Origin of the sequence: Actinokineospora spheciospongiae, assembly GCF_000564855.1 — a bacterium.
GTDB lineage: Bacteria > Actinomycetota > Actinomycetes > Mycobacteriales > Pseudonocardiaceae > Actinokineospora > Actinokineospora spheciospongiae.
In genome coordinates this window covers 1-55,968 of the sequence record NZ_AYXG01000147.1, presented here as the reverse complement: position 1 = coordinate 55,968, position 55,968 = coordinate 1, and the positions used below count along the sequence as shown (strand labels likewise).

Here is a 55,968-nt window from a genome sequence, read left to right as displayed (position 1 = left end):
ATGCCCATGCAGCCCAGGCCCTGCGCGGAGACCTCCAGCGCCCCGAGGTGCCGCTTCTTGAGTGTGCTCACTGCTGTCCTCCTGATCAGTGCCCGATGGCGCTCTGCATCGCGGCGGTGTAGCGCTCGCCCGCGACCGCGTCGGCCGGTGCGGCCGCCTCGACGGCGGCGATGTCGTCGGCGGAGAGTTCCAAGGTTGCGGCCGCGACGTTCTCGGCCAGGTAGGTGCGGCGCTTGGTGCCCGGGATCGGCACCACGTCCTCGCCGCGCGACTGCACCCAGGCCAGCGCGAGCTGCCCGGCGGTCACCCCGCGCGCCCGCGCCAGCTCCTCCAGGGCGCGCACGATGACCAGGTTGCGGTCGAAGTTCTCGCCGGTGAAGCGGGGCAGCGCGGCGCGCATGTCGCCCGCGCCGTACTCGGCCCTGGTGACCCGGCCGGTGAGGAAGCCGCGGCCGAGCGGGGAGAACGGGACGATCCCGATGCCCAGCTCGCGGCAGGTGCCGAGCACCTCGTCCTCGATGCCGCGGGTCCACAGCGACCACTCGCTCTGCAGCGCGGCGATCGGGTGCACCGCGGCGGCCCGGCGGATCGTGGCCGCGCCCGCCTCGGACATGCCCAGGTGGCGGACCTTGCCCTCGGCCACCAGCTCGGCCATGGCGCCGATGGTGTCCTCGATCGGCACCGACGGGTCGACCCGGTGCTGGTAGTACAGGTCGACGTGGTCGACGCCGAGCCTGCGCAGCGAGGCCTCGCAGCACGCGCGCACGTGGTCGCGGTCGCCGCGCACCGCGAGGCCCTTGGCCGCGTCGGTGGAGACGATGCCGAACTTCGTCGCCAGGACCACCTGGTCGCGGCGGCCCTCGACGGCCTTGCCGACCAGTTCCTCGTTGACGCCGTTGGCGTAGGCGTCCGCGGTGTCGAGCAGGGTCACCCCCGCGTCGAGGGCGGCGTGGATGGTGGCGGTCGATTCGACGTCGTCGCCCCCGCCGTAGCCGTGGCTCATGCCCATGCAGCCCAGGCCCTGCGCGGAGACCTCCAGCGCGCCGAGGTGTCGGGTGGGGAGGGTCATGCGGTGGCCTCTCTCAGCTCGGTCGTCTCCGCGGCGCACATGCGCTCGTAGTTGTCGATCTTGTAGTCGAGCACGTCCAGGCAGGACCTCAGGTCGGCCAGCCGGGCCAGCACGTCCTCGCGGTGCCGCTCGAGGATTCGCTTGCGCGGTGCGGCGCTGGCGACGCCCTGGTGGCGCAGCCGGGCGTACTCGCGCATCAGCTTGATGGGCATGCCGGTGGTGCGCAGCCGGGTGAGGAACGCCAGCCAGTTGAGGTCGTCGTCGGAGTAGGCCCGCCTGCCGCCGGAATCGCGGGCGGGCGGGTCGATCAGTTCGATGCGTTCGTAGTACCTGAGTGTGTCGATCGACAGCCCACTGCGGTGGGCCGCCTCGGCGATCGCGTAGGTCACGGTGTCGACGGTAGAAGCTGGAGTGCACTCCAGGTCAACTCGGGCGGCGGTGCCCACCCCGTTCGGGCGGTGCGCGCGGTCGACCTCGCGCACCGGGTCGGCGGTGCCGCCCGGCCCCGGCGGCGACGGGAACCGGCCGGTCCCGGCGTCGAGGTGGCGGGGGTCACCCCGGACCCGGGTACGCTCCCGGGGTGCCGCGACCGAAGACCCACGACGACGCTCTCCGTGTCCGGCTGCTCGACCGCGCCGGTGAGCTGCTGTCCAGCGAGGGCGCCTCCGCCCTCAGCCTCCGCCGCCTCGCCGCCGACGCCGACACGTCGACGACCGCGGTGTACTCCCTCTTCGGCGGCAAGCCCGCGCTGGTCCGCGAGCTGTACGTCGAGGCGTTCCGCCGCCTCGGCACCCGCCTGCGCGCCGTCGACACCGCGGGCGACCCCGCCGAGGCGCTCAACCGCCTGGGCACCGCCTACCGGCAGAGCGCGCTGGCCGACCCGCACCTGTACGGGGTCATGTTCGGCGGCGTCATCCCCGGTTTCGAGCCGGACGCGGAGGCCACCGCGGAGGCCCTCGCCGCGCTGGCCCCGCTGCTGGAGGTGATCACCAACGGCATCGGCTCCGGGGTGTTCACCGCCGAGCGCCCCGAGGACATGGCCATGGCCTGCTGGGGGATCGTGCACGGGCTGGTGTCGCTGGAACTCGGCGGCACCCTCCCACCGGACCTCGACAGCGCCAAGACCTACGAGCTGGCCGTGCGCGTCAACACCGAGGGCTGGAGCCGCCGCGGCTGAGGCTCAGACCGCGCCGTACTGGCGGTCGCCCGCGTCGCCGAGGCCGGGGACGATGAAGCCGGAGTCGTTGAGCCGCTCGTCGACGCTGGCGGTGACCAAGCGGACCGGCAGGCCCGCGCCGCCGAGGAACTCGATGCCCTCCGGGGCGGCCAGCACGCAGATCGCGGTGACGTCGGTGGCGCCGCGCTCCACCAGCAACCGGATCGTGTGCGCCATCGAGCCGCCGGTGGCCAGCATCGGGTCGAGCACGAACACCGGGCGGCCGGAGAGGTCCTGCGGCAGCGACTCCATGTAGGGGGTCGGCTGCAACGTGGTCTCGTCCCTGGCCAGGCCGACGAAGCCCATCTGGGCGTCCGGGATGAGCTTGTGCGCCTGGTCGGCCATGCCCAGCCCGGCCCGCAGCACCGGCACCAGCAGCGGCGGGTCGGCCAGCCAGTACCCGTCGGTGCGCGCGACCGGGGTGTGAATCCGCTCGACCCGCACCGCCGCGCCGCGCATCGCCTCGTAGGTGAGCATGACGGTCAGCTCCTGCAGCGCGGCGCGGAAGGTGGCCGCGTCGGTGCGCGCGTCGCGCAGCACGGTGAGCCGGGCCTTCGCCAGCGGGTGGTCCACGGTGAGGACGTCCATGGGCGGACACGGTAGCGGCTGACCTCGGCCGAGATCCGCGACACCGCGAACGGGCGGCCTCCCACCCGCTACCCTCGATCGTGTGACAGAGCAGCCGAGCATCCCCGGTCCGGACGAGATGCGCGCCTCGAACGCCGACCGCGAGCGGTTCGCCAAGGTGCTGCACGACGCGATGGCCGAGGGCAGGCTGACGGTCACCGAGATGGAGGAGCGGCTGGACCGGGTCTACGCCGCGAAGACCTTCGGCGAGTTGCAGCCGGTGCTGCGCGACCTGCCGAACCAGGTCGTGCCCGCGCAGCAGCACCACGTCGTCCAGCCGCAGCCGCAGCCGGGCGCCCCGAGCCGGATCGGCGGGCGGGGCACCTCGGCCACCGCGGTGGCCATCATGTCCGGCGCCCAGCGCACGGGGGTGTGGACCGTGCCGCCGACGTTCAACGCGGTCGCGGTGATGGGCGGGGTGGAGCTCGACCTGACCCACGCGCGGTTCGAGGACCGGGAGACCACCATCCAGGCGTTCGCGCTGATGGGCGGGGTCGAGATCATCGTGCCGCCGGACATCACCGTGCACGTCGACGGCGCCGGTTTCATGGGCGGCTTCGGCGGTGGCCGGGTGTCCAACCAGGTCGGCCCGCCCGGTGCGCCGGTCCTGCGGATCACCGGTTTCGCCCTGATGGGCGGGGTCGACGTCCGCGGCCCGAAGAAGTCCCGGCGCGACCGCGACCGGATTTCGGAGTGAACCTCATCTCTTCCGCCGCCCCGCGTGTCACGCCGGGCGGGTGATCGACGATAGGGGGGCATCCCGCCGTCCCCCGCCGGAGGTTCCGCGCATGTGGCTGTTCACCCGCAAGAGATCCACGGCCACGCTCGTCGCGCCCCCACCGATCCCGGACGACCGGCTCGCGCTGCCCGACCACGGCCGCGTCCCGGTGCTCGGCGCCGATGACCACCAGGCCGAACTCGCGGTCGCCGCCGACGGCGGTCCGCACCCGACCACCACGGCGGCGCTGGTGCCCGAACCGGGCGCGGCGGTGCGGGTCGACGTCCTCGTCGGCGACCGCAACCTGACCGTGGGCGCGCTGCCGGAGGCGATCGGCGCCGAGTACCGCGACGCCCTGGCGCGGATCGGCGAGCGCGGGCAGGTCGGCACCTGCCCGGCGCGCATCACCGGCGGCGGCGACACCCCGTTCGGCGTCTACCTGCTGCTGGCGCCGCCGCGCGACGTCGAGGTGGTCACCGGGGCGCGCGACCCGATGGTGGCCGCCGAGACCGGTGGCCGGGTGCGGCTGTGGGGCGAGCGCACCTGCTCGGTCACCCGCGAGGAGGACCACCAGGACGCGCTGGCACCGCACGCCCCGCCCGCGGGCCGCGACACCCACCAGGTGCCCGCCACGCTCGGGTTCTGCGACATCGACAGCGGTCGCTACCGGGGGGAACAGGCCATAGAGGTCCTCCTCGGCGGTCGGCGGGTCGGGCAGCTCACGTACGCCATGAGCGTCCGCTACGCCCAGCCGGTGCGCAAACTGCTGTCCACAGGCGTCGAGGTGACCTGCTCGGCCGTGACCAGGCGCACCCACGACGGGGTGCGGGTGGACCTGCTGTTGCCGCAGCTCAGCGACTGACCCCACCGGGTCGGCGGGGCGGCAACCCAGCCGCAACGCCGCGGTGACGGCGGCACAACACCGGGGGCGCCCAATGGGCGCATGAGCGACGGTGTGAGCGCGGTGCCCCGGTCCCGCGGCGCGACGGCGGACCTCGACCACGTCGGCCTGCGGTTCCGCACCGTCCACGGCTACCGCCGGGCGTTCCGGATGGCGGGCAGCGGCCCGGCGGTCCTGCTGGTGCACGGCATCAGCGACAACTCCGGCACCTGGCTGCGGGTGCTGTCGCGGCTCGCCCGCGACCACACCGTCATCGCCCCCGACCTGCTCGGGCACGGCGAGTCCGACAAGCCGCGCGCGGACTACGCGGTGGCGGCCTACGCCTGCGGCCTGCGCGACCTGCTCGGCGTGCTCGACGTCGACCGGGTGACCGTGGTCGGCCACTCCCTCGGCGGCGGGGTGGCCATGCAGTTCGCCTACCAGTTCCCCGAGCGCTGCGAGCGGCTGGTGCTGGTGGGCAGCGGCGGCGTCGGCCGCGAGGTGCACCCGGTGCTGCGGCTGGCCGCGATGCCGGGCGCGGAGCTGGCGATGCCGTTCGTCGCCTCGGCGCCGATGCGGTCGCTGGTCGCCGGGGTGCTGCCCGCGCTGTCGCGCTTCACCGGCCTGGACTTCGGCCCGGACCTGTCCTACGCGCTGGAGCGCTACGCCGCGCTGCGCGACCCGATGGCGCGCACCGCGTTCCTGCGCACGCTGCGCTCGGTGGTCGACGTGCGGGGCCAGGTCGTCACCATGCTCGACCGCTGCTACCTCACCCGCGGCATCCCGACCCTGCTGGTGTGGGGCGCCGAGGACCGGATCATCCCGGTCGCGCACGCCGAGCTGGCGCACGCGGCGATGCCGGGCAGCAGGCTGGCGGTGTTCGACCGCTCCGGGCACTTCCCGCACCAGAGCGAGCCGCACCGGTTCCTGGAGGTGCTGGGCGGGTTCATCCGCGAGACCGCGCCCGCCGAGTACGACCCGCGGGTGTGGCGGGCGATCCTGCGCGACGGCCGCGACCCCGAGCGGGCCACCGACCCGGTGGTCGCCGCGCGGGTCGACCGGGCCACCGTGTCCTCCGGCTCCTGAGAGTTGTCCACAGGCTGATCTGGGCGCCGCAACCGGAGTTGTCCACAGGTCTGACGCGGAGGGCCGACGTGGGCGTTCCCTCGCCCTAGACTCGGTCCCATGCCAGAGACAGACACGGCGGCACAGCCGTCGACCCCCGCGGCGGGCGGGACCGGGTCACCCCCCGCGTTCGCCGACGCCGTGCGGGACGAGACGTCCCTGCGGCGGTTCCTGCACGGGTTGCCCGGGGTCGACGCCGTGGGCCTGGAGCAGCGCGCGGCCGGTCTCGCGACCCGCAGCATCAAGAAGGACAGCAAGCTGTGGGCGATCGACACCGCGATCTCCATGGTCGACCTGACCACGCTGGAGGGCGCCGACACCGAGGGCAAGGTGCGCACCCTGTGCGCCAAGGGCCGCAGGCCGGACCCGGAGCACCCGGACGTCCCCCGGGTCGCGGCGATCTGCGTGTACCCGGACATGGTGGCGACCGCCGTCGCCGCGCTCGGCGACAGCGGGGTCGGGGTGGCCAGCGTGGCCACCGCGTTCCCGTCCGGGCGCTCCAGCCTGCGGGTCAAGCTGGCCGACACCGCGTACGCGGTCGAGACGGGCGCCACCGAGATCGACATGGTGATCGACCGGGGCGCGTTCCTCTCCGGCCGCTACGGGCAGGTCTTCGACGAGATCCGCCAGGTCAAGGCGGCCTGCGGCACCGCGCACCTCAAGGTCATCCTGGAAACCGGCGAGCTGGCCACCCCCGACAACGTGCGCCGCGCCTCCTGGCTCGGCCTGCTCGCGGGCGGCGACTTCATCAAGACCTCCACCGGCAAGGTCTCCCCCGCCGCGACGCTGCCGGTGACCCACGTGATGCTCCAGGCGGTGCACGACTGGCACGCCGCCACCGGCGAGCTGCGCGGGGTCAAGCCCGCGGGCGGCATCCGCACGACCAAGGACGCGATCCGCTACCTGGTGGCCGTGCACGAGGTCGCCGGGCCCGCCTGGCTCGACCCGCACCTGTTCCGGTTCGGCGCCTCCAGCCTGCTCAACGACCTGCTGATGCAGCGCCGAACCCAGCTCCAGGGCCACTACAGCGGCCCCGACTACGTGACGGTGGACTGATGACGACCTGGGAATACGCCCCCGCGCCCGAGTCGCGCGACATCGCCAACCTCAAGCCCGGCTACCGGATGTTCCTCGACGGCGAGTTCGTCGAGGGCGGCGGCGAGCCGCTGAAGTCGATCAACCCGGCGACCGAGGAGGTGCTGGCCGAGGTCTCCACCGCCGACCGCGACGACGTCGACCGCGCGGTCAAGGCCGCGGGCCGGGCGCAGGAGCGGGTGTGGGGCCCGATGCCCGGCGCCGAGCGGGCCAAGTACGTCTACCGGATCGCGCGGCTGATCGCCGAGCGGGCCCGCGAGCTGGCCGTGCTGGAGTCGCTGGACAACGGCAAACCGATCCGGGAGTCCCGCGACGTCGACGTGCCGACCGCCTCGGCGCACTTCTTCCACCACGCGGGCTGGGCCGACAAGCTCGACTTCGCCGGGTACGGCCCGGACCCGAGGCCGCTGGGCGTGGCCGGTCAGGTCATCCCGTGGAACTTCCCGCTGCTGATGGCCGCGTGGAAGATCGCCCCGGCGCTGGCCTGCGGCAACACCGTCGTGCTCAAGCCCGCGGAGACCACCCCGCTCACCGCCCTGGTGCTCGCCGAGATCATCCAGCAGGCCGAGCTGCCGCCGGGGGTGGTCAACGTCCTGCCCGGCGCGGGCGACGTCGGCGCCGCCGTCGTCGGCCACCCCGGCGTGCACAAGGTCGCCTTCACCGGCTCGACCGACGTGGGCAAGTCGATCCAGCGCTCGCTGGCCGGTTCGGGCAAGAAGCTCACCCTGGAGCTGGGCGGCAAGGCGGCCAACGTCGTCTTCGACGACGCCCCGCTCGACCAGGCCGTCGAGGGCATCGTCAACGGCATCTTCTTCAACCAGGGCCACGTCTGCTGCGCGGGCTCGCGGCTGCTGGTGCAGGAGTCGGTGGCCGAGGAGGTGCTGGAGAAGCTGCACAAGCGGGTGGCCACCCTGCGCGTGGGCGACCCGCTGGACAAGAACACCGACGTGGGGGCGATCAACTCGCGCGAGCAGCTCACCAAGATCCAGGAGCTGGTCGCCTCCGGCGAGTCCGAGGGCGCCGAGCGCTGGACCAGCCCGTGCCCGGTGCCGGACAAGGGCTTCTTCTTCGCCCCCACCGTGTTCGCGGGCGTCAGCCAGGCCATGCGCATCGCCCGGGAGGAGATCTTCGGCCCGGTGCTGTCCGTGCTGACCTTCCGCACCCCGGACGAGGCCGTGGCCAAGGCCAACAACACCCCCTACGGCCTGTCCGCGGGGGTCTGGACCGAGAAGGGGTCCCGCATCCTGTGGATGGCCGACCGGCTGCGCGCGGGCGTGGTCTGGGCCAACACCTTCAACCGCTTCGACCCCACCGCCCCCTTCGGCGGCTACCGGGAGTCCGGCTTCGGCCGCGAGGGCGGCCGAGCGGGCTTGGAGGCCTACCTCGATGTCTGATCGCATCTCCGTCGCCAAGACGTACAAGCTCTACCTGGGTGGGGCGTTCCCGCGCTCGGAGTCGGGGCGCACCTACCCGGTCACCGACGCCGGGGGGAAGTTCCTCGCCAACGCCGCGCACGCGTCCCGCAAGGACCTGCGCGAGGCGGTCGGCGCGGCCCGCACCGCCTTCGGGAAGTGGTCGGGCGCGACCGCCTACAACCGCGGCCAGGTGCTCTACCGGGTGGCCGAGGTGCTGGAGGGCAGGCGCGAGCAGTTCACCGCCGAGGTCGCCGCCTCCGAGGGGGTCGCGGTCGAGCAGGCGCGGACCCTGGTGGACGCCGCCGTCGACCGGTGGGTCTGGTACGCGGGCTGGACCGACAAGCTGGCCACCGTGCTCGGGGCGGCCAACCCGGTCGCGGGCCCGTACTTCTCCTTCTCCGTGCCGGAACCGACCGGCGTGGTCGGGGTGCTGGCGCCGCAGCGGTCCTCGCTGCTCGGGCTGGTGAGCGTGCTGGCCCCGGTGCTGGCCACCGGCAGCACGGCCGTCGTGGTCTCCAGCCGGGAGCGACCGCTGCCCGCCATCACCCTGGCGGAGGTGCTGGCCACCTCGGACGTGCCGGGCGGGGTGGTCAACCTGCTGACCGGGTCCGCCGCCGAGCTGGGGCCGTGGCTGGCCGCGCACGGCGACGTCAACGCCCTCGACCTCACCGGCGCCCCCGCGGAACTGCGCGCGGAGCTGGAGGCCGCCGCGGCGGGCACGGTCAAGCGGGTGCTGCGGGTGCCGCCGACCGAGCCGGACTGGACCGAGCCGCCGGGCATCACCCGGCTGCGGTCGATCATGGAGCTGAAGACCGTCTGGCACCCGATGGGCGCCTGAGGACCCGCCGGGCACCCGGGTTCCGGGTGCCCGGCGCACACGAAATCGACAGGATGCGGGAGCCGATCGGCGCCGGGGGGCGTCCCAGTCGGCGAATGGGGAGGGGGAGCACCATGACCACACCACCGAACACCTCCGACGTGGGCGGCTACCACGGCGAGGAGGACGCGTTCTCGGCCTACACCGCCGCCGTGCGGCCGCTCGCCGAGCGGCTGCGCGGCGCGGCCGAGGAAGACCTGCGCGGGCAGGCGGAGTTCGGCGAGCACGCGTTCTCCAAGATCGGCAGCGAGGTCGGGCTCAGCGCGGCGCTGCGGGCGGCGAACCAGCGCCAGCACGCCGGGGTCACGGGCCTGGCCGAGTCGCTGGGCGGCACGGTCCAGGCGGTCCGCAACACCTGGACCAACATCGAGGGCACCGAGCAGGACGCCGAGTCCGCGCTGCGCCGGGCGGCGGGTGAGCTCGCGTGAGCGCCCCCACCCAGCCGGTGCACCAACTGCTGGAGCCGATGATCCAGCCCGCGGCCACCGCCCAGCGCCACCTGGCCACCGACGACGACGCCATCGACCGCGTCGGCCGGGCGCACGCCGGGCTGGCCACCACGCTGTCCACCGTCGACGAGGACGCCACCCGGCACGCGAGCAGCCTGCGCTACGGCTGGACGGGGCAGGGCGCGGTCCGCCACGAGCGCGACGTCGCCGCCCAGCAGGCCACCGGGGCCGAGCTGAGCACCTACAGCGCCGAGGTGCAGGAGGCGGTCCGGCAGGCGGGCGAGATCCTCAAGGTCGGCCAGCGGGTCAACCAGGACCAGATCGACGCCTTCAACCGCAAGGCCGCCGAGCTGCTGCAGACCGCGGCCGCGCTGCGCCAGGCGGGTGACACCGCGGGCGCGCAGCAGAAGCTCACCGAGCTGGCCCGCTACGCCGCCCAGCTCACCGGCGACACCTCCACCAACCTCGACGACGTGATGACCAAGCTCGGCGCGGTCGTCACCACGCTCACCGGGGGCGGCAACGGCAGCACCTCGGCCGCGTCGGCCACCGCGACCGCCCCACCCCCTTCCGCCTACAACGACCGCCAGAGCAGTGGCGGAGGCGACGGTGGGGGCGGCGGCGGAGGAGGCGGGGGTGGCGGCGGGGGCGCGGTCACCAAGCGCAGGCTGCCGGTGGCCATCCCGCCGCAGCCGGGCACCGGCGTCGCGGTGAACCTGCCCGACGGCAGCACCGTGATGGCGCCGAACGAGACGGCGGCCAAGGCCGTCCGCGCCGCCCTGGGCCAGCTCGGCGTGCCCTACGTGTGGGGCGGCACCGCGCCCGGGGTCGGCCTCGACTGCTCCGGCCTGACCCAGTACGCCTACGGCGAGGGCGGCCTGGAGATCCCGCGCACCTCCCGCGAGCAGGACATCGGCGCCGAGGTCCCCTCCGCCGACCAGCTCCTCCCCGGCGACCTGGTCTGCTGGGAGGGGCACGTGGCCATGTACATCGGCAACGGGCAGATCGTCGAGGCGGGCGACCCGGTGCAGGTCGGGCCGCTGCGCACGACGAACAGCGGGATGCCCTTCGTCGGCTTCTACCGGCCCACCGGCTGAACCGCTGCGGCACACTGTCCGCTGGAGGTGGGGGCGTGGAGATGGACATCAACCGGGAGCTGGACTCGGTGGCGCACCGGGTCGAGCAGACCAGGGCGGCCGCCGAGCGGCGGGGGATCGGTCCGGTCACCGGGCAGGCGAGCAGCGGTGACGGCGGGGTGCAGGTCACCGTGCGGCCGGGCGGGCTGCTGGCGGAGGTGGTGCTCACGCCGGGGGCGCTGCGGGTCGGCGCGGAGGCGCTGGCCGCGCAGATCACCGCGCTGGCGGGCCTGGCCACCCGGCGGGCGGGGGCGACCATGCACGCGACGCTGTCGCCCGTGCTCGGGCCCGGGGGCGAGCAGCAACTGGCGTCGCTGGGCTACCAGCCGATCGACGACGACGAGGACGAGGCGTACGACAGCCCGCTGGGTGCGCGCGAGCAGCGGAGGCTCCGGTGACCGGGCAGTGGTCGGGCGCCGGGCGCGAACCGGTCGAGCGCAGCACCCGGCAGCTCATCGAGGACGGCCGGGCCCGGCAGCAGGCGCTGGCGGGCGTGGACACCGTGCTGGAGCAGGTGCGCGGCACCGCGACCGACAACCACCAGAGCGTGCGGGTCACCGTCGACGGCCGGGGCAGGCTGGTCGAGCTGTGGCTGCGCCAGGACGCCGTGCGCTGGGGCGCCGACCAGCTCGGCAGGCTGATCGTGCTGGTCGCCGAGGCGGCGGTGGACCAGGCCACCCAGGCCGCCTACAACCGGCTGGCCCCGATCCTGGGCGACGACCTGACCTACGCCGTCGAGCAGCTCTCCGGCCGCCCCGCGCCCGCCCGGCGCGACACCGGGGGCATCACCGCCGAGGAGTTCCAGCGCAGGCGCGACGAGCGGCTGCGCCGGGCCGACGGCGAGGTCTCCCGCCGCGGGCCGGTGGTCGACGACGGCTTCGACCCGGACGACCCGCTCTCGTTCGACCTGTCCACGCTCCGGTCGGACCGGTGAACCCGCCCTGACCAGCGGCTGGACCCGGGTTCTCCCGCGGCCGCGGCGGCCGGGGGCGGGCGGCGACCCAGGTGGGCGGCCGGTTCCGCGGCCCGGAACCGGCGGTGTTCCGACCGCTGGGTGCCTGCGGAAGATCCGGACCCCGTAGGCTGCCGACCGGCGTGCGCGCGCGGGCACGCCGGCTGATGGCTTTGCGACCAGGAGGACCTCCAATGGCCCAGGACATCGTCCCGATCGAGCTGGGGTTGCCACAGGGTGACGTGGTCACGCTGTGGGCTCCGCGCTGGCGGGAAGACGGCGAGGAGTGGGAGGCGTTCCTCGGCCACGAGGACGACCTCTACGCCTTCCCCGACGCAGCGCACCTGGCCGCGTTCGTGCGGACCACCGAGGAGCACGACCTGTCCGACCACCCGGCCTGGCACCTGGTGCCCGCGCTGTCGGTGGCCGAGCTGATGCCCGACGAGGCGCACCAGTACGACCTGGTCGGCGTGCCGGAGCTGGTGGCGGAGGAGCCCGACACCTGGACGATCGGCGAGCTGGCCGACATCGTGGCGATCGTGCGCTCGCTGGCCGACGTGTGCGAGCTGGACGAGGTGCACGAGGTCCTCGGCGCCGCCGACGGCTTCGCCGTGCTCGACCAGGGCACGTTCCCGTTCACCGGGCGCGACGGCGAGCGGCTGTGGACCGACCTCGCCGAGACGATCTCCGAGCGCTGGGACGAGGTCCTCGACGCCCTCGACGCGGTGGTGGCGGTGCCGGAGGTCGACGGGTCCGCGCTGGAGAAGAGCGCCGAGGAACTGGTCGCCTTCCACGCGGACGCCGCCGAGGCCGCCGCCAAGGCCGCGGGCGACGACGACACCGACGAGGTGGACACCGACGACGAGGTCGCCGAGGCGGACACCGAGGAGGTCGGGGAGGACGTGCCGGTCGGCTTCTGGGCCGAGGTCGGCATCGACCCGATCAAGATCATCGCCGCCGGTTCGGAGTACTACACGCTGCGCTGCTACCTCGACGACGAGCCGGTCTTCCTGGGCAGCGACGGCAAGATCGACGTGGCCACCTCGCCGCGCGGGCTGGCCAAGTTCCTGGCCACCGAGGACCTGACCGACAACGACCTGACCGAGGTCTCCACCTGGGACGAGGTGGCCACCAAGGCCACCGACGGCAGCCTGGACCTCGAGGTCGACAGCGAGAACACCTACGTGCTCGCCGGTCTCGGCGAGGACCTGGGCGAGGGCGTCGACGCGGTGGACCCGGTGCAGCTCGACCTCGCCGTGGAACTGCTCACCGACGCCGCCGACTGGGCGGGCGACGACTCGGTGGGCGAGGCGCTCGGCCAGTCCGAGAGCCTGGGCTGGCTGGTCAGCTTCATCCTCGCCCCGGACCCGACCCGGATGGCGCCGAGCGCGCCCTTCGACGCCGAGTCCGCCGCCTGGAACAAGCTGGTCGAGACCTTCGAGGACCGCCTGACAGTCCACTAGCCACCAGCGGACGAGTGGCCCCGGTCGACGGACCGGGGCCACTGCCGTCTCCGGGGCCTACGGCGCCATCAGTGCGGCGTAGCCGGGCTTGACCACGTCCTCGATGATCGCCAGCCGCTCGTCGAAGCCGATGAACGCCGACTTCATCGCGTTGACCGTGAAGCGCTGCAGGTCAGCCCAGCCGAAGTCGAACTCGTCCACCAGCGCCCGCATCTCCGAGGTCATCGAGCAGCCGCTCATCAGCCGGTTGTCGGTGTTGACCGTCACCCGGAACCGCAGCCGCGCCAGCAGCCCGATCGGGTGTTCCCCGATCGAGGGGGCGGCCCCGGTCTGCACGTTCGACGACGGGCACATCTCCAGCGGGATGCGCCGGTCGCGCACGTAGCTCGCCAGCCGCCCGAGCTGCACCGTGCCGTCCTCGGCCACCTTGATGTCGTCGACGATCCGCACCCCGTGCCCGAGCCGCTCGGCCCCGCAGTGCTGCAGCGCCTCCCAGATCGAGGGCAGCCCGAACGCCTCCCCGGCGTGGATGGTGAAGTGCGCGTTCTGCTGCCGCAGGTACTCGAACGCGTCGAGGTTGCGGGTGGGCGGGAACCCGGCCTCCGGGCCCGCGATGTCGAACCCGACGACCCCGCTGTCGCGGTAGCGCACGGCCAGCTCGGCGATCTCCAGCGACCGGGCGTTCTGCCGCATGGCGCACAGCAGCGTCCCGATCCGGATCGTCCGACCGGCCGCCGCGGCGCGGGCCTCCCCCTCGCGGAACCCGGCCTGCACCGCCTCCACGATGGCGTCGAGCCCGAGCCCCTTCTCGGTGCACAGCTCCGGCGCGTAGCGGACCTCGGCGTAGACCACGCCGTCGGCGGCGAGGTCCTCGGCGCACTCGGCGGCCACGCGCACGAGCGCGGCCTCGTCCTGGAGCACGCCGCAGGTGTGGGCGAACGTCTCCAGGTAGCGGACGAGGGAGCCGGAGTCGGCGGACTCCCGGAACCACGCGCCGAGCGCGTCGGCGTCGGTGGTGGGGAGGTCGCGGTAGCCGGAGGCTTCGGCCAGGTCGATGACCGTGGCCGGGCGCAGACCGCCGTCGAGGTGGTCGTGCAGGAGGACCTTGGGTGCGCGGAGGAGGGCTTCCGGGGTCACCGGTGCCACGAGGGAGGTCGACATGGCCGTACGGTACTCGGCGGGGCGGGCCACCCGTTGGAGTAGCCGATCCGTCACGTAAGGTACGCCGGGGTCGCCGCATCCGCCGGCAGACTGTACGCCGAACGGTCCAACCACGCGTGTCTGGACCGACGAACCAGCGACGGGTGGTGTATGGACGCCTTCTGGGACTGGCTAGGCTCCCCAGGGTCTCCACAACATTCCCTCCCCAGGACGAAGGTCACCTCCGTGAACGAAAACAACCCCACGGTGTCGTTCGACCGGATGCGCAACATGCTCACGCGCGCGGCCGAGATCCGTGAGAGCGAACAGCAGCAGATCTTCGACGCCCTGGACGAGATCCACGCCAGGCTGTCGCCCCTGGAGTCGATCGGGTCGGTGCGCAAGCGCCTGTCCGAGATGCCCGACCGCACCGAGGTCAGCGTGCTGGCGGAGCGGCTGGACGAGGCGATGTCGAAGCTGGAGGCGCAGGACACGGCGATCGCGGCGATCGGGCGGGCCGTGGAGAGCATCGTGGACAAGCTGGCGACGCCGTTCGCGCAGCTCGACGGTCGGCTCGACGGGGTCGCGGGCCGCTTCGAGGGCGTGGCGGGCCGGATGGACGGCCTGGAGGACAAGCTCGCCAGCATCCACCGCCGCATCGACGAGCTGGACCACCACCTGGACAAGCAGGACGGCAAGATCGACCAGGTCCCCGGTTCGGTGCACGGCCCGGTCCGCGAGCGGATCGAGATCCTGGAGACCGCCCTGCGCGGCCGCATCGACGAGGTCGACGAGGGCGTGCACGAGCACCTCGACGGCACCAAGGACGCCCTGGCCCGCACGGTCACCGAGGCGGCGGACGCGGTCGTGGGCAAGGTCGACCTCACCACCGGCCGGGTCGACGCGGTGCACGGCAAGGTCACCGACTCCACCAACGCCCTGCACGGCCGCTTCACCGAGACCTCGGACTCGCTGCACGGCAAGCTGGACGCGGTCGCCACCGGCCTCGACGCCACCCGCGACGCCCTCGACACCTCTGTCGGCGAGTCCCGCGACGCGCTGCACGGCAAGCTCGACGAGGCCACCGGCGCCCTGCGCGAGGCGCTGCGCGAGACCAGGGAGACCGTCGACGCGAGCGAGCGCTTGGAGTCCCTGGCGCAGCGGCTGGAGACCGTCACCGCCCGGCTGGACGAGATGGCCACCCGCCTGGACACGGTGGAGGACGGCTTCACCGCGAAGCTGGGCGACCTCGGCGGCTCGATCGAGCGCGGCCTGACCAAGGTCGAGGGCACCCTGTCGCACCGCCCCGACTCCGACTCGGTGGAGTCCCTGGTGCGGCGCAGCAACGACGAGTCGGTCCGCCGCATCGGCGGCCACCTGGACGAGGCCATGGCCACCTTCGCGGAGCTGATGCTCGGCGGCGGCCAGCCCACCCCGCCGCCGCCCACCACCCTCCCCCGCCAGGGCAACCGCCGCCGCACCAACGGCAAGGGCCCGAAGTCGGCGGACAAGGTGCGCGACGAGAACAACGAGGAATCCGACATCGCCGCGGGCGCCTGACGCCCACCGGTCGACCGCGGAAGGCCCCACCTCGCACCGAGGTGGGGCCTTCCGCGTTCCGGCGGGTCCACGAGGACGACAACAGCCCACCCGGGCTCCGGACCTATCCGGCGTACGGGCAAGAGCAGAGGAACCGGCTCAGGCCGACGGGCTCGGTGATGAACGGCGCGTACCGGGTGTCGTCGTCCAGGAACCGCTTGAGCCAGGACACCGCCAGCGCGCCGATCACCGGGTCCTCCCGGACGAACGTGAGGTGGTCGGCCCCGGTGACGTCGGCGAAGGCGCGTTCACGGGCACCGGTCATGCTGCTGTAGAACGGCAGCGAGTGCGCGCCCGCCGACGCGGTCTTGTCGGCGGTGCCCGCCACGACCAGCGTGGGCACCCTGATGCCCGACCAGTTCTTGATGAGGTTCCACGGCGCGAGCGGAACGGCGGCCTTGAGCGACGGCCGCTTGTAGGCCGCGTAGAGGGCCCCGCCGCCGCCCATCGAGTGCCCCATGACGCCGAGGCGGGTGGCGTCCAGGCGCTGCCTGACCTCGGTGGGTGACTGCTTGGTCAGGTAGTCCAAGGCCGCCAAGAGCTGCTTCCCGCGACTGGTCGGCTGGTCGTAGCGCGAATTGGTGGTGATGGTGATGACCACGAAACCCCGGGAGGCCAGTCGCGGTCCCAGCCAGGCCACCGACGCCTCGGGGCCGGTGTAGCCGGGGGAGATCGCCACCCCGGCGAAGGTGCCCTGCGTGGTGTCGTCCGGGTAGTAGATGGTGCCCTGGCCGAATCCGGTGACACTGGCGGGAACCGAATACGTGGAAAAGGCGAATGTGCCCTGCGGCGCCCGCACTGTTTCCGGTGTCGGGTCGGGTCCGCGCTGGTGGGGGTTGGCGGTGACGACCTGGGAGGTCTGCGCGGCACCGGCGTCCGGAATGGCGACGACGACGCCCGCACCGGCGATGGCCAGGGCCGCCGGAATCGCCACGGCGATCTTCTTGCTGATCCTCATGACTGTGGGACGTTACGACCGAGTTAGCGGATTGACACCCCTGGGGAAAGAAAACCCGTATCGAGGGAAGCGGCTACGTATGCGTACGCGCCCACGTGGTCACCTGGGTGCGGTTGCGCAGTCCGAGCTTGGCCAGGATGCGTTGCACGTGCGTGTCGGCCGTGCGGGTGGAGATCACCAGCTCGGCCGCGATCTCCCGGTTGGTCAGCCCCTCGGCGACCAGTTCGGCCACCTGCGCCTCGCGCCGGGTGAGGGTGCCCGCGAGCCGCGGCGGCGCGCTCTCCCCCAGTGCGAACGGTCGGACCTCGTCGACCGGCAGCGCGTGCCCGTGGGCGTGGGCGGTGGCGAACCGCTGCTCGCCGAGGGCCGCGGTCGCCTCGGCGACGTGCGCGGTGTGCGGGCCCGCCAGCGACGCGGCCCGGCGCGGGGAGACGCCGACCAGCTCCCACAGGGTGGCCGCCGCGCCGAACAGTTCCGCCGCGCGCTCCGGGGCGCCGGAGCGGACCGCGACCCAGGCCAGCGCCTCCACGTGGTGCGCGCTGCCGAACAGGTTGTGGATGCCTGCGTCGGCGCGCAGCCCGGCGCGGCAGGCGCGCTCGGCGGCGGCGACGTCGCCGTGGAGCACTTCGACGACGGCCGTGCCGTAGTGGGCCATGCTCAGGTGGAAGGCGTCGTCGGCCAAGGCGACCGCCCGGTGCAGCACGCGCCTGCCGCCGTCGAGGTCGCCCCCGACCGCGGAGCACACGCCCAGGATGAACATCGGGTGCATGGCGCGGCGGACGTCGTCGCCGACCCGCTCGACCACGGCCGCCGCCCGGCGCCCGGCCTCGGCGAAGTCGCCGCCGAGCATGGCAGCCAGCGACCGGACGAACGCGGCGAAGTCGGTGTCGCCCGCCTCGGCCAGCCGGGCCGCGGTGGTGGCGGTGTCGTGGTGCCACAGGGCCGCCAGCGCGGCCACGCCCGCGGCGTGCGCCCGCTCCGGTCCCGACCCGGGAACGGCGGTGAGGGCGCGGTCGAGCCAGCGGCGCAGCTCGGACACCGAACCGCGCAGGGTCCAGTACTCCTCGACCCTGGCGGCCATCCGCAGCGCCACCGGGGCCTCCCCCGGTTCGGTCAGCGACCACTCCAGGGCGGCTCGCAGGTTGGCGTGCTCGGCGCGCAGCGCGGCCACCCACCGCGCCTGCCGGGGGCCCGCCCAGTCCGCTTCGGCCGCGGCGGTCAGCCGGTCGTAGACGTCGCGGTGCCTGCGCGAGACCGCCGACAGCTCCCCGGCGGCCTCCAGTTCCTCCCGGCCGAACTCGCGGAGGGTTTCCAGCATCCGGTAGCGGACGTCGCCCCCGGTGTCCTCGCGCAGCAGCACCGACTTGTCCAGCAGGCCGTCGAGCAGCCCCAGCACGGTCGCCTCGGTGCCCAGGTCGGCGCAGACCGCGGCGGCGGCGGGCAGGTCGAACGAGCCCGCGAACACCGACACCCGCGCCCACAGCGCCCGCTCGGCGCCGGTGCACAGGTCGTGGCTCCACTCGATGGTGGCGCGCAGGGTGTGCTGGCGGTCGGGCACGCCGCGGGTGGTGGAGGTGAGCAGCCGGTGGTCGAGCCGGTCGAGGATCTGCCGGGGCGCCAGCGAGCGGACCCGGGCGGCGGCCAGCTCGATCGCCAGCGGCAGCCCGTCGAGCCGGGCGCACAGCCGGGCGACGTCGGCGGCGTTGTCGGCGGTGAGCGCGAAGCCCCGGTCGGCGCGGTCGACGAACAGCCGCACGCCGTCGTAGGAGAGCGGGTCGCAGGAGAGCGGGTCGTGGGCCTGCGGGTCGGCGGTGCCGGGTTCGGCGGGCACCGGCAGCGGCGGCACCGGGAACACCCGCTCCCCCGGCACGCCGAGCGACTGCCTGCCGGTGGCGAGCACGACCACGCCGGGGCAGGTGGCCAGCACGGCGTGGGCGAACCGGGCCGCGGCGTCGACGAGGTGTTCGCAGTTGTCCAACAGCAGCAGCACGTCGCTGCCCGCCAGGTGGTGCAGCACGGTGCGGGTCGCGTCCTGCCCCGGCCGGTCGTGCAGCCCGAACGCGCCCGCGACCGCGGCGGGCAGCAGGTCGGGGTCGCGCACGTCGGCGAGCGCGACGAAGACGGGGTCGTCCGACCTGGCCACCGCGAGCGCGAGCCGGGTCTTGCCGACCCCGCCCGGCCCGGTCAGCGTCACCAGGCGGGCCTCGTCGAGCAGCCGCCGGACGGCGGCGGTCTCCGCGGCGCGGCCGAGGAAGCTGGTCAGCTCGACGGGCGGCACCCGACCACGCTAACCCCGCACGACCTCCAGGACCAGCGGGCCGCGGGCGGGTGCGGAGTCCGCCACGGACACCGCGCCCGCCAGGGCGGCGAGCGCGCCCGGGACCGCCTGCGGGGTGTCGGTGTGCAGCTCCAGCAGGGGTTCCCCCTCGACGACCGGGTCGCCGGGCTTGGCCAGGCACAGGATTCCGGCGGCGGCCTGCACCGGGTCCTCCTTGCGCGCCCGCCCGGCCCCGAGCCGCCACGCGGCGACACCCACGGCGTAGGCGTCGAGCCCGGTGAGCACACCGGTGGCGGGCGCGGGCACCACGTGGACGTGCCCGGGCGTCGGCAGCGGCGCGTCCGGGTCGCCGCCCTGGGCCCGGATCATCCGCGCCCACACCTCGTAGGCCCGCCCGGACGCCAACACCGCCGCCGGGTCCACTTCGGACAGACCGGCCAGTGCCAGCATCTCCCGGGCCAGCGCCACCGTCAGCTCGACGACGTCCGCGGGTCCGCCGCCGCGCAGCACCTCCACCGACTCGGCGACCTCGACGGCGTTGCCCACCGCGCGCCCCAGCGGCACGGACATGTCGGTCAGCAGCGCGGAGGTCCGCAACCCCCGCGACACCCCGATCCCCACCAGTGCCCTGGCCAGCGCCCGCGCGTCGTCCACGGTCTTCATGAACGCCCCGGACCCGAACTTCACGTCGAGCACCAGCGCGTCCGCGCCCTCGGCGATCTTCTTGCTCATGATGGAACCGGCGATCAGCGGGATCGACTCGACGGTGCCGGTGACGTCGCGCAGCGCGTAGAGCTTGCGGTCGGCGGGCGCCAGGTCCTCGGTCGCCGCGCACACCACCGCGCCGACGTCGGCGAGCTGCGCCAGGATCTCGGCGGTGCTGAGCCGGGCGCGCCAGCCGGGGACGGCCTCCAGCTTGTCCAGGGTCCCGCCGGTGTGCCCGAGGCCGCGCCCGGAAAGCTGCGGCACCGCCGCCCCGCAGGCCGCGACCAGCGGCGCCAGCGGCAGCGTGATCTTGTCCCCCACCCCGCCGGTGGAGTGCTTGTCGACGGTCGGCCGGTCGGTGCGCAGGTCCAGCACCTCGCCGGAGTCGACCATCGCGGCGGTCCACCTGGCGGTCTCGTCGGTGTCCATGCCGTTGAGGTAGACGGCCATGGCCAGCGCGGACATCTGCTCCTCGGCCACCACCCCTCGGGTGTAGGCGTCCACCACCCAGTCCACCTGGGCGTCGGTGAGCCGCAGCCCGTCCCGCTTGGCCCGGATGACCTCCACCGCACTGAACGGCTCCATCGGCGTCCCCTTCCGTCGGGGTCACGGTAGCGCTCAAAAGCGCGCATCCCCGTTCCCCCGCCGTGCGCGACCCTGCAACGATGCGGCTCATCGGCGACCCCACCACCCTGGCGCTGGAGCTGTCGCCACCGGACGAGGGCGACACCGGCCTGCGCGCCGTCCGCGTGTTCGTCTGCGGGACCCTGGTGACCGACCAGAGCACCCAGGCCTACGTCCCCCAGTTGCTCCGGTCGCTGCACGCGGACACCCTGCGCGCCAGGGCCACCCCCGAGACCCCGGACACCCGCCTCACCGGCACCCCGGAATCGGTGTTCCGGACCCTCCTGAGCGGTTCACCCGCCCTCACCGGCCTCGACCACTGCCGGGCCTCGGCCACCGCCCGCTTCCTCGACTGGGGCAGCCCCACCGACCACCTCCTGGCCTACCTGGTCCCCGGCCCGCGCCTGCTCTGCGCGCACAGGGAGGGCGGTCGCATCCTGGCGACCGCCCTCCCCAAGCACCGGCTCATCACGACCCTGACCGACGCCGCGCGGGACCTGGAGACCAACTACACCGTCTTCCGGGACCGCACCCGCACCTAGGCGGGCAACTGCGCCGGTCCGAAGGCGTCCGGCAGGACCTCCGACATGGGCAGCGGCCCGCGCGGGGTGTCCACCAGGCACTCGGCGCCGCCCAGCTCGTGGATGATCTGCCGACACCGACCGCACGGCATCAGCAGCTCACCGGCGCCGCTGCGGCAGGCGACGGCCACGAACCGGCCGCCGCCGGTCAGCGCGAGCTGACCGGCCAGAGCGCACTCGGCGCACAGGCCCACCCCGTACGCCGCGTTCTCCACGTTGCAGCCGGTGATCAGCCGCCCGTCGGACACGATCGCCGCGGCCCCGACCCGCAGGCCCGAGTACGGGCAGTACGCCAGTGCGGCGGCGGAGACGGCGGCGGCGCGGAGCGCTTCCCAGTCGACAGTCACTTGCCTTGGCCCTTCCGGTACGGCTCACCGGCCATCCGCGGCGGCCGGAGCCGCTGCGACGCCAGTCCGAGGACCAACAGGGTAACCACGTACGGCGCCGCGCCGACGAGTTCGGCCGGGACCTCGTCGCTGGCGAAGTACCAGTAGCCGAACAGCACGCCCAGCGCCGCGGCCACCGCCGAGAGCACGTGGTGCCCGGAGCGGTACTGCACGACCGCCACCACGACCAGCGCGATGCCCAGCAGCAGCAGCAACGCGTGCACCGCCGCGGACCCGCGCAGCGCCAGCGCGTCGGTGTAGCCGAACAGCGTCGCGCCGGTGGCCAGGCCGCCCGGCCGCCAGTTGCCGAAGATCATCGCGGCGAGGCCGATGAAGCCGCGGCCACCGGTCTGCCCGTCGCGGAACTGCCCCGAGCTGACCGCCAGGAAGGCGCCGCCGAGCCCGGCGAAGCCGCCGGAGGCGATGACCGCGAGGTACTTGTACCGGTACACGTTGACGCCCAGCGACTCCGCCGCGGTGGGCGCCTCGCCGCAGGAGCGCAGGCGCAGGCCGAACGGGGTGCGCCAGAGGACCCAGCCGGACCAGACGATGAGCAGCGCCGCCAGGACCGTCAGCAGCGACACCTCCGTCACCAGGCCGCGCAGCACGCCCGCGACGTCGGAGACGAAGAACCAGTGCTTGCCCTCGACGGTGCCCAGCACGTCCGACAGGCCGGGGACGGTGACCTTGGGCGCGTCGGCGATGCGCGGGGACTGCTTCTGGCCGCCGCCGGGGGCGTCGGCGAAGTACAGCTTGGACAGGAACAGCGCGGCACCCGGGGCCAGCAGGTTGATCGCCACACCGGAGATGATGTGGTCGACGCCGAAGCTGACCGTGGCGACCGCGTGCAGCAGGCCGCCGACGACGCCGAGGAGCAGGCCGAACGCCACCGCGGCCCACGGGCCCCACTGGTACCCGGCGTACCCGGCGCCGAAGGTGCCCAGCACCATCATGCCCTCGAGGCCGATGTTGACCACGCCGCCGCGCTCGGCCCACATGCCCGCCAGCGCGGCCATGGCCAGCGGGACCGCCGCGGTGAGCGCGGCCTGCACGGTGCCGCTGGAGGTCAGGTCGGTGGCGCCCGCGAGCACGCGCACCGCCGAGAGCACCAGCACGGCGGCCACGGCGATCAGGAAGTACACCCACGGCGCGATCTTCCTGGCGCGCCTGACGGGCGACGCGTGCCGCGCGCCCGTGCTCGATCCGGCGGTCATGCGGACGCCTCCTCGGCGGTCTTGGTCCGGCCCAGGGCCGTGCCGACGTCGCGCTGCTCGGCGCGGACCCGGTAGCGGCGCACCAGTTCGTAGGCGACGACGACCGACAGCACGATGACGCCCTGCATGATGCCGACGATCTCGCGCGGCACCCCGGCGACGTCGAGGGAGTTGGACGAGTTGTCCAGGAAGCCCCACAGCAGCGCGGCGAGCGCCATGCCGACGGGGTGGTTGCGGCCGAGCAGGGCGACCGCGATGCCGATGAAGCCGATGCCCGGTGGGAAGTCCAGCGAGTAGGAGTACGACGACCCGAGAAGCTGCGGCATCCCGACCAGGCCCGCGACCGCCCCGGAGAGCAGCATTGACACCAGGACCATCTTCTTCACGCTGACCCCGCTGGCCACCGCCGCCGACTCCGACAGGCCGGTGGCCTTGAGCTCGAAGCCGAAGCGGGTCCGGGCGAGCACGAACCAGTAGCCGAACCCGACCAGCGCCGCCAGGAACACCAGCCCGAACAGTTGCGACGAGGAACCGGGGATCTCCAGGCCCGCGACCTGCCCGCCCCCGTCGATCGGCCGGGTGCCGACGTTGTTGGAGCCCGGCCGGTCCTCGGCGAGCCGGGCCGGGTTGAGCAGGTAGGACACCAGGTAGGTGGCGATGGCGTTGAGCATGATCGTGGAGATGACCTCGCTGACGCCGCGGGTGACCTTGAGCAGCGCGGCCACCCCCGCCCAGCCCGCGCCGACCAGCATGGCCGCCACGACGGTCAGGGCGACCCGCAGGAACGACGGCAGCCCCTCCATGAAGGTGGCGCCCGCCAGCGCGGCCGAGAGCATCGCGGCGAGCCGGTACTGCCCGTCGACGCCGATGTTGAACAGCTTCATCTTGAAGCCGATCGCCACCGCCACCGCCGCCAGGTAGTAGGTGGTGGCGCTGTTGAGCGAGTTGACGAAGGTGCGCGGGCGCTGCGCGGCCGACACCATGGCGTCCACGGTGTCCAGCGGCGAGTGCCCGGTGACGCCGAGGATCACCGCGCAGACCAGCACGGCGAACGCGAGCGCGCCGAGCGGGGCGGCGAGCCCCAGCAGCAGCGAACGGGGTGAGAACCTGCCCATCAGTCTTCCCTCCCGGCGCCGGTCATCGCGGAGCCGAGCTGCTCCGGGGTCACGGTGGACGGGTCGTAGTCGGCGACGAGCCTGCCGCGCAGGATCACCGCGAGGGTGTCGGACATGCCGATCAGCTCGTCGAGGTCGGCGGAGATCAGCAGCACCGCCAGGTGCTCGGCGCGGGCGCGGCGGATGTGCTCCCAGATGGCCGCCTGCGCGCCGACGTCGACCCCCCGGGTGGGGTGCGAGGCGATCAGCAGCACCGGGTCGGCGCTCATCTCCCGGCCGACGATCAGCTTCTGCTGGTTGCCGCCGGACAGCGCGGAGGCGTGCACGCCGATGCCGGGGGTGCGCACGTCGTAGTCGCGCACGATCCGCTCGGTGTCGGCCTTGGCGCCCTTGAGGTCGAGCAGCGCGCCGCGGGAGCTGGGCCTGCGGGTCTGGTGGCCCAGCACCCGGTTCTCCCACAGCGTGGCCTCCAGCAGCACGCCCTGGCGGTGGCGGTCCTCCGGCACGTAGCCGATGCCCGCCTCGCGCCGGTGCCTGGTGGAGGCCCTGGTGATGTTCTCCCCGCCGAGGCGCACGGTGCCCGCGGTGGGGGTGCGAATGCCCATCAGCGCCTCGACCAGCTCGGCCTGCCCGTTGCCCTCGACGCCCGCGATGCCCAGGACCTCGCCCGCGTGGATGGTGAAGGACAGGCCGTCGAGCACGGTGCGGCCGTCGGCGCCGGTGACGGTCAGGCCGGTCACGGTCAGCACCGGGCGGTCGGTGACGGTGGAGTCGCGCAGCTCGGGGACGGGCAGCGCGCTGCCGACCATCAGCTCGGCGAGCTGCCGGGAGGTCACCTCGCGCGGGGAGACGCTGGCGACGGTGGTGCCCCGGCGCATGACGGTGATGTCGTCGGCGACCGAGAGCACCTCGTCGAGCTTGTGCGAGATGAACACGATGGTCAGGCCCTCGGCCTTGAGCTCGCGCAGGTTGCCGAACAGCTCGTCGACCTCCTGCGGCACCAGGACGGCGGTCGGCTCGTCCAGGATCAGCGTGCGCGCGCCGCGGTAGAGGACCTTGAGGATCTCCACCCGCTGCCGCTCGCCGACGCCGAGGTCGTCGACGACCCGGTCGGGGTCCACGTTGAGGCTGTAGGCGGCGGAGATCTCCCTGATCCGCTCGCGCGCGGCCCTGAAGTCCAGCCGGACCCCGGCCCTGGGCTCGCTGCCCAGGACCACGTTCTCCAGGACGGTCAGGTTGTCGGCCAGCATGAAGTGCTGGTGCACCATGCCGATGCCCGCCTTGATCGCGTCGGCGGGCGAGCCGAACGCGGTGGGGACCCCGCCGATGCGGATCTGCCCCTCGTCCGGCTGCTGCATCCCGTACAGGATCTTCATCAGGGTGGACTTGCCCGCGCCGTTCTCACCGACCAGGGCGTGCACGGTGCCCGCCCTGACGGTGATGTTGACGTCGGAGTTCGCTGTCACGCCCGGGAAGCGCTTGGTGATCCCGGACAGCTCGACCGCCGGGGCGGGTTCGCCGCCCGCTGCTGGTTCGGTGGGCACGGGGGAATCCTTTGTCGGTGGACGGTGGGGAGCCGAAAACGCGGGGACGGACCCGGGCGCGATGCCCGGGTCCGTCCGCACGAACCGGTGTCGAGGTCGCCCGCTACTTGGTGGAGGAGACCTTGATCTCGCCGGACGAGATCTTGGCCTTGTAGTCGTCGATCTGGGCCTTGATGTCGTCGACCTTGCCGCCGGAGGTGGAGTAGTCGACGCCACCGGCCTTGAGGTCGTAGACCTTCTCACCTGCGGTGAACTTGCCGTCCTTCACCGAGACGATGAAGTCGTAGACCGCGGTGTCGACCTTCTTGATCATGGAGGTCATGATCACGTCCTTGACCTCGGCCAGCGCCGGGAGGTTGTACTGGTCGGAGTCGACGCCGATGCCCAGCTTGCCCTTGGCCTTGGCCGCCTTGAAGACGCCGTTGCCGGAACCGCCCGCGGCGGCGTAGACGACGTCCACGCCCGCGTCGAACATGCCGTTCGCCGCGGTCTCGCCCTTGGCCGGGTCGTTGAAGCCGGTGAAGTCCGGCGGCTGGGTCAGGTACTTGACCTCGACCGTGGCGTCCGGCTTGGCGGCCTTGGCGCCCGCGGTGAAGCCGACCTCGAACTTCTGGATCAGCGGGGTGTTCACACCGCCGACGAAGCCGAGCTTGCCCGTCGTGCTCTTGAGCGCGGCGGCCACGCCGACCAGGAAGGAGCCCTCCTGCTCGGCGAACACCAGGTTCTCGATGTTGGCGCCCTTGGCGTCCGTGCTGTCGATCAGCGCGAACTTCACCTCGGCGTAGTCGGGCGCGACCTTGGCGAGGGCGGTGGCGTAGGCGTAGCCCACGGCGATGACGGTGGTGTAGCCGCCCTCGGCGAGCTGGCGCAGCCGGTCTTCCTTCTGCGCGTCGGTCTCGCCCGCGGCGGCCTCGAGCTCCTTGATGTCGACGCCGAACTCGGACTTGGCCTTGTCGAGGCCGCGCGCCGCGGAGTCGTTGAAGGACTGGTCGCCCCGGCCGCCGATGTCGTAGGCCAGGCCGATCTTGAGCTCGGACGCGGGTGTGCTCGCCTGGGTGCTGCCACCGGAGCCGGTCCCCGAGTCGGAGCCCCCGCACGCGGTCAGGCCGAGCCCCAGCGCGAGTGCGCCCGCGGCGAGCCGAAGTCCTCGCATTCGACGCAAGGCTTTCTCCTTCCGAATACACGCGCCCGGCGGTGGCCGAGCGCGATGGTTCCGCAGGAACGTACTCCCCGGTACCGGCAGGGCCTATGCGAACGCGAGGGCGTAACCCAATCGTTGATTCATCGGAGCGGGCTGTGGCCGAATGTACCCATCCGCTCACTCGATCGAGTGGAAGTACGGGGTGGACCTGCGGGAACCCCTATCAGTCGTCAGTGGACCGCAAGGGGTTTCCCCCTACTCGCGAGTAGGTACAGCGATTCACCCGAAGTGATTACTCGTGCGAGTAAAGCGGTTCGGTCACGAAGGGGTTTCGGACCCGCCGGGTCACCATGACCGTCGTCACACCGAGGGGCCGCACACGCCCTGGGCCTGCGTGTCTTGTCCGTCACAGACCCCGGCGGCGGGTTGGGTGGGTTCCGCCGGACGGGTCTAGCATCCTGTGGGTCAAGGCCCGTTTACGTGTTGTCTTCCGCTCGGGCCCGTAGTCCACCAGCGACGTTGGAGGCCCTCCACCGATGACCGACTCGGCCATGGCTACCGAGCAGGTAGTGGCGCGCGGGTCCCGCAGCAACGGGACGCTCTACCGGGGAGACCCGGGCATGTGGTCATGGGTTGCCCACCGCATCACCGGGGTCCTGACCTTCTTCTTCCTGTTCGCGCACGTGCTCGACACCGCCCTGGTGCGGGTGTCGCCGAACGCGTACGACCAGGTCATCGAGACCTACAAGAGCCCGATCGTGAACCTGCTGGAGGTCGGTCTGGTGGGCGCGGTGCTCTACCACGCCCTCAACGGCATCCGGGTCATGCTCGTGGACTTCTGGGCCAAGGGCCCGAAGTACCAGAAGCCGATGCTCTGGACGCTCCTGGTCGTCTGGGTCCTGGTGATGGTCCCCGGCGCCTACTTCATGATGGTGCGCACGGTGTCCGAGATGTTCGGGGGAAGCTGACCATGACGCTCGCACTGGACAAGCCCCGCTCCCCGCGCCGCCCCGCGGCCCGGCGCAGCAACTTCGAACTGGCCAGTTGGCTGTTCATGCGCATCTCGGGCATCGCGCTGATCGTGCTGGTGCTCGGGCACCTGTTCATCATGAACATCCTCGACGGCGGCGTGCACCGGATCAACTTCGCCTTCGTCGCCGGCCGCTGGTCGAGCCCGTTCTGGCAGCTCTGGGACCTGTCGATGCTCTGGCTGGCCGAGATCCACGGCGGCAACGGCCTGCGCACGGTCATCAACGACTACGCGCGCAAGGACACCACCCGGTTCTGGCTCAAGGTCATGCTGTACGTCTCCATGGTGCTGATCCTGGCCCTGGGCACCTACGTCATCTTCACCTTCGACGCCACCATCCCCGCCGACTGATCGCCACCACCACCCACTGTCTGGTTCCTGCCGGGAAGAAGCGGTTACGACATGCAGTTCCACAAATACGACGTGGTGATCGTCGGAGCCGGCGGCGCCGGTATGCGCGCGGCCATCGAGTCGGGCTCGCGGGCCCGCACGGCGGTGCTCACCAAGCTCTACCCGACCCGGTCGCACACCGGCGCGGCCCAGGGCGGCATGTGCGCCGCGCTGGCCAACGTCGAGGAGGACAACTGGGAGTGGCACACCTTCGACACGATCAAGGGCGGTGACTACCTGGTCGACCAGGACGCCGCCGAGATCATGGCGAAGGAGGCCATCGACGCCGTCCTCGACCTGGAGAAGATGGGCCTGCCGTTCAACCGGACGCCCGAGGGCCGCATCGACCAGCGCCGCTTCGGCGGGCACACCCGCAACCACGGCGAGGCCGCCGTGCGCCGGGCCTGCTACGCCGCGGACCGCACCGGCCACATGATCCTGCAGACGCTGTACCAGAACTGCGTCAAGCAGGGCATCGAGTTCTTCAACGAGTTCTACGTCCTCGACATCTGCATGACCGAGACGGAGAACGGCCCGGTCTGCACCGGCGCGGTCGCCTACGAGCTGGCCACCGGCGAGATCCACGTGTTCCAGGCCAAGGCCGTCGTGTTCGCCACCGGCGGCTTCGGCAAGGTCTTCAAGACCACCTCGAACGCGCACACCCTGACCGGCGACGGCATGGGCATCATCTTCCGCAAGGGCCTGCCGCTGGAGGACATGGAGTTCTACCAGTTCCACCCGACCGGCCTGGCGGGCCTGGGCATCCTGCTCACCGAGGGCGCCCGCGGCGAGGGCGCGATCCTGCGCAACGCCTCCGGCGAGCGGTTCATGGAGCGCTACGCCCCCACCATCAAGGACCTCGCCCCGCGCGACATCGTCGCCCGGTCGATGGCCCTGGAGGTGCTGGAGGGCCGCGGCGCAGGTCCGAACAAGGACTACGTGCTGCTCGACTGCACCCACCTCGGCGCGGAGGTCCTGGAGACCAAGCTGCCCGACATCACCGAGTTCGCCCGCACCTACCTGGCGGTCGACCCCGTGACCGAGCCGGTCCCGGTGTACCCGACGGCGCACTACGCCATGGGCGGCATCCCGACCAACATCCACGGCGAAGCGCTGCGCGACAACGACAACGTCGTCCCCGGCCTGTACGCGGCGGGCGAGTGCGCGTGCGTGTCGGTGCACGGCGCGAACCGGCTGGGCACCAACTCGCTGCTGGACATCAACGTGTTCGGCCGCCGGGCGGGCATCGCCGCCGCCGAGTACGCGGTGGGCCGCGAGCACGTGGAGCTGCCGGAGAACCCCACCACGGTGGTCGAGGAGCAGCTCGCGCTGCTGCTGTCGGAGCACGGCAAGGAGCGGGTGGCCGACATCCGCACCGAGCTGCAGGCCACGATGGACGCCAACGCGTCGGTGTACCGGACCGAGGAAACCCTCAAGACGGCACTGCACGACGTGCAGGCCCTCAAGGACCGGTACGCGCACATCACCGTGCAGGACAAGGGCAAGCGGTTCAACACCGACCTGCTGGAGGCCGTGGAGCTGGGCTTCCTGCTGGAGTTGGCCGAGTGCCTGGTCGTCGGCGCCCTGGAGCGCAAGGAGTCCCGCGGCGGCCACGCCCGCGAGGACTACCCCAACCGCGACGACACGAACTACATGCGCCACAGCATGTTCTACAAGCAGGGCGACGGGCTCAAGGGCGACATCCGGCTCGACTACAAGCCCGTGACCTTCACCCGGTACAAGCCGATGGAGCGCAAGTACTGATGACTGCCACAGTTTCCGAGGAGAAGGCGGGCTCCCGCGGCGACCTGCCCCCGGTGCCCGACGGCGCCGTGACCGTCACCCTCAAGATCCTGCGCTTCAACGCCGAGGTCGACTCCGAGCCGCGCTGGGAGTCGTTCAACGTCCCGGCGCTGCCCACCGACCGCGTGCTGAACCTGCTGCACTACGTCAAGTGGTACGTCGACGGCACGCTGACGTTCCGCCGCTCGTGCGCGCACGGCATCTGCGGCTCGGACGCGATGCAGATCAACGGCGTGAACCGCCTCGGCTGCAAGGTCCTGGTCAAGGACCTGATGTCCGGCGGCGGCAAGCCGACCACGATCACCGTCGCCCCGATCAAGGGCCTCCCGGTCCACAAGGACCTCCTGGTCGACATGGAACCGTTCATGGAGGCGTTCAAGGCGGTCAAGCCGTTCCTGATCACCTACGGGAACGAGCCCACCCGCGAGCGCATCCAGTCGGCCCACGACCGCGAGCGCTTCGACGACACCACCAAGTGCATCCTGTGCGCCTGCTGCACCACCTCGTGCCCGGTCTTCTGGAACGAGGGCAGCTACTTCGGCCCCGCGGCCATCGTCAACGCCCACCGCTTCATCTTCGACTCCCGCGACGAGGGCGCCGAAGAGCGACTGGACATCCTGAACGACGCCGAGGGCGTCTGGCGTTGCCGCACCACGTTCAACTGCACGGACGCCTGCCCGCGTGGCATCCAGGTCACCAAGGCGATCCAAGAGGTCAAGCGGGCCCTGCTCTTCCGCCGCTGACCCGCTCCACCCCGGTTCACCCGAGGCCGCGCTCCGCCCGCCAGGCGAGCGCGGCCTCGACCCTTTCCCGGGTGTCGGTGAGCACCCCGGTGTGCACGGCCCGACCCATGCTCACCAGCCGGTATTCCTCGGCAAGCGAATACTCTGGCTCACCATTCGCATTCAGCATCGACACCGTCACCTCGAAAATTTCCATGTCCCCCCGATGATCAACCAATCGGGTGGTCGCCCAGGCCCCCATCCGCTCGATCATCCCGGTAACCTGGGGATCGGACAGGTCATTCGCGTCCACGACGACTTCCTCGAACGCGACGTCCACCCACCGGTCCCGGGCCCCCACCCCAGGCCCCACCCGACACAGGACATATCCAAGCCGCATGATGCCTCCACGTTCTATGCTTTCATGCAGCATAGAACTGGCGTCTCGACGCTGGCAACAGTTGGCAACAGAGTCACCCGAAGGAGGGTCCGGTGCCCAAGCCCCGCCCCAAACCCCAAGCACGCGGCCTGGCCACCGGCCTCCGAGCCGCACGAAAGGCCACCGACCTCACCTCGACGGCCGTGGGCGACCAACTCGGCTGGTCCCAGTCCACGGTGAGCCGCATCGAAACGGGCAAGCGCAACGCCAGCCCCGATGAAGTGATCGCCATGCTGGCCCTCTACGGTGTGAAGGGCCCCGAGCGCGAACGCCTGCTCTCCATGGCCAGGGACGCGGACCGGTCAACCTGGCTGGAAACCCACCAGGACCGCATCACCACCCAGGCGATCACCCTGGCCGAGTACGAGTCGGAAGCAGTCGAACTCACCCTCTTCGACCTGATCCTGGTCCCCGGCCTATTGCAAACCGTCGCCTACACCCGCGCGATGATGAATGCAGGCGGCGTGCCGGTGGCCAACATCGAGCCGCGAGTACAGCAACGCATGGACCGGCAGCGCGTGCTGGACCAGGCGAATCCACCGCACGTGAAGTCGATCCTCGATGAGGCTGTGCTGCACCGCCGCATTGGCGGCAAGCGAGTGATGGCCGAACAACTCCGCCACCTCCTGGCTGTGGCAGAACGCTCCAACATCGATCTCCACGTCATCCCGTTCGACCACGGCGGCCACACCGGCGTGGCAGGCGCCTTCGTGCTGGCTCGCTTCAAGCACGGCGAGCCGATCGTGCACGTCGAAAACCTCCGCTCCGGCCTCTTCCTCGATGAGCGGGCCAACGTCGAACCCTACGAAAATGCCGTAGCCAGCATGACGGCGGTTGCCCTCGACCCCGCCGCATCAGCGAAGATGGTGGAGGAAGCACTGGCTCGCTACGAACGGAGTGAATAAGCGATGATCGAGAGCACTGGCGTTTGGCGCAAGTCCAGCCACAGCGCCACCGAGTCCGCCTGCGTCGAGCTCTCCTGGCGCAAGGCCAGCTTCAGCGGCACCGAGTCCGACTGCGTCGAACTGGCCTGGGCCGACACCTCGCTGCTCGTCCGCGACTCCAAGCACCCCGAGGGCCCCACCCTCGAACTCCCCACCCCCACCTTGATCAGTTTCGCCCAACGCGCCCGCTGATGACGACAGGTGAGGTCGTGCCCCGGGAACACGGCCTCACCGCCCGCCATCAGCGGGAACGGCCGGTACCCTGATGCGGTGTCACATGCACCCTCGGCCGATTTCGACTCAGCAGCCAAACGCCACGTGGCCGACGCGGAATTTCTCCAGGCAACTCCCGGCAGGCTAACGCCGACCACCTAGCGGGCCTGGCAGCCGAGTGCGCTCAAAGCACTGATCGTCGGTTTCCTCGGGGGCAAGTCAACCAGAAAGACCTCGTCGTGCACCCCACCACCGGCAAATCGATCACAATGCACGTCAACTCCCTCTGGCCCGAGATGGCGACCATCGTCCAAGGCAGGTCGGCGAGCACCCTCATGACAGTGCTCGCGACTCAGCCGTTCGCAGGTTGGAACGTCGCCGAGCGGTACTCCGACGGTTCACACCTGACCCCGGCCGCGGTTGCCGCGCACGTCACCGCCGCACGAACAGTCGTCGGCATCCTGGCGCAGGCACACATCGACGGAGCCCTGTCATGACCACCCGGTTCGATGAGGCGTGGCGCAGGGCGATCGACATCGCCAACACCGCCGCCACCAACCTCTCCACGGACGTGACCGTGATCCGCGACCTGCTCGGCCGGTCATCCCTCGTGGTGGACCTCCCCGAGGATGACCCGCGGGTCGCCGCGCTCCGCACACGGCTGCGAGAGCGGTGCGCCCCGTTCGTCGGTCAACAGCCCGTCATGCCGGTCAGCACGATGTTCGCACCGGACCTGGTCCTCAAGTCCCCGGACCGACACCCCGTCCCGCCCTTCATCGCCGACTCCGATCGGGTGTACGTGGTCGAGCGCGGCACCGTCGGCGCGGACTGGCTCCGGCCCGCCCGAGAGCCGACCGGCACCCGCGTGGCCCTCTACGGCTTCAAGGGCGGTGTCGGCCGTTCCACCGCGACCTTCGTCCTGGCCCGCCACCTCGCCCGCGAGGGCAAATCGGTGCTGGTGGTCGACCTCGACCTGGAGTCCCCGGGCGTCAGCTCACTGCTCCACTCCGACCTCCAGTACGCCGACCACGGCATCGTGGACCACCTGGTCGAGTCAGCGGTGGGCAACCAGGCCGACCTCGACCTGGTCATCAAGAGCGACTCCATCGGCCCACTCCACGGCAACGGAGAAGTGTGGCTGGCATCAGCAGGCGGCCGCCCGCGCGACGGCTACTCCTACCTCGACAAGCTGAATCGCGCCTACTTCGACCTCCCCGCCACCCCGGACCGGGAAGCGGTGACGTTCGGCCGCAGGCTCGCCGACGCCATCGCGGCCTGCGAGGCACAGGTCGCCCGGCGCAGCCGACAACCCGACGTCGTCCTCCTCGACAGCCGAGCGGGCATCCACGACGTGGCCGCCGTCGCCATCACCCAGCTGAGCACGTTGGCCCTCCTCTTCGCGACGGACAACACGCAGACCTGGCAGGGCTACCGGTCCCTGTTCGACCAGTGGCGCACCAGCCTCGCCCCCGTCACCAGGGACAGCATCAGGAACCGGGTCAAGATGGTCGCCGCGATGGTCCCGTCGAACCGAGCGGACGACTACCTCCGCAGCTTCGCCGACAACGCCCAAGAGTGCTTCGCCACCACCCTCTACGACGACGAAGAGGGAACCGTGGACCTGGACCTCTTCAACTTTGCCCCCGACGACCCTTCGGCCCCGCACTTCCCACTGCCCATCGTCCACAACCCGGACCTGGTGGGCCTGGACCCGAGCCGCAACACCTCTTGGGCCACGACCGACCTGGTCGAAGCGGCCTACCGGCCATTCGTCGACGGCGTGTCCACCATGCTCGAAGAAGGTGCCTGACATGTTGACACCGGTCGAATACCGACAACTGCTCGGCGCGGCGCTGCCCGCCGTGGTCGACGCGGACACGATCGACCCCAATCCCCGGAACCTCTTCACCCCCGCGGGCCACCGCAACGCACTCGACCCGGACACCACAGTCGTCCGCGGCGGGCGCGGTGTCGGCAAGACCGTGTGGTTCAAGGCACTGCAAGACGACAAGTTGCGTGAGATCGCGGCTCGCCACTACAGCTTGGACCTGTTGAACCGGGTCGATCCCCTCCCGGGCTTCGGCGCGAAGCTGAGCAAGCAGTACCCCAATCCGCGCAGGCTGCAAGCCCTGGTGGATCGACACCGCTTCCGACCGTCGGACATCTGGACCGCTGTGGCACTGTTCGGGCTCGGGGTGCCCGCGTTGACAGCGGTCGACGACTGGCCGGGCCGGGTCCAGTGGGTCGTCGACAACCCCGGTGTGGTCGAGGACTCGATCCTGGACTTGGACGAGCAGGCGGGCCGGGAGGATCGGATCAAACTGCTCCTCTTCGACGCGATGGACCGCCTGCACAGCGACCGCAAGATCGCGGACCAGCTCGCCAGGGGCATCTTCGAGTTGGCCCTGACCCTGCGCACGAGCACCCGGAACCTCCGGGTGAAGATGTTCATCCGCTATGACATGTTCGACACGGCGAAGCTCGACTTCGCCGACGCGTCGAAGCTGATCGCGAACATCACCGACCTGCGCTGGACGAACACGAGCCTGTACGCGTTGCTGTTCCACTACATGGGCGGCGCTGAATCCGAACACAGCACAGGGTTTCTGTCGGAAACCGGTTGGACGGAACACCACAACGGCGACGAGGACAAACAACGGAAGGTCCTGGAGCGCATCGCAGGCAGGTACATGGGAACGGATCACCGCAAGGGCTACACGTACACCTGGCTGCCGAACCACTTGGCGGACGGCAGGCAACAGGTCAGCCCGCGGAGTTTCCTCAGCGCACTGTGGCGCGCAACCCAGAAGACCGAGGAAAATTTTTCCGGGCACGCGCACGCACTCCACTGGGATGCCATCCGCCAAGGGGTTCAGCACGCTTCGCAGATCCGCGTGCAGGAGGTCAAGGAGGACACCCCGTGGGTGTCCAACGCGATCGACCCACTGCGCGGCACCCAGGTCCCCATCGAGCGGGACGAGGTGACGAGTCGGTGGAAGAACGTGAAGCTGAATGCGGCGTTGTCCACGCAGCGGTCGATGACGAGCGAACTCTCGGAGGAGGACTCCGACAACGAGACGATGTTCGCGACCGGCCCGCTCAGCACCGACTACGAGGGCCTCATCGCGGAACTGATCGACCTCGGAGTCATGACCATCCGAACCAACAAGAAGTTGGACCTGCCCGACGTCTACCGAATCGCGTTCGACATCGGCCGCAAGGGTGGAGTTCCACGTGTCAAGCAGCAATGACCGCCCGAAAGGGCTGTAGCGCCCCACGGCGGCACAGCCCTTCGCTGTGACGACGCTCTGGGCGCCCCTGTTCAACCTCGGCCGGTGCCTCTGCTGATCATCCGCGACGCGGAGAAGGCCGTGGGGATTCCCCCACGGCCTTCTCCGCTGTCACGCCTGCTTCTCCTGCGCGGCGACGATCGCCGCCAGCTTCTCCTGGATCAGCGCCTCAGCGGCGGTCTTGTCCACCCCGAGCCCGCTCAGCACCCCGTCGCCCGCCTCGAACTCCAGCAGGGCCAGCAGGATGTGCTCGGTGCCCACGTAGTTGTGCCCGAGCCGCAGGGCCTCGCGGAAGGTCAGTTCCAGCGCCTTCTTCGCCCCGCCGTCGAACGGGATCAGGGCCCCCACGCTCTCGGCCGGGCCGGGCAGCACGGCCACGGCCGCCTCCCGCACCTGCTCCGGGGTGATCCCCTGCGCCATGATCGCCGCCGCGCCCAGTCCCTCCGGCTCGGCCAGCAGCCCCAGCACCAGGTGGGCGGGCACGATCTGGTCGTTCCCGTGCTCCTTGGCCGCGTTCTGCGCGGTCACCACCACGTTGCGCGCCCGGGGGGTGAACCGCTTGAACCCCTCGTTCGGGTCCATCCCCTCCTCGTCCCCCTTGGGCACGAACCGCTTCTGCGCCGCCTGCCTGGTCACCCCCATGCTCTTGCCGATTTCGGTCCACGACGCCCCCGAGCGCCGCGCCTGGTCCACGAAGTGGCCGATGAGGTGGTCGGCCACCTCCCCGAGGTGGTCCGCCGTCATCACGGCGGTGGAGAGCTGTTCCAGCACCTCCGGGTGCACCTTCTTGATCGAGTCGATCAGTTCGTCGAGCCGGATCGACGCCTTCACTGGTTCCGTCATGTCGTCAACCTTAGGTTGACAGTCCGGCCACTGTCAACACAGAGTTGACAGCACTTCATCGAGTGAAGCCTCTCCATGTGCCTCATCGCGCGGGGCGCGGCCAACCAGGGTGTACCGGAACTCGACCGGGGGGACTCGATGGGCAGACCTGACCAGCCGCGCGGTGGAGACGGCCGCTGGATTCCCGGAGGCGGCGCGGAGTCCTCGTCATCGGCGCGGTGGGCGCCCTGGTCCTCGGCGGCGGCCGGGGCGGGTGTCGAGGGGATGGGCGCCGAAGTCGCCGAAACAGCCGACAGCGTGTCCGCGCGGGCCCGCGACACCAGCCGCAGGAGCGAGTCCGACAGCGAGTGGAAGCGCCTGCGCGAGGTCCGGGGCAGCCGCTTCACCGGCACCCGCTCCGCTCCCGCCCCACCGGCGGCCACCTCGTCATCGCAGAGAGCGCCGTGGTCTGGGGTCACCCGGACCCGGCGCTCTGCACCACGTCCGTCGAGGCGGCGGCCCGACTACCCGCGCAGCCTGGCCACCTAGCTGTTGTTGGCCGCCATGCGGGCCTTGCGGGCGGCCTTGGCGCGCTGGTTGCGCAACCACATGACCGCCGCACCCAGGATCGCCACGCCCGCCAGCGCCACCAGCGGCACGCCGTAGTTGCCGAACGCCGACCGGTCGGCGTCGGCGGTCGCCGAGGCGGCGGTGGTGCCCTCGGGGGCCGAGTCGGCCGGGTTGTCGGTCTCCAGGCCGCCCTCCGGCTTCGGCTGGGCCTCGGGGGCCTTGTCGACGAGCTTGCCCACCGGCTCGGACTTCTCCTCCAGCAGGGCGAAGCCGTAGTCCAGGAGCTGGCTCGCCTGGTTGGGCAGTGGGTCCGGGTTCAGCTCGCCGCGCAGCAGCACGACCGCGAGGCGGTGGCCGTCGCGCTCGGCGGCGCCGAGGTAGGTGTGGCGGGCGTCGTCGGTGAAGCCGGTCTTGCCGCCGAGGAAGCCCTGGTACCTGCCCAGGAGGCGGTTGTCGTTGTTGACCTTGAAGGCGGGCTTGTTGCCGTAGCCGGGGAAGTCGATCGTCCTGGTGGCGACCGCCTCGGCGAACTCCTTGTGCTTCATGGCCGCGCGGAAGACCAGGCTCAGGTCGTAGGCGGAGGTGCTCATCCCGGGGCCGTCGAGGCCGGAGGGGGTGGCCGCGCGGGTGTCGAGGGCGCCCAGCTCCTCGGCGAGGGAGTTCATCTTCTCCAGCGCCTCGTCGACGCCGCCGAGCTTGACCGCGAGGGCGTGCGCCGCGTCGTTGCCGGAGCGCATGAGGAGGGCGAACAGCAACTGGCGGACCGTGTACTGCCCGCCGGGGCCGATGCCGACCTTGGTGCCCTCCTGGTCGGCGTCGGCCTGGGTGCCGACGACGACCTCGTCGAGCCGCAGGTTGCGGATGACCACGACCCCCAGCAGCGCCTTGATCAGCGACGCGGGCCGCTCGCGGGCGTGCGGGTCCTTGGCGGCGATGACGTCGCCGGTGCTGAGGTCGGCGAGGACCCAGGACGCGGCGGTCACGTTGCCGGGCATGGCCGTCTTGGCGCCCGCCGGGAACACCAGGCCGCACTCGCCCATCCGCGTGCCGCCCACCGGTTCGGCGGGCACCGGCAGCGGCGGCGGGGTGGTCTCGCCGGGCTTGGGCTCCTCGGAGGTGTCGATCGGCGCGGGTGGCCGGTCGTGGTTGGAGCACTGGGCGCTGCTGGTCTGCGCCGTCGGGGTGGCCTGGCCCTCGGTGGTCTGCTGGACCTTCCGGGGGCCGCGGGTGGACGCGGAGGCCCCCGGCGTCGCCATCAGCGCCGCCAGCACCAGGGCGCAGAGCGTCACGAGGAGAGCGGGCACGGACCTGCGGGCTGCGGAGCGCACACGAGCAGATTAAGGCCTGTCACGATCCGGGCACGATCCGGCCCGCTCCCCGCCCGCCAGGTGGTGCCGTCCGCGCTGGGTACCGGGGGTGTGAAGATGTCGCGGTGACGATGAGCCGCCGTGTCTCGCTGTTCCTGCTGGCCTTCGGCGTGTGGTCCTGGATCATCTGGCCCACCTTCCTCGGCAACATCTGGGCCGACGAGCGGTCCTTCGACCCGTCCGGTGCCCCGACCGGGTTCCTGGTGGTGCACGTCGTGCTCACCGCCGCGTCCCTGTTGTTCGGCACGACGATCGGCGTGCTGGGCTGGCGCGGCTTCGCCGCCACCCGGCGCAAGGCCGCCTGACCCCGGCCGATCCGCTTTGCGCCCTGGTCAGCGGGTCTGTGGACAACTTTTCGCGCCGATCGCCGGATCTCCCTACCCTGGATCGCACAAGGATTCGCAGGAGTTCCGGGGGGTGATCGCGGTGCGTGGGCTGCAACTGCTCGTGGCCTTCTTCGTGGAGGTGCTGGCCTTCCTGGCCCTCGCCTGGTGGGGGTCGCGGGTGTCGTGGGTGCTGGGGGCGGCGGTCCTGGTGGTCGGGGCCTCGGTGTGGGCGCTGTTCCTGGCGCCCCGGCCGCGCCACCGATTACCGCGGTCCGCCCGGCTCGGTCTTCTGGCGCTGGTCTTCGCCGGTGCCGTGGTGGGCTTGGCCGTGTCCGGGTGGTCTGTCGGCGCGGTGGTGCTGGGCGCGGCGGCACTGCTGGTGCTGGTCAGCGAGGTGGTGTGGCCGAGGTCGGTTACCCATGGGTAATGTCAGCCCATGCCCGAGGGTCGCAAGTACGACGTCGTCCTGTTCGGCGCCACCGGCTTCACCGGTGGCCTGACCGCCGAGTACCTGGCGCGCCACGCGCCCGCGAAGCTGCGCTGGGCGCTGGCGGGCCGCAACCAGGCCAAGCTGGCCGAGGTGCGGCTGCGGCTGGCCGCCATCGACCCGGTGCTGGCCGAGCTGGACCTGCTCCCGGCCGACGTCACCGACCCGGCCTCGCTGCGGGCGGTCGCGGAGTCGGCGCGCGTGGTCATCACGACCGTCGGGCCCTACATCCACTACGGCGACCCGCTGGTCGGGGCGTGCGCGGAGGCGGGCACCGACTACGTCGACCTGACCGGCGAGCCGGAGTTCGTCGACCAGAGCTACCTGCTGCACCACGAGCGCGCGGTGCAGACCGGGGCCCGCATCGTGCACTGCTGCGGCTTCGACTCGATCCCGTACGACCTGGGGGTGCACTACACGGTCAAGCGGTTGCCCGAGGGCGTGCCGCTGCGCGTCGAGGGCTTCGTCCAGGCGGGTGGCACGGTCTCCGGGGGCACGTTCCAGAGCGCCATCACCGCCTTCGGCCGGATGCGGTCGGCGGCGCGGGCGGCGGGCGAGCGGCGCAGGCGCGAGGGCAGGCCCGAGGGGCGCAAGGTGCGCGGTGTGCCCATGCGGCCCACCCGGGAGGGTTCCCTGGCGCTCTGGGGATTGCCCGCGCCCACGGTGGACCCGCTGGTCGTCCTGCGCTCGGCCCGGGCGCTGGAGCGCTACGGCCCGGACTTCACCTACGGCCACTACCTGGGCTTCAAGCGGCTGCCCGCGATGGTCGGCCTGACGGCCGGGGTGGGGGCGCTGTTCGCCCTCGCCCAGGTGCCGCCCGCGCGCACCTGGCTCCTGGGCCGGATGTCCTCCGGTGACGGGCCGAGCGCCGAGCAGCGGGAGAAGGGGTGGTTCCGCGCGCGCTTCGTCGGCACCGGTGGTGGCAAGCGCGTGGTCACCGAGGTCTCCGGTGGTGACCCCGGCTACGGTGAGACGGCCAAGATGCTCGGCGAGTCGGCCCTGTGCCTGGCCTTCGACGAGCTGCCCGTGTCCTCGGGGCAGGTGACCACGGCCGTCGCCATGGGCGACGCCCTCACCGACCGGCTGATCGCCGCGGGGATCAAGTTCGCCGTCGTCGAGGGCTGACCGGCCCGGCCACACTCGGCCACACCCGGCAACACCGTCTCAGCATCCGGCCTTCGGCTGCTTCGGGAGGGGGATTCGCCGGTTGGGCGGGTTCTCGTCGGCCGGGTGTGCGACCGGCTTTTCCGTCCTTTCGCGGCAGAAAGTGATCCCGCCGGTCGCAAACCGGCCTGGATCGCGCATGCTCCGGCGAGTTCTGACTGGACACGGGAGGTGCGGATCGCGGTGTGATCCGGCCTGGTTTCAAAGAATGAGGCGCCGGACGCCAGGTTTACCGGGAGGGCGTTCTCGGTTCTCCCGGTCGGGCGGACTGGACCGCGAAACAGTCGCTGACGAGTCCACAATGGTTTCACCTGTATCCATAACTGAAATGCGCGCACCGTTGGCACAGTTGCGCCATGAGCTTCAAGGGCCTCACACACCCTTACGACGGCAGCCGGGCCTGCTCCCGGATCTACCTGTTCGGCCACACGTTCCGCTGGGCCAAGGGCGACCGGTACGTCGCGGTCATGCGCGGGACCTGCGTCGAGCAGCGGCGGTTCCTGATCATCGAGGACCGGCTGCGGCCGCCGGTGCTGGAAGGACCGCAGCCGCTGGTCGACGCGATCCCGGCCACCCACGGGGACTGGTCGGACACCGACCTGCTGCGCAGCATGGCCGAGAACTGGGCGCGCCGGAGCGGCCGTGCCTGACCACCTGTCCCTGGAGCAGACCGACCTGGTGACCGCGCTGGTGCGGCTGCGGGACAAGACCGGCGAACTGGTCGTGCGGGCGACCACCGAGGGACCGTCGGGCTGCCCCTGGCTGGAACTGGCGGACATCCTCGACACCGCCGCCCGGCTGTGCCGCAACCAGGTGGTCATCGACGGCGCAGTCGACTGAGGACGTCCACAGTGGAGTCTCCAGTTCCCGCCGCCCGGGGCCGGGTGGGCGCTACTTCCGGCGGCGCCAGAGCAGGGCCAGGCCCGCCCCGACACCGACCAGTCCGAGCGCCTGCCTGGGCTTCGGGCGGCCCGCGACCTCGACCACCGGGCGGATCACCGCGGGCGCGGGCGGCTGGACCGGCTCGGGGACGATGTTCTCCTTGGCCGTGGCCGTCCACGCGGTGATGAACAGCAGGAACCGCGACACCAGGTTGGCGAACACCAGCAGACCCACGATCGGCCCGACCAGCGCGCCCAGCGGCCCGCCGAGCACGGTGCTCAGGTAGAGGGTTCCGACGAGCTTGAGGATCTCGAACCCGACCGCCGCGGCGGCGGCGCCGCGCACCGCGCTCTTGACGCTCACCTGCCTGCGCGGCAGCCGGGCGATCACCCAGAGGAACACCAGCCAGTTCGCGCCGAGGGAGAGCGCGGTGGTGACGACGAACAGCAGCACCCGCGCCACGGTCGACCCGCTCAGCCCCACCAGGTCGAGCAGCGTGTCCGCCAGGCCGCTGCCGACGGCGCTGAGGCCGAACGAGACGGCCAGCGCGGCGCCGAGGCCGAGCAGCGACAGCAGGTCGACCAGCAGGCCGCGCAGGAACGGCGGCGACTCCAACTTGTGGCCCCACTGGGCGGTGAGCGCGTCGCGGAGGTTGCCCATCCAGCCGAGGCCGGTGTACGCGGCGGTGACCAGGCCGATGACGCCGACCTTGCCGCGCTCCTCGATGGCGGTGTCGACCAGGGTGTCGATCAGGTCCTTGAGGTTGGGCGGCGCCGCCTCGGAGATGCCCTCCTGGAAGCTCGCCAGGGTGGAGGGCTCCCCGGCCAGCACGAAACCGAGCACCGCGAAGCCGACCAGCAGCAGCGGGAACAGCGAAAGCACGCTGAAGTAGGTGATCGACGCGGCGAAGTGGTTGCCGTACCGCTCGGTGAACGCGTTGTAGGCCCGGACCAGGTGGTCGATCCCGGGGCGGGCCCGCAGCCGGGCGAGCTTGGTTTCCGGCTTGTCGGCGGTTTTCCCCGCGCTCTCGGTCACCACCGGAAATCTATTGCCGCACCGGCCCACCCGCAACGCGAAATGAATTCACGCCGATCTCAGGGCCGGGCGAGGAAACCCACCCGGTCGTACACCCGGCTCAACGTCGCCGAGGCCACCTCGCGGGCCCGGTCGGCGCCCCTGGCCAGGATGCGGTCCAGCTCGGCCGGATCGTCCAGGTAGGACTGGACCTGGTCGCGGACCGGCGTGGTGAAGTCGGCGACGGCCTCGCCGAGTTCCTTCTTCAGGTCGCCGTAACCCCGGCCTTCGAAGGAGTTCTGCAGGTCTTCGACCGTGCGACCGGTCAGCGCGGAGAAGATCGACAGCAGGTTCGACACACCCGGCTTGTTCTCCGGGTCGTAGACGACCTCGCGGCCGGTGTCGGTGACCGCGGACCGGATCTTCTTCGCCGAGACCTTCGGGTCGTCGAGCAGTTCGATGATCCCCGACGGCGTGGACGCCGACTTGCTCATCTTCGCGCCGGGTTCCTGCAGGTCGTAGATCTTGGCCGTGTCCTTGAGGATGTAGGGCTCCGGCGGGAGGAACGTCTTGCCGAAGCGGCTGTTGAACCGCTGCGCCAGGTCCCGGGTCAGCTCCAGGTGCTGGCGCTGGTCCTCGCCGACGGGCACGTACTGCGGCCGGTAGAGCAGGATGTCGGCGGCCTGGAGGATCGGGTAGGTCAGCAGCCCGACGCTGACCGCCTCCTGCTTCGCCGACTTGTCCTTGAACTGCGTCATCCGCCCGGCCTCGCCGAACCCGGTGAGGCACTGGAGCACCCAGCCCAATTCCGCGTGCTCGGGGACCTGGCTCTGCACGAACATCGTGGTGCGCTCGGGGTCGAGCCCCAGCGCGAGGACCTGCGCGGCGGAGACCCGGGTGCGCTTGCGCAGTTGCTTCGGGTTCTGCTCGACGGTGATCGCGTGCAGGTCGGCGATGAAGTAGAAGGCGTCGTGCTCGTCCTGCAGGGAAACCCACTGCCGGACCGCGCCGAGGTAGTTGCCGAGGTGGAACGAGTCCGCTGTCGGCTGGATGCCCGACAGGACGCGCGGCTTGCGCTCGGGGGTGCTCTGCGCGGGGGTGCTCTGCGCGGGGGTGCTCTGCTCGGTCGACACGCGTGGATTCTCCCAGTACCCGCTCGCGGGACCGAATACGGCCTAGCGGTCGGCGGGCTCGACCGCGACGCGCGCGGTGGGCACGGTCAGCGGCACGACGACCTGCTCGACGCGGGCGTTGGCGGCGACCACCGGGGCCTTCTTGCGGCGCAGCAGCCCGACGACGATCCCGCCCACACCGACCACCACGGCACCGACGCCCACGGCGCCGATCGGCATCCCGACCGCGCTCTGCACCGGCACGGACTCGGCGACCGCGGCGTTCGCGCCGAGCACCAGCAGGGCCGACGTCGCGCCCGCGGTGCAGGCCACCCGGCCACCCAGGGTCTTCCGTGATGCTGACAAAGCCGAACCGTCCCTCGATTGGGTTAAACCCACTTGCGGACCAGAAAAGAAACTACCGAATGTGTCAACCCCGCTCGGCGTGGGTATCACTATCGGATGTCTCTGGACCCTAGCGCTCGCCGAATGGCGTAGCGGGTCCGGGGTGGCCGTCACCACACCCACCGCGTGCGACCGACCGCTCAGCGTCACCAGGTCAGCGGCTGTAGACCACCGTCAGCGGGGCGTGGTCGGACCAGCGCTCGTCGTAGGTGGCGGCGCGCTCCACCTCGGCGGACTTGGCGCGGACGGCGAGGCCCGGGGTGGCCACCTGGTAGTCGATGCGCCAGCCGGAGTCGTTGTCGTACGCCTTGCCCCGGTAGGACCACCACGTGTACGGCCCGGGGCCGTCCGGGTGCAGCAGCCGCTGCACGTCGCGGTAGCCCGCCTCGTCGAACACCCGACCCATCCACGCGCGTTCGCCCGGGGTGAAGCCGGAGTTCTTGCGGTTGGTCTTCCAGGCCTTGAGGTCGATCTCCTGGTGGGCGATGTTCCAGTCGCCGCAGACCAGCACGTCGCAAGCGCTTGCCGCGGCCTTGGCGCGCAGCTCGACCAGGTACGGCAGGAAGGTCGCCATGAAGCGCTCCTTCTGCTCTTGGCGCAGCGTGCCGACCTCGCCGCTGGGCAGGTACAGGCTGCCGACCACCAGACCGGGGAACCACGCCTCGACGTAGCGGCCGCTGGCCTCGAACTCCGGCACCCCGAAGCCGACCCGGGTGGCCGTGGGCTCCGCGCGGGAGTAGATCGCCACCCCGCTGCGCCCGCGCAGCAGCCGCGACTCGGCGTGCACGGTGTGCCAGCCCGGTGGGGAGGCCAGCTCCTCCGGCAGGTCGGCCGGGTCCGCGCGCACCTCCTGCAGGCACACGACGTCGGCTTCGGTGGCCTCTAGCCACTCGGTGAAGCCCTTCTTCGCCGCCGCGCGCAGCCCGTTCACATTGACCGTGGAGACCGTCGTCACGCCGACAGCCTAAATGGCCGCCCTCAGCCGCAGTCGCGGCCCGCCATCGGCCTCAGGAACTCCGACGAGGCCCACCGGGCGTCGCCGAGCTGCCGGAAGCCGTTCTGCACGGTCTTGCCCGCGTCGGACTCGGCGCCCAGCCTGAACTTGCCCACCACCTCGGCGCCGCCGTCCGGGGCGACCCGCACGTTGAGCACGTCGGCGGTCACCTCCACCCGACAGGTCGTGTCGGTCTGCCCGGTCTCCGTGCTGCCCGGCGGCGCCTGGCTCGACGAGTACACGACGATGACGGCCAGGATTCCGCCGCCGATGAGCAAAGTCCGCTTCGGCAGGACCACGTCGCACACTCCCCACACCAGGTCTGCAAGTCCGTGCCCACGGTCGCGCACCGACCCCGCCGCGCGCCAGTCCCCGTCCGCCGAACCACCCGCAGGGGCCAACCCGGCGTCACGAAGCGTGAAGGCCCCCGGCGCGGTGCGACGGGGGCCTCCGAGCGAGCGGGCCGGGAGATCAGGCCATCTTCTTCTGCAGGTTCTCGTCCAGGGTGCCGAGGAACTCCTCGGTGGTCTGGAACGCCTGGTCCTTGCTGATCAGCAGCGCCAGGTCCTTGGTCATCTTGCCGCTCTCGACGGTCTCGATGACGACCTGCTCCAGCGACTCGGCGAAGCCGATCACCTCGGGGGTGCTGTCGAGCTTGCCGCGGTGGGCCAGGCCCCGGGTCCAGGCGTAGATGGACGCGATCGGGTTGGTCGAGGTCGGCTTGCCCGCCTGGTGCTGGCGGTAGTGCCGGGTGACCGTGCCGTGCGCGGCCTCGGCCTCGACGGTGCGGCCGTCCGGGGTGGACAGCACCGAGGTCATCAGGCCCAGCGAGCCGAAGCCCTGCGCCACGGTGTCGGACTGCACGTCGCCGTCGTAGTTCTTGCAGGCCCAGACGTAGCCGCCCTCCCACTTCATGGCCGCCGCGACCATGTCGTCGATCAGGCGGTGCTCGTAGGTGAGGCCCTTGGCGTCGAAGTCGGCCTTGAACTCCTCCTCGTAGATGCGCTGGAAGATGTCCTTGAAGGCACCGTCGTACGCCTTGAGGATGGTGTTCTTGGTCGACATGTAGACCGGGTACTCGCGCTGCAGGCCGTAGGACAGCGAGGCGCGGGCGAAGTCCTCGATGGACTTGGTGAAGTTGTACATGCCCATCGCCACGCCGCCGTCGGCGCCGTAGTTGGCCACGACGTGCTGGATCGGCTCGGAGCCGTCCTCCGGGGTGAAGGTGATGGTCAGCTCACCGGCGCCGGGGACCTTGAAGTTGGTGGCCTTGTACTGGTCGCCGTGGGCGTGGCGGCCGATGATGATCGGCTTGGTCCAGCCCGGCACCAGCCGCGGGATGTTGGAGATGATGATCGGCTCGCGGAACACCACGCCGCCGAGGATGTTGCGGATCGTGCCGTTGGGCGAGACCCACATCTTCTTGAGGCCGAACTCCTCGACCCGCGCCTCGTCCGGGGTGATGGTGGCGCACTTGACGCCGACGCCGTGCTTCTTGATGGCGTTGGCGGAGTCGATGGTGACCTGGTCGTCGGTGGCGTCGCGGTGCTCGATGCCCAGGTCGTAGTACTCGAGGTCGACGTCCAGGTAGGGGTGGATCAGCTTGTCCTTGATGAACTGCCAGATGATGCGGGTCATCTCGTCGCCGTCGAGTTCGACGACCTTCCCCTGGACCTTGATCTTGGCCATGAGCCGCGGTGCTCCTCTCGCCCTGCTGACTTCGCACACTAAGCGGTACAAGCGTACTGCTACCCCGGCGCGCGGCACGTGCATGTGTGCACGGTCACCTGGACACGGATCGTAGGCCGTCAAGGTACCTTGACAACATGGACACCTTGGAGATCCCCGGGCACCGCGGCTCGGTCACCGCCGACCGACCCGCCTGCGACTGCGGCTGGCTCGGCGAGCAGGGCCCGGAGGCTCCCGAGCGCTGGTGGCGCCACGCCATCGGCGCCGCCGACTCCGAGCCCCCGTCGTGGCTGCTGGTCAAGTCCGACGTGCTGCGCGACCAGGTGGTGGACATGATCTCGACCAGGCCGGAGGTGGCGCTGAAGCTGCTCGCCGAGGTCGACCGCTGGACCCGGCCGCTCACCGAGCGGGCCGTGGCCGCCGCCCGCGGGCGCGGCGCCACCTGGGCGGAGGTGGGCACCGCGCTGGGGGTGAGCAGGCAGGCCGCGCACGAGCGCTTCCGCGAGGTCGAGTAGGCCACGCGCTCCCCACCACCGGGGCTTCGCGTTGGCCGCCCGGGTGGGTGACGGCGCGGTTCACTCGGCGGTGAGGTCCAGCCACTCATCGCGGAGCATGGCGTAGACGGCCTCGTCGGCCCAGCGGCCCTTGACGAACTCGTTCTCCCGGAACCGGCCCTCGAAGCGCATGCCGAGGCGTTCGAGCAGCCTGCCGGAAGGGCGGTTGTCCGCGTCCAGGCGGGCGTAGACGCGGTGCAGGCCCAGCCCCTCGAAGCCCAGCCGCACCACCTGGATCGCGGCCTCCCCCGCGTACCCGTGGCCGTGGTGGTCGGGGTGGAAGGCGTAGCCGATCTCGCCGCTGGAGTGCTCGGCGCTGCGCCAGACCAGCACCACGTCGCCGATCAGGGTGCCGGGATCGGCGAGGGTGACGGCGAGCCGCAGCACGTCACCGGGTTTCTCGATGGCGCTGTGCCCCACCCACTCGCGCAGCAGGACCTCGGCCTCGTCGCGGGTCCTGGGTCCGGAGTACAGGTAGCGGGCCACGTCCTCGCGGCCCTGGATGTCGGCGAACGCGTCGAGGTCGGACTCCTGGAAGGGGCGGAGGACGAGTCGGCGGGTCTTGATCGGAAACTCGGGTCGGAGCACGTCGGTGATCCTAGGATGGTGTGCCGACATTTCGAGGGGGATGCAGCAGGTGTCAACCGGACCGACGCACGCGATGAGCGGGCTGGCCGCGTGGGCCGGGGTCACCGCCCTGGCCACCGGCAGCGCGGTGGGCAACCTGTCCGCCAAGGGCTGGCTGGTGGGGGCGGTGCTGGCCACGGGCGCGGCGCTGCTGCCCGACCTCGACCACCCGGAGTCCACGGTGTCGAGCACCTTCGGCCCGGTCACCGCCGCGGCCTCCAAGCTGATCAACGCCATCAGCCACGGCGTCTACCGGCTCACCCGCACCAAGCGCGACTCCAACCGCGACGGCGGCCACCGCGGCCTGACCCACACCCTGGTCTTCGCCGTGCTCGCCGCGGTGGTCACCACGGCCACCGTCCAGACCAGCCGCTCCTGGGCGCTGCCGCTGCTGATGTTCTTCTTCTGCGGCCTGGCCGTGCGCGGCATCCTGCACAAGTGGTCCCCCCGCCACGACGCCCTGTGGATCACCGGGACCTCCCTGCTGCTCACCTACGCCTGTCTCAAGTGGACGGACCAGACCGACGCCGACGCGGCGGCCTGCGGTGTCGCCGTCGGCATCGGCTGCATCGCCCACTACTTCGGCGACGCGATCACCGAACAGGGCTGCCCGATGCTGTGGCCGGTCCCGATCGCCTGGAAGACCTGGTACCCGGTCGCCCCGCCGAAGATCATGCGGATGCGCACCGGCGGCAAGGTCGAGATGGCCGTCGTCGGTCCCATCCTCACCGTCGTCGCGGTGTGGATGTCCGCGATCGCCCTCCAGCGCACCGGTGTGGTCCCGTTCCTCGAACACATCCCGCTGACCCCCTGGGCCTGAGCACCCCTGGCTGCGTCACACGCGCCGACCGGATTCCGCGAACGCGGCTAGCCTGCGTGGGTGAGCGCGGAGGACCTGGCCGCCGAGCGGATCGGGGCAGTGCGGGATGACGTCGGGGCCCGGTTTCGGCTGGCGGGCGAGTTCTACCGGTCGCCGGGGCGGCGGCGCTTCGCCAGGGGGGAGCTGAGCTTCCTCAGGTGGGAGCTGCAACGCGGGGTGCTGGAGCCGCCGGGGGCGGCGCGGCCGGGCAGCCCGTGGTGGCGGGCGGTGAACGAACGCCTGCTGCGCGACAAGGTGGAGGCGGACGTGCTGCGCCCCGGCGAGCAGGCGTCCTCGCGGGCGGTGGAGCTGTGGGTGGCGTTCACCCGGCGGCCGTCACCCGAGACGTGGTACCGGGCGCACAACGCGAGCATCGTCGCGGGCTACCTGGCCCACCAGGACCTCGCCCGCCGGGAGGTGCCGCTCGAACGACTGATGATCAACGTGTCGCTGCTGCGCGCGCTGTACGCGCACGCGCTGGTGGCCGCACCGGGGCTGGCGATGGGCCGGATCGGCGCGGTGACGCGGTTTCTCGGCGATCCGCGGTTCGGCACGGTGGGACTTTTCCTCAACCTTTGCCGGGTGTTCCCCCAGCGTTACCCGGTTCGGGACATGTCGCTGCCGGAGCTGATCGCCGCCGAACGCGTGCTGCCCCGGCTCCTCGACCACGGGGTGATCTGCCCGCGCCTGACCGACCTGTACGCCTTCGCCGCGTCGACCCTCGACCAACCGGGGGTAGCTGAATTCGTCGTGAACGAGGTGCCCTGCTACGCCGACCCCCCGCAGGACTCCTACGCCTGGCACATCGAACACCCTGACCTGGCACTACGACTCGTCCGCGGCGTGACGAAACCCGTTCGCTGAGGCCGGGTTCGGGCGCGGGCGGTGCTTGACCGATCACGCGCGTGATCTTTAGGCTGCGCGCGGACGTCTACTCGAGGTCTCGTCCGTTCGGGGAGGTTTCGGGTGCGGCAGACGGATTCTTTCGGCACCGGTGAACTCGGTGTCCCGCAGGGGATCGCGCACACCACCGTGCAGGTCGGCGTCGGGCCGCCCAGCGGTGACGTGCGCGCGAAAGTGCAACGGGCCATCGGCCATCCGGTGCAGCGCGCGTGGCCCAAGTGGTGGCTCAAGATCACCATCAGTGTGCACGCGGTGCTGGTCTTCGCCCAAGCGGTGATGGCCGGGCAGTACCTCGCGGGTGACTACGGCTTCCTGGAACAGCACAGCGTCAACGCCATGGTGATCGGTGTGGTCTGCGCGGGCACCGTGGGCGCGGCGTACTTCGACCGGCGGTTCAACGCGGCGACGGTGTGGCCGCTGGTGGCCGCGGTGCTGCTGTTCCTCGCCGAGATCGGCCAGATGGCGGCGGGGGTGTGGCGGTCGATGGCGCTGCACGTGCCGCTGGGGGTGGCGGTCACCGTCGCGGTCGTGTTCCAACTGGTGTGGGTGTGGCGCAAACCGGCGGCGGCGTGAGCCCCGTCGACCGCAGGCGGTTCCTCGGCCTGTCCGGGCTCGCGGTGGTGGGCGGCATCGCCTCGGTCGGCATCGGCACCGGCTTCTCCTTCGGTCGGGTCCTCGACGGCAGCGGCGAACCCGGGGTGCTGGTGCGCAGCGGCGCGCACCTGCCGCCCGCGTTCCGGCGCCCGCTGCCGATCCCCCCGGTGCTCCGCCCCACCCGCTCGGACACCGCGACGGACTACTACGAGATCACCCAGCGGGCCGCGGACGTCGAGTACCTGCCGGGTCTGCGCACCCCGTCGTGGACCTACAACGGCTCGTTCCCCGGCCCCACCCTGATCACCCGGTCGGGCCGGCGGGCGGTGGTGACCCACCGCAACGAGCTGCCCCGCCCGGTCGTGGTGCACCTGCACGGCGGCCACATGCCCGCCGACAGCGACGGCTACCCCGGGGACACGATCCTGCCCGGGGACGGCTCGTCGGTGTCGCACGACATGTCGGTGCCGGGAAACCCGGTCGTCGGCAGCCGCGACTACGTCTACCCGGGCAAGCAGCGCGCCGCCACCCTCTGGTACCACGACCACTCCATGGGCTTCACCGGCGCGACGGTCTACCGCGGCCTCGCGGGCTTCCACCTGGTCCGCGACGACGAGGACGACGCGCTGCCGCTGCCCAAGGGCGACCGCGACATCCCCCTGATGATCACCGACCGCTCCTTCGCCGCCGACGGCCAGTTCGCCTACCCGTCGCTGGCCCCCAACCTCACGGTCCCCGGCGTCACCGACGACCACCTCAACGGCGTCCTCGGCGACGTCGTCCTGGTCAACGGAGCGCCCTGGCCCGCCCTCCCGGTCGACCGCCAGCGCTACCGCTTCCGAATCCTCAACGCCTCCAACTGCCGCCGCTACGGCCTCCGGCTGGACCCCCCACCCCCCGACGGCGACCCCACCTTCACCCAGATCGGCTCCGACGGCGGCCTCCTGTCCCGCCCCCTGACCCACGAGTCGATCGACGTGGCCCCCGCCGAACGCTTCGACGTCGTCCTCGACTTCGCCCGCTACGCCCCCGGCACGAGGGTGCGCCTGGTCAACACCCTCGCCACCGACCGCACCGGGGAGGTCATGTGCTTCGACGTGTCGGACCGGACCCCGCAGGACACCACGGCCATCCCGGACGAACTGTCGTCAGTGGAGTACCTCGACCCCCGCCAAGCGGTCCGAACCAGGGAATTCCTCTTCCAGAGCCAGAACGGCGACCCCGGCTGGAGCATCAACGGCGAGCCGTACACCCCCGGAACCGTCCTGGCCCACTCCCGCCTGGGCGACCTGGAACTGTGGCGCTTCACCTCCGACGTCCACCACCCGGTCCACGTCCACCTCAACCACTTCCAGGTCACCCGCCGCAGCAACGGCGGCCCCGGCCCGTACGACGCGGGCTGGAAGGACACGGTCGACCTGCTCCCGGCGCAGGCCATGGAGGTCGCCATCCGGTTCACCGACTACCCGGGCCGCTTCGTGTTCCACTGCCACAACCTCGAACACGAGGACATGGGCATGATGGCCGACTTCACCACCATCTGACCCGGCTCGGCCCGGCCTAGCTCGGCCGCGCCCCCACGGCGTCCCGGATCTGACCCCCCAACTCGGCGGCGCCTTCCCGGGCGCAGTGCGCGCAGCAGAAGAACTGCCCGGCCACCTCGACCCCGTGCCCGAGGATTCGGCACCGGCAGTGCTCGCACACGGGCGCCAACTTGGTCGCGGCGCACTCGAAGCTGTCGAAGGTGTGCACCTGCCCACCCACGGTCCGCACCTCGAAGGCCATCCAGTAGTCGTTCCCACACGTGTCACAGGTAGCCACGGAGCCACTCCTCTCAGTCGAGAAGCAGCCTGCGCCCACCGACCGAACCCGGCAACCGCTGTCCCCCATCGGATTACCTCCCCGGCGGACCGACCAAGGGGACACCGCTGCTCAGCCACCGCACTCGACTCCCGACCGGCAGAAGAACATCTCCTCTTTCATCTGGGTGATGAACTTCCACCGCTCCTTCTGCGGGAACCCACGCCATTGCCAGAATGAAACCCTGTCCCCTTCCTTCACCGTGGCCATGGTGCTCTCCACAACATCCCCGTCCGCGCCGCTGACGATTAGTTCCTCTCCGCCCTCCGAACGAACCCCGTCAACCGAGACGAGTCGAATCCTCGCCTGCTCCCCCCGAGAACTCCAAGTGACAAATTCATCGTCAACCACCATTTTCCCTTCATTCTCACCGCTGTCGACCCCGACGCCCTCCCACGTCCCACCCAGGCCGATCTGCGACACAGTCATCCTCTCGGGGCACGGGTTCTCGGCGCTTCTCGGTTCCCACGACCAGTTTCCGTCCAGCCTGGCCAGGTTGACGCAATAGGTGTCCTCGGTCGACATGGTCCCGGTGGTGCGGAACGGCTGACCATTGTTGTTCACGACGATCTCGCCACTGACCCCGAGAGAGGTGTACCTGACGCGCAACTGCCACTCGACGTAATCCCGTGAGACAACGGGCGTGATGTTGAATTGCTCCAACTCGGACTGGCTCACCACGAAGGGGAACTCCGGCGGCGGAATCACGGTCGATTCCTGCTTGCCGGGAATCCCGATCACACTGGGCTCAGGCTTGTTCAGGTTGACGACAAAACTCCGGGGGTCAAGCCCCTCCTCACAACTGGGGTTGAGGCGAACACCACCGACGGCGGGTTTGCGCGTCAACACTTCCGCGCGCATGGATTCCAGTTTGAACGCCACGGAATGCGTGCCCTGGAATGTGACCGAAAACAGACTCCCATCGGCTTGGATGGTCCCCCCGGGCTGCCCGTCCCGCACCACGGGCACCGGCCCGGTGTCGTGCGGGACCACCCAACTGCTCTTGCACATCCCCATGGACATGGTCACGGAGTACTGAAGTTGCGCACTCCCGGGGGAAGTCCCCGCCACCTCAGTGGAAACGTCCTGCGCAATGCGCCCCAGCCGACTGATCGCAACCCCGGAAAGCACCGTCGTGACAAGCTGTGCCGTCACGGTGACGATGGCCGCAACCTTCACCCCCCGGGGCAAGTTCGCAAAGATGGTGACGAACTTGGTCGAGTGGTACGAACCACCCACCTGCATCACATTTCCCTCAATGCGATCCACTTCAATATTCTGCGACGTCGACGCGGGTACGAGCGGGGCACCGCGCGAAGCAAACCGGATCAGCAGAGCCGCCAGCAGAATGGTGAAGGCAAGCCCAACCCAACTCAACAACCGAAGGACGTCAACCAGCGGGCTTTCCTGCCCGGAAAGCCATATCGGGAGAACCAGGTTGACGACCGACCATGCCCCGAACCCCAGCGTCACGACCAAGCCAACGGCCCATCGCGCCTTCACTCCACCCTTGATCATCCGCTCTCACTTCAGATGGTCCGCACACCGCGTTGATCGTGACATCCTCCCGCAGTTGGTGCGACCCTCCACAAAGGTGGCCGAAATCCGCTCGCGCAGCGCATTGTCCGCACACCTGCACAGTTCAGCGAACTCCACGACGTGGCACCATCGGCGAAGAACCCGCTCACCTCCTCTTGGATCAGAGCACTGCTTGATATACGACAGAATTGCGCGGTTCGACTGGCTGCCTTCAAAAAGGCAGTCAAAGCCAGTCAGCTGGCCAGGAAGACCACGTCCGGTTCGCCGCGCGCAACCGGGACCTCCAGCACCTCCACCGCCGTGAACGCCGTCCTCAGTCGCGCAACGAAAGCAGTGCTCGCGGCGGCGCTCCACACCGCCAAGACCCCGCCGGGGGTCAGCCGCGAGCGGAGCATCCGCACACCCTCCGCCGAGTACAGGCTCGCGTTGTCCTCCCCCAGGGTCCAGTCCGGGCCGTTGTCGATGTCCAGGCACAGGGCGTCGAAGGTCTGCGGTGACTGGGGGAGCCAGGTGGTGAGGTCGGCGGGGACGCAGTGGGTGCGGGGGTCGTCCAGGAGGTCCTGGTTGCCCAGGTGGGTTCGGTTCCAGGCGATGACCTGTTCCTCGCGTTCGACCACCGTCACCTCGTGGACGCGGGGGTGGGTGAGGGCCGCTCGGAGGGAGAAGCCGACGCCCAGGCCGCCGATGAGGAGGTGGGGGCCGGGCATGCGGTCGGCCGCGGCGGTGATGAGGAGGCGTTCGGATTCTCCCGCGCGGGTGTCCATGAGGAACATGCCGTTGGCGATGATCTCGTGGTGGGCGCCGTCGCGGCGGAGGACCAGTTCGCCGCAGTGGCCGGGGGCTCTGGCGATGGTGGTCTTGTCGTTCATCGGGGGTGAGCTTATAGATTCCCGGGGTGCACACGGTTCCGCCCGTCATCCCCGGGCTCACCCTCGGTCGGCCGCTGGGGCAGGGCGGGTTCGGGACCGTCTTCCTCGCCCGGCAGGACCGGCTCGAGCGCGACGTGGCCGTCAAGGTCGACAACCGGGTCCTGGGGACCGAGCGGGACCGGGAGCGGTTCCTGCGGGAGGCCCGGGCCGCCGCGCGGCTCTCCGGGCACCCCAACGTGGTCAACGTCTACGACGCGGGGGTGACCGCCGACGGGCGGCCGTACATCGTGATGGAGCTGTGCACCGGGGGTCGCTGGCCGACGTGCTGGAGCGGCAGGGTGCCCTCGCGTACGCGCGGGTGGTGGAGATCGGTGCCCGGTTGGCCGACGCGTTGGCGCACGCGCACGCGGTGGGGATTCTGCACCGGGACATCAAGCCCGCGAACATCCTGGTCAACGCGTTCGGGGCGGTGAAGTTGGCCGACTTCGGGTTGGCCTCCGTCCTGGACGCGCACGCCGACTCGGTGACCGTGACCGTCGGGGCGTTGAGCCCGCACTACGCCGCCCCGGAGGTGTTCGCGCACGCCGCGCCGAGTCGGGCCGGGGACGTCTACTCGCTCGGTGCGACGCTCTACACCCTGGCGACCGGGCGGCGGCCCCGGCAGATCCCGTGGCCCGCGGACAGCCTCGACGGGTTGGTGTCGGCGCTGCGGGCGCCCGTTCCGCCGATCGAGGGGGCGCCGCCCGCGTTGAACGCCGCCCTGCTCAACGCGCTCGACGCCGACGCGGACCGGCGGACGCCGGGGGCCGAGCAGTTGCGGGACGAGCTGGAGGGGTTGCGGGCGGTCCGGCCGCTGCCGCCGGTCGTGGCGCCCGCGCGCAGGCGGTGGTTGCTGGTGGTGGCGGTCGTGGCGGTGCCGGTGCTGGTCGCGGCCGGGTTCTTCTGGCGCGGACTGCTCGACCCGGGTCAGGGAACCCAGGGAGCCGGGCAGACCAGTCAGACCGGTCAGACCAGTGCGGCGCCGCGGGTGCCCAAGGGCATGGTGGAGTGCGCCGGGGAGGGGTTTTGCCTGGTGGACAAGTGTTTCGGCGGGCTGGTGAACCTCGCCGACGTGGACATCAAGGCCGCGCCCGCCGACTGCTCGGGGGAGCACGCGTGGCAGGCCTACGCGGGCACGTTCCGGCCCGAGGGCAGCGAGGACCTGACCGCGACCGCCATCGCCGTGCTGCCGGAGGTGGCGCGGGTGTGCTCGGCGGAGGTGATGGCGGCGCGGACCGCGCCGGGGCGCTCCACCGCCGGGTGGAAGCGGGAGGTCATGCCGACCGACGAGACCGTGCTGTGCCTCGCCGCACCCGAATCGGGCGAACCGGACGGGAGCGTTTTCACGAACCGGTAGCCTGGCAGCCCACACTGCCCACCCCTGGGGGAACGATGCGATCTCGACTGGCGACCGTCCTGTGCGCGGCGGCACTGGTCGGCGGGCTCTCGGCCTGCGACTCCGTGCGGCAGGCGACCGACGCGGCCAGCGCGGCCACCGACAAGACCAGCATCTGCATCGAGGCGCTGCAACTCGCCAACTTCACCCCCAGCTCGCAGGACGTGGAGCAGACCGCGAGCGACGCCAAGCGCCGCGCCGACGAACTCCAGGCCCTGGCCGACAAGGCCGCCGACACCACCCTGCGCGACGCGCTGAGCGGCATGTCGGACAAGGTGTCGGAGTTGGACGTGCGCAACCTCGACCCGGCGACGGTGGCCGACTGGACCAGGGAGAAGGTCTCGGCGTTCAACACGCTGACCCAGGCCTGCCTCTAGGGCCTGCCCTCAAAGCCAGCCCCCACGAACCGCCGGCCCGGAGAGCGAATACCCGGCTACGCAGAGGCCCGGGTGGGTGGATGCCCGGGTGGGTGGATGCCCGGGTGGGTGGATGCACTTGCCCAGCCGACCACCCCGAAAACCGCCAGCCCGACTACCCCCTGCCCGGGTGGGCGGAGGTGCTTGACCGGCCGACCACCCCGAAAACCGGCGGCCCGGCGAGCCAACTGCCCCAGTGGGTGGAGGTACTTAACCGGCCGACCACCCCGAGAACCGCTGGCCCGGCTACGGACATGCCCGGGCGGGCAGGTGTCGTCAACGCAGGCTGACCACCCCACAAACCGGCGGCCCGACCAAGCAACTGCCCGGGTGGGTGGATGT

At 71.3% G+C, this 55,968-nt stretch carries 60 protein-coding genes and 1 pseudogene (1 of these 61 only partly in view); 35 read left to right on the top strand and 26 right to left on the bottom strand.

The genetic code is table 11. From position 1 onward, the window contains the following. The 3 genes from UO65_RS19650 to UO65_RS19640 form a co-directional block, all read right to left on the bottom strand. On the bottom strand, window positions 1-8 hold the start of the coding sequence (locus UO65_RS19650; RefSeq protein WP_084175909.1) for an aldo/keto reductase. 916 nt of this gene lie to the left of the window's left edge; only the first 8 of its 924 coding nucleotides appear in the window; the start codon lies at window positions 6-8; the stop codon falls past the left edge of the window. Window positions 9-85: 77 nt separating this feature from the next. Beyond that, entirely contained in the window at window positions 86-1,069 is a 984-nt protein-coding gene (locus UO65_RS19645) for an aldo/keto reductase (protein ID WP_035284717.1), read from the bottom strand. Beyond that, on the bottom strand, window positions 1,066-1,458 hold the full coding sequence (locus UO65_RS19640) for a MerR family transcriptional regulator (RefSeq protein WP_035284715.1): 393 nt from the start codon (window positions 1,456-1,458) through the stop codon (window positions 1,066-1,068). The genes UO65_RS19645 and UO65_RS19640 overlap by 4 nt, the downstream gene beginning before the upstream one ends. Before the next feature lie 191 nt (window positions 1,459-1,649). On the opposite strand from UO65_RS19640, the gene UO65_RS19635 reads away from it, so the two are divergent. Beyond that, window positions 1,650-2,246: a TetR/AcrR family transcriptional regulator gene (locus UO65_RS19635; RefSeq protein WP_035284713.1), complete on the top strand. Its 597-nt coding sequence runs from the start codon at window positions 1,650-1,652 to the stop codon at window positions 2,244-2,246. A 3-nt stretch (window positions 2,247-2,249) separates the two neighbouring features. On the opposite strand, the gene upp is transcribed toward UO65_RS19635, so the two are convergent. Beyond that, window positions 2,250-2,873, bottom strand: coding sequence for a uracil phosphoribosyltransferase (gene upp, locus UO65_RS19630; RefSeq protein ID WP_035284711.1), 624 nt, complete (start codon window positions 2,871-2,873; stop codon window positions 2,250-2,252). Between the two features lie 82 nt (window positions 2,874-2,955). Between upp and UO65_RS19625 the strand changes: the two genes are divergently transcribed. The 11 genes from UO65_RS19625 to UO65_RS19575 all read left to right on the top strand — a co-directional run bounded on the left by UO65_RS19625 (window position 2,956) and on the right by UO65_RS19575 (window position 13,022). Further along, a complete protein-coding gene (locus UO65_RS19625; protein WP_035284709.1) occupies window positions 2,956-3,609 on the top strand; it encodes a DUF1707 SHOCT-like domain-containing protein in 654 nt (217 codons plus the stop codon). 91 nt (window positions 3,610-3,700) lie between these two features. Next, window positions 3,701-4,492, top strand: a complete 792-nt coding sequence (locus UO65_RS19620) for a hypothetical protein (protein ID WP_035284707.1) — start codon at window positions 3,701-3,703, stop codon at window positions 4,490-4,492. Window positions 4,493-4,681: 189 nt separating this feature from the next. Further along, complete coding sequence (locus tag UO65_RS19615; RefSeq protein ID WP_233427757.1) at window positions 4,682-5,596, top strand: alpha/beta fold hydrolase; 915 nt, start codon at window positions 4,682-4,684, stop codon at window positions 5,594-5,596. 99 nt (window positions 5,597-5,695) lie between these two features. Further along, window positions 5,696-6,691, top strand: a complete 996-nt coding sequence (gene deoC / locus UO65_RS19610; protein WP_035284706.1) for a deoxyribose-phosphate aldolase — start codon at window positions 5,696-5,698, stop codon at window positions 6,689-6,691. Further along, window positions 6,691-8,124 (top strand): aldehyde dehydrogenase family protein, encoded by a 1,434-nt coding sequence (locus tag UO65_RS19605; protein WP_035284704.1) that lies wholly within the window; start codon window positions 6,691-6,693, stop codon window positions 8,122-8,124. The genes deoC and UO65_RS19605 overlap by 1 nt, the downstream gene beginning before the upstream one ends. Then, the gene (locus UO65_RS19600) at window positions 8,117-8,983 is read left to right on the top strand and encodes an aldehyde dehydrogenase family protein (protein WP_035284702.1); all 867 of its coding nucleotides are present in this window, start codon (window positions 8,117-8,119) and stop codon (window positions 8,981-8,983) included. Before UO65_RS19605 ends, UO65_RS19600 begins: the two co-directional genes overlap by 8 nt. A 113-nt stretch (window positions 8,984-9,096) precedes the next feature. Beyond that, window positions 9,097-9,450 (top strand): hypothetical protein, encoded by a 354-nt coding sequence (locus UO65_RS19595; protein ID WP_035284700.1) that lies wholly within the window; start codon window positions 9,097-9,099, stop codon window positions 9,448-9,450. Further along, window positions 9,447-10,568 (top strand): C40 family peptidase, encoded by a 1,122-nt coding sequence (locus tag UO65_RS35975; protein WP_233427751.1) that lies wholly within the window; start codon window positions 9,447-9,449, stop codon window positions 10,566-10,568. Before UO65_RS19595 ends, UO65_RS35975 begins: the two co-directional genes overlap by 4 nt. 41 nt (window positions 10,569-10,609) lie before the next feature. Then, window positions 10,610-11,005 (top strand): YbaB/EbfC family DNA-binding protein, encoded by a 396-nt coding sequence (locus UO65_RS19585; protein WP_324608976.1) that lies wholly within the window; start codon window positions 10,610-10,612, stop codon window positions 11,003-11,005. After that, window positions 11,002-11,541 carry a YbaB/EbfC family nucleoid-associated protein gene (locus UO65_RS19580; protein WP_052021378.1) on the top strand — a complete coding sequence of 180 codons (540 nt, stop codon included), beginning with the start codon at window positions 11,002-11,004 and terminating at the stop codon, window positions 11,539-11,541. The genes UO65_RS19585 and UO65_RS19580 overlap by 4 nt, the downstream gene beginning before the upstream one ends. 212 nt (window positions 11,542-11,753) lie before the next feature. Beyond that, window positions 11,754-13,022: a hypothetical protein gene (locus tag UO65_RS19575; protein ID WP_035284696.1), complete on the top strand. Its 1,269-nt coding sequence runs from the start codon at window positions 11,754-11,756 to the stop codon at window positions 13,020-13,022. 57 nt (window positions 13,023-13,079) lie between these two features. Here UO65_RS19575 and UO65_RS19570 read toward each other — a convergent pair whose 3' ends face one another. Beyond that, window positions 13,080-14,183, bottom strand: coding sequence for an adenosine deaminase (locus tag UO65_RS19570; protein ID WP_035284695.1), 1,104 nt, complete (start codon window positions 14,181-14,183; stop codon window positions 13,080-13,082). Between the two features lie 261 nt (window positions 14,184-14,444). Here UO65_RS19570 and UO65_RS19565 point away from each other — a divergent pair, with 261 nt between their 5' ends. Further along, complete coding sequence (locus UO65_RS19565) at window positions 14,445-15,722, top strand: apolipoprotein A1/A4/E domain-containing protein (RefSeq protein ID WP_052021384.1); 1,278 nt, start codon at window positions 14,445-14,447, stop codon at window positions 15,720-15,722. 103 nt (window positions 15,723-15,825) lie between these two features. On the opposite strand, the gene UO65_RS19560 is transcribed toward UO65_RS19565, so the two are convergent. From UO65_RS19560 to UO65_RS19550, 3 genes are all read right to left on the bottom strand, one after another. Next, on the bottom strand, window positions 15,826-16,719 hold the full coding sequence (locus UO65_RS19560) for an alpha/beta hydrolase family protein (protein WP_035284691.1): 894 nt from the start codon (window positions 16,717-16,719) through the stop codon (window positions 15,826-15,828). 73 nt (window positions 16,720-16,792) lie between these two features. Next, window positions 16,793-18,997, bottom strand: coding sequence for an ATP-binding protein (locus tag UO65_RS38840; protein ID WP_035284689.1), 2,205 nt, complete (start codon window positions 18,995-18,997; stop codon window positions 16,793-16,795). Window positions 18,998-19,006: 9 nt separating this feature from the next. Beyond that, window positions 19,007-20,287, bottom strand: coding sequence for a thymidine phosphorylase (locus tag UO65_RS19550; RefSeq protein ID WP_035284688.1), 1,281 nt, complete (start codon window positions 20,285-20,287; stop codon window positions 19,007-19,009). Window positions 20,288-20,367: 80 nt separating this feature from the next. Here UO65_RS19550 and UO65_RS19545 point away from each other — a divergent pair, with 80 nt between their 5' ends. Beyond that, window positions 20,368-20,868, top strand: a complete 501-nt coding sequence (locus UO65_RS19545) for a hypothetical protein (RefSeq protein ID WP_035284686.1) — start codon at window positions 20,368-20,370, stop codon at window positions 20,866-20,868. On the opposite strand, the gene UO65_RS19540 is transcribed toward UO65_RS19545, so the two are convergent. From UO65_RS19540 to UO65_RS19520, 5 genes are all read right to left on the bottom strand, one after another. Continuing rightward, window positions 20,865-21,254 (bottom strand): cytidine deaminase, encoded by a 390-nt coding sequence (locus UO65_RS19540; protein WP_035284685.1) that lies wholly within the window; start codon window positions 21,252-21,254, stop codon window positions 20,865-20,867. The two genes, UO65_RS19545 and UO65_RS19540, sit on opposite strands and share 4 nt — an antisense overlap. Then, window positions 21,251-22,507: an ABC transporter permease gene (locus UO65_RS19535; RefSeq protein WP_035284683.1), complete on the bottom strand. Its 1,257-nt coding sequence runs from the start codon at window positions 22,505-22,507 to the stop codon at window positions 21,251-21,253. The genes UO65_RS19540 and UO65_RS19535 overlap by 4 nt, the downstream gene beginning before the upstream one ends. Continuing rightward, the gene (locus tag UO65_RS19530) at window positions 22,504-23,622 is read right to left on the bottom strand and encodes an ABC transporter permease (protein ID WP_035284682.1); all 1,119 of its coding nucleotides are present in this window, start codon (window positions 23,620-23,622) and stop codon (window positions 22,504-22,506) included. Before UO65_RS19530 ends, UO65_RS19535 begins: the two co-directional genes overlap by 4 nt. Then, a complete protein-coding gene (locus tag UO65_RS19525; RefSeq protein ID WP_035284680.1) occupies window positions 23,622-25,166 on the bottom strand; it encodes an ABC transporter ATP-binding protein in 1,545 nt (514 codons plus the stop codon). The genes UO65_RS19530 and UO65_RS19525 overlap by 1 nt, the downstream gene beginning before the upstream one ends. Window positions 25,167-25,269: 103 nt before the next feature. Beyond that, entirely contained in the window at window positions 25,270-26,319 is a 1,050-nt protein-coding gene (locus UO65_RS19520; protein WP_035284679.1) for a BMP family lipoprotein, read from the bottom strand. Between the two features lie 524 nt (window positions 26,320-26,843). Between UO65_RS19520 and sdhC the strand changes: the two genes are divergently transcribed. From sdhC to UO65_RS19500, 4 genes are read left to right on the top strand one after another with little or no spacing between them, the layout of a single operon-like run. Then, on the top strand, window positions 26,844-27,275 hold the full coding sequence (sdhC, locus tag UO65_RS19515; protein WP_063935971.1) for a succinate dehydrogenase, cytochrome b556 subunit: 432 nt from the start codon (window positions 26,844-26,846) through the stop codon (window positions 27,273-27,275). Window positions 27,276-27,277: 2 nt separating this feature from the next. After that, window positions 27,278-27,688 carry a succinate dehydrogenase hydrophobic membrane anchor subunit gene (locus tag UO65_RS19510; RefSeq protein ID WP_035284676.1) on the top strand — a complete coding sequence of 137 codons (411 nt, stop codon included), beginning with the start codon at window positions 27,278-27,280 and terminating at the stop codon, window positions 27,686-27,688. A gap of 51 nt (window positions 27,689-27,739) precedes the next feature. Then, window positions 27,740-29,491: a succinate dehydrogenase flavoprotein subunit gene (gene sdhA, locus UO65_RS19505; RefSeq protein WP_035284675.1), complete on the top strand. Its 1,752-nt coding sequence runs from the start codon at window positions 27,740-27,742 to the stop codon at window positions 29,489-29,491. Beyond that, a complete protein-coding gene (locus UO65_RS19500) occupies window positions 29,491-30,273 on the top strand; it encodes a succinate dehydrogenase iron-sulfur subunit (RefSeq protein ID WP_035284674.1) in 783 nt (260 codons plus the stop codon). Before sdhA ends, UO65_RS19500 begins: the two co-directional genes overlap by 1 nt. 16 nt (window positions 30,274-30,289) lie before the next feature. Here UO65_RS19500 and UO65_RS19495 read toward each other — a convergent pair whose 3' ends face one another. Next, complete coding sequence (locus UO65_RS19495) at window positions 30,290-30,592, bottom strand: hypothetical protein (RefSeq protein WP_146241183.1); 303 nt, start codon at window positions 30,590-30,592, stop codon at window positions 30,290-30,292. Window positions 30,593-30,744: 152 nt separating this feature from the next. Between UO65_RS19495 and UO65_RS19490 the strand changes: the two genes are divergently transcribed. From UO65_RS19490 to UO65_RS19470, 5 genes are all read left to right on the top strand, one after another. Next, window positions 30,745-31,596 (top strand): helix-turn-helix domain-containing protein, encoded by an 852-nt coding sequence (locus tag UO65_RS19490; RefSeq protein WP_035284672.1) that lies wholly within the window; start codon window positions 30,745-30,747, stop codon window positions 31,594-31,596. 3 nt (window positions 31,597-31,599) lie between these two features. Next, window positions 31,600-31,827 carry a DUF397 domain-containing protein gene (locus tag UO65_RS19485; protein ID WP_035284671.1) on the top strand — a complete coding sequence of 76 codons (228 nt, stop codon included), beginning with the start codon at window positions 31,600-31,602 and terminating at the stop codon, window positions 31,825-31,827. A 260-nt stretch (window positions 31,828-32,087) separates the two neighbouring features. Beyond that, the gene (locus UO65_RS36860) at window positions 32,088-32,345 is read left to right on the top strand and encodes a hypothetical protein (RefSeq protein ID WP_161784488.1); all 258 of its coding nucleotides are present in this window, start codon (window positions 32,088-32,090) and stop codon (window positions 32,343-32,345) included. Continuing rightward, entirely contained in the window at window positions 32,342-33,658 is a 1,317-nt protein-coding gene (locus UO65_RS19475) for a KGGVGR-motif variant AAA ATPase (protein WP_035284667.1), read from the top strand. Before UO65_RS36860 ends, UO65_RS19475 begins: the two co-directional genes overlap by 4 nt. Before the next feature lie 52 nt (window positions 33,659-33,710). After that, complete coding sequence (locus UO65_RS19470; RefSeq protein ID WP_152552168.1) at window positions 33,711-35,099, top strand: hypothetical protein; 1,389 nt, start codon at window positions 33,711-33,713, stop codon at window positions 35,097-35,099. Window positions 35,100-35,249: 150 nt separating this feature from the next. Here the strand turns inward: UO65_RS19470 and UO65_RS19465 are convergent, their stop codons facing one another. Then, complete coding sequence (locus UO65_RS19465; RefSeq protein WP_035284664.1) at window positions 35,250-35,981, bottom strand: Clp protease N-terminal domain-containing protein; 732 nt, start codon at window positions 35,979-35,981, stop codon at window positions 35,250-35,252. Between the two features lie 524 nt (window positions 35,982-36,505). Next, window positions 36,506-37,858: a D-alanyl-D-alanine carboxypeptidase family protein gene (locus UO65_RS19460; RefSeq protein ID WP_035284662.1), complete on the bottom strand. Its 1,353-nt coding sequence runs from the start codon at window positions 37,856-37,858 to the stop codon at window positions 36,506-36,508. Window positions 37,859-37,962: 104 nt separating this feature from the next. Between UO65_RS19460 and UO65_RS19455 the strand changes: the two genes are divergently transcribed. From UO65_RS19455 to UO65_RS19435, 5 genes are all read left to right on the top strand, one after another. After that, on the top strand, window positions 37,963-38,202 hold the full coding sequence (locus UO65_RS19455) for an SCO4848 family membrane protein (RefSeq protein WP_035284660.1): 240 nt from the start codon (window positions 37,963-37,965) through the stop codon (window positions 38,200-38,202). A gap of 112 nt (window positions 38,203-38,314) precedes the next feature. Beyond that, entirely contained in the window at window positions 38,315-38,650 is a 336-nt protein-coding gene (locus UO65_RS36855; protein WP_052021376.1) for a YrdB family protein, read from the top strand. A gap of 9 nt (window positions 38,651-38,659) precedes the next feature. Continuing rightward, the gene (locus UO65_RS19445; RefSeq protein WP_035284659.1) at window positions 38,660-39,835 is read left to right on the top strand and encodes a saccharopine dehydrogenase family protein; all 1,176 of its coding nucleotides are present in this window, start codon (window positions 38,660-38,662) and stop codon (window positions 39,833-39,835) included. A gap of 395 nt (window positions 39,836-40,230) precedes the next feature. Further along, window positions 40,231-40,524 carry a hypothetical protein gene (locus UO65_RS19440; protein WP_052021375.1) on the top strand — a complete coding sequence of 98 codons (294 nt, stop codon included), beginning with the start codon at window positions 40,231-40,233 and terminating at the stop codon, window positions 40,522-40,524. Continuing rightward, the gene (locus tag UO65_RS19435) at window positions 40,517-40,714 is read left to right on the top strand and encodes a hypothetical protein (RefSeq protein WP_035284657.1); all 198 of its coding nucleotides are present in this window, start codon (window positions 40,517-40,519) and stop codon (window positions 40,712-40,714) included. Before UO65_RS19440 ends, UO65_RS19435 begins: the two co-directional genes overlap by 8 nt. Window positions 40,715-40,765: 51 nt before the next feature. On the opposite strand, the gene yhjD is transcribed toward UO65_RS19435, so the two are convergent. The 6 genes from yhjD to UO65_RS19405 form a co-directional block, all read right to left on the bottom strand. Then, window positions 40,766-41,791 carry an inner membrane protein YhjD gene (gene yhjD / locus UO65_RS19430; protein ID WP_035284762.1) on the bottom strand — a complete coding sequence of 342 codons (1,026 nt, stop codon included), beginning with the start codon at window positions 41,789-41,791 and terminating at the stop codon, window positions 40,766-40,768. Window positions 41,792-41,850: 59 nt separating this feature from the next. Beyond that, the gene (gene trpS, locus UO65_RS19425; RefSeq protein ID WP_052021374.1) at window positions 41,851-42,903 is read right to left on the bottom strand and encodes a tryptophan--tRNA ligase; all 1,053 of its coding nucleotides are present in this window, start codon (window positions 42,901-42,903) and stop codon (window positions 41,851-41,853) included. A gap of 42 nt (window positions 42,904-42,945) precedes the next feature. Continuing rightward, the gene (locus tag UO65_RS19420; protein ID WP_152552166.1) at window positions 42,946-43,248 is read right to left on the bottom strand and encodes a hypothetical protein; all 303 of its coding nucleotides are present in this window, start codon (window positions 43,246-43,248) and stop codon (window positions 42,946-42,948) included. A gap of 193 nt (window positions 43,249-43,441) precedes the next feature. Further along, window positions 43,442-44,242, bottom strand: a complete 801-nt coding sequence (locus UO65_RS19415) for an exodeoxyribonuclease III (protein WP_035284655.1) — start codon at window positions 44,240-44,242, stop codon at window positions 43,442-43,444. A 23-nt stretch (window positions 44,243-44,265) separates the two neighbouring features. Continuing rightward, window positions 44,266-44,580, bottom strand: a complete 315-nt coding sequence (locus UO65_RS19410) for a hypothetical protein (RefSeq protein WP_052021383.1) — start codon at window positions 44,578-44,580, stop codon at window positions 44,266-44,268. A 172-nt stretch (window positions 44,581-44,752) separates the two neighbouring features. After that, complete coding sequence (locus UO65_RS19405) at window positions 44,753-45,970, bottom strand: NADP-dependent isocitrate dehydrogenase (protein ID WP_035284654.1); 1,218 nt, start codon at window positions 45,968-45,970, stop codon at window positions 44,753-44,755. 137 nt (window positions 45,971-46,107) lie between these two features. On the opposite strand from UO65_RS19405, the gene UO65_RS33455 reads away from it, so the two are divergent. Then, window positions 46,108-46,485, top strand: a complete 378-nt coding sequence (locus UO65_RS33455; protein ID WP_052021373.1) for a hypothetical protein — start codon at window positions 46,108-46,110, stop codon at window positions 46,483-46,485. A gap of 60 nt (window positions 46,486-46,545) precedes the next feature. Here the strand turns inward: UO65_RS33455 and UO65_RS19395 are convergent, their stop codons facing one another. Then, a complete protein-coding gene (locus UO65_RS19395; RefSeq protein WP_035284653.1) occupies window positions 46,546-47,112 on the bottom strand; it encodes a GNAT family N-acetyltransferase in 567 nt (188 codons plus the stop codon). Between the two features lie 49 nt (window positions 47,113-47,161). On the opposite strand from UO65_RS19395, the gene UO65_RS19390 reads away from it, so the two are divergent. From UO65_RS19390 to UO65_RS19375, 4 genes are all read left to right on the top strand, one after another. After that, complete coding sequence (locus UO65_RS19390; protein WP_035284755.1) at window positions 47,162-47,971, top strand: metal-dependent hydrolase; 810 nt, start codon at window positions 47,162-47,164, stop codon at window positions 47,969-47,971. A 60-nt stretch (window positions 47,972-48,031) separates the two neighbouring features. After that, window positions 48,032-48,874 (top strand): hypothetical protein, encoded by an 843-nt coding sequence (locus tag UO65_RS19385; RefSeq protein WP_035284652.1) that lies wholly within the window; start codon window positions 48,032-48,034, stop codon window positions 48,872-48,874. A 102-nt stretch (window positions 48,875-48,976) separates the two neighbouring features. Further along, a complete protein-coding gene (locus UO65_RS33450) occupies window positions 48,977-49,486 on the top strand; it encodes a hypothetical protein (protein WP_052021372.1) in 510 nt (169 codons plus the stop codon). Beyond that, the gene (locus UO65_RS19375; protein WP_035284753.1) at window positions 49,483-51,051 is read left to right on the top strand and encodes a multicopper oxidase family protein; all 1,569 of its coding nucleotides are present in this window, start codon (window positions 49,483-49,485) and stop codon (window positions 51,049-51,051) included. Before UO65_RS33450 ends, UO65_RS19375 begins: the two co-directional genes overlap by 4 nt. A 16-nt stretch (window positions 51,052-51,067) precedes the next feature. Here the strand turns inward: UO65_RS19375 and UO65_RS19370 are convergent, their stop codons facing one another. From UO65_RS19370 to UO65_RS19360, 3 genes are all read right to left on the bottom strand, one after another. Then, the gene (locus UO65_RS19370) at window positions 51,068-51,328 is read right to left on the bottom strand and encodes a Prokaryotic metallothionein (RefSeq protein ID WP_035284650.1); all 261 of its coding nucleotides are present in this window, start codon (window positions 51,326-51,328) and stop codon (window positions 51,068-51,070) included. Between the two features lie 111 nt (window positions 51,329-51,439). Continuing rightward, entirely contained in the window at window positions 51,440-52,885 is a 1,446-nt protein-coding gene (locus tag UO65_RS19365) for a hypothetical protein (protein WP_152552165.1), read from the bottom strand. A gap of 254 nt (window positions 52,886-53,139) precedes the next feature. Continuing rightward, window positions 53,140-53,775 carry a spermine/spermidine synthase domain-containing protein gene (locus UO65_RS19360; protein WP_035284648.1) on the bottom strand — a complete coding sequence of 212 codons (636 nt, stop codon included), beginning with the start codon at window positions 53,773-53,775 and terminating at the stop codon, window positions 53,140-53,142. A gap of 26 nt (window positions 53,776-53,801) precedes the next feature. Here UO65_RS19360 and UO65_RS35970 point away from each other — a divergent pair. Both UO65_RS35970 and UO65_RS19350 read left to right on the top strand, forming a co-directional pair. Next, window positions 53,802-55,171 (top strand): annotated as a pseudogene (locus tag UO65_RS35970) (serine/threonine-protein kinase). 35 nt (window positions 55,172-55,206) lie between these two features. Then, entirely contained in the window at window positions 55,207-55,587 is a 381-nt protein-coding gene (locus UO65_RS19350; protein WP_035284645.1) for a bacteriophage spanin2 family protein, read from the top strand. Window positions 55,588-55,968 lie beyond the last annotated feature (381 nt).

Excerpts from the sequence above, each read along its gene's own strand:
- UO65_RS19620 (WP_035284707.1), top strand. The coding sequence starts at position 3,701 with ATGTGGCTGTTCACCCGCAAGAGATCCACGGCCACGCTCGTCGCGCCC.
- UO65_RS19475 (WP_035284667.1), top strand. The coding sequence starts at position 32,342 with ATGACCACCCGGTTCGATGAGGCGTGGCGCAGGGCGATCGACATCGCC.
- UO65_RS19565 (WP_052021384.1), top strand. The coding sequence starts at position 14,445 with ATGCGCAACATGCTCACGCGCGCGGCCGAGATCCGTGAGAGCGAACAG.
- UO65_RS19585 (WP_324608976.1), top strand. The coding sequence starts at position 10,610 with ATGGACATCAACCGGGAGCTGGACTCGGTGGCGCACCGGGTCGAGCAG.
- UO65_RS19535 (WP_035284683.1), bottom strand. The coding sequence starts at position 22,507 with ATGACCGCCGGATCGAGCACGGGCGCGCGGCACGCGTCGCCCGTCAGG.
- sdhA (WP_035284675.1), top strand. The coding sequence starts at position 27,740 with ATGCAGTTCCACAAATACGACGTGGTGATCGTCGGAGCCGGCGGCGCC.
- UO65_RS19445 (WP_035284659.1), top strand. The coding sequence starts at position 38,660 with ATGCCCGAGGGTCGCAAGTACGACGTCGTCCTGTTCGGCGCCACCGGC.
- UO65_RS19465 (WP_035284664.1), bottom strand. The coding sequence starts at position 35,981 with ATGACGGAACCAGTGAAGGCGTCGATCCGGCTCGACGAACTGATCGAC.
- UO65_RS19570 (WP_035284695.1), bottom strand. The coding sequence starts at position 14,183 with ATGTCGACCTCCCTCGTGGCACCGGTGACCCCGGAAGCCCTCCTCCGC.
- deoC (WP_035284706.1), top strand. The coding sequence starts at position 5,696 with ATGCCAGAGACAGACACGGCGGCACAGCCGTCGACCCCCGCGGCGGGC.
- UO65_RS19360 (WP_035284648.1), bottom strand. The coding sequence starts at position 53,775 with ATGAACGACAAGACCACCATCGCCAGAGCCCCCGGCCACTGCGGCGAA.
- UO65_RS19530 (WP_035284682.1), bottom strand. The coding sequence starts at position 23,622 with ATGGGCAGGTTCTCACCCCGTTCGCTGCTGCTGGGGCTCGCCGCCCCG.
- UO65_RS19520 (WP_035284679.1), bottom strand. The coding sequence starts at position 26,319 with ATGCGAGGACTTCGGCTCGCCGCGGGCGCACTCGCGCTGGGGCTCGGC.
- UO65_RS19605 (WP_035284704.1), top strand. The coding sequence starts at position 6,691 with ATGACGACCTGGGAATACGCCCCCGCGCCCGAGTCGCGCGACATCGCC.
- sdhC (WP_063935971.1), top strand. The coding sequence starts at position 26,844 with ATGACCGACTCGGCCATGGCTACCGAGCAGGTAGTGGCGCGCGGGTCC.
- UO65_RS19365 (WP_152552165.1), bottom strand. The coding sequence starts at position 52,885 with ATGATCAAGGGTGGAGTGAAGGCGCGATGGGCCGTTGGCTTGGTCGTG.
- UO65_RS19440 (WP_052021375.1), top strand. The coding sequence starts at position 40,231 with ATGAGCTTCAAGGGCCTCACACACCCTTACGACGGCAGCCGGGCCTGC.
- UO65_RS19575 (WP_035284696.1), top strand. The coding sequence starts at position 11,754 with ATGGCCCAGGACATCGTCCCGATCGAGCTGGGGTTGCCACAGGGTGAC.
- UO65_RS19510 (WP_035284676.1), top strand. The coding sequence starts at position 27,278 with ATGACGCTCGCACTGGACAAGCCCCGCTCCCCGCGCCGCCCCGCGGCC.
- UO65_RS19645 (WP_035284717.1), bottom strand. The coding sequence starts at position 1,069 with ATGACCCTCCCCACCCGACACCTCGGCGCGCTGGAGGTCTCCGCGCAG.
- UO65_RS19615 (WP_233427757.1), top strand. The coding sequence starts at position 4,682 with ATGGCGGGCAGCGGCCCGGCGGTCCTGCTGGTGCACGGCATCAGCGAC.
- UO65_RS19595 (WP_035284700.1), top strand. The coding sequence starts at position 9,097 with ATGACCACACCACCGAACACCTCCGACGTGGGCGGCTACCACGGCGAG.
- UO65_RS19560 (WP_035284691.1), bottom strand. The coding sequence starts at position 16,719 with ATGAGGATCAGCAAGAAGATCGCCGTGGCGATTCCGGCGGCCCTGGCC.
- UO65_RS19405 (WP_035284654.1), bottom strand. The coding sequence starts at position 45,970 with ATGGCCAAGATCAAGGTCCAGGGGAAGGTCGTCGAACTCGACGGCGAC.
- UO65_RS19350 (WP_035284645.1), top strand. The coding sequence starts at position 55,207 with ATGCGATCTCGACTGGCGACCGTCCTGTGCGCGGCGGCACTGGTCGGC.
- upp (WP_035284711.1), bottom strand. The coding sequence starts at position 2,873 with ATGGACGTCCTCACCGTGGACCACCCGCTGGCGAAGGCCCGGCTCACC.
- UO65_RS19500 (WP_035284674.1), top strand. The coding sequence starts at position 29,491 with ATGACTGCCACAGTTTCCGAGGAGAAGGCGGGCTCCCGCGGCGACCTG.
- UO65_RS19545 (WP_035284686.1), top strand. The coding sequence starts at position 20,368 with ATGCGGCTCATCGGCGACCCCACCACCCTGGCGCTGGAGCTGTCGCCA.
- UO65_RS19485 (WP_035284671.1), top strand. The coding sequence starts at position 31,600 with ATGATCGAGAGCACTGGCGTTTGGCGCAAGTCCAGCCACAGCGCCACC.
- UO65_RS19600 (WP_035284702.1), top strand. The coding sequence starts at position 8,117 with ATGTCTGATCGCATCTCCGTCGCCAAGACGTACAAGCTCTACCTGGGT.
- UO65_RS19550 (WP_035284688.1), bottom strand. The coding sequence starts at position 20,287 with ATGGAGCCGTTCAGTGCGGTGGAGGTCATCCGGGCCAAGCGGGACGGG.
- UO65_RS33455 (WP_052021373.1), top strand. The coding sequence starts at position 46,108 with ATGGACACCTTGGAGATCCCCGGGCACCGCGGCTCGGTCACCGCCGAC.